This window comes from Yersinia sp. IP36721 (assembly GCF_003634395.1).
Classification (GTDB): Bacteria; Pseudomonadota; Gammaproteobacteria; order Enterobacterales; family Enterobacteriaceae; genus Yersinia; species Yersinia entomophaga.
The window spans coordinates 1-57671 of record NZ_QCZL01000018.1; the positions used below are offsets into that span (position 1 = coordinate 1).

Sequence of the window (57671 nt, forward strand, 5' to 3'; positions counted from 1 at the left end):
GTTGATTGTTGATTGTTGATTGTTGATTGTTGATTGTTGATTGTTGATTGTTGATAAATAAAAATAAAAATAAAAATAAAAATAAAAATAAAAATTCACTTTGAAAGAAAATCATCAATAGCCGAGGTTAAAAATAATAAAAAAATCAATTGGGATTATATAAAATCAACATTTTATTGGTTACACTATTTTTTAATATAAAAACAACAAATACATCGTATTTCCATATGCATTGCGTTTTTTAATTAAGATAATTTGGACTTTCTTACTCCAGTCGGAATTCAACGTTGCTGACTTGCCCGCTTTCATCCAACACATTTAGCTGATAACGCCCCGGAGCCGTCAGCGTTTGTAGCCATGATTGATGATTTTGAGTGGTAGCAACCTGCTCGCCGTTCAAGAACCACCAGCGTTCCCCTTGCCCGCCCTGCGCTTCCAATCGTAAATCCAGACTGTTCTTACCCGGTAAACGACGCACAACAGCCCCATCCCGAATACCCAGAATCAAAAGTGGAGGACTGTCATTTTCCGCTAGCGGCGGGCAGGTGGCATTTACCGGTGGCAAACGCTGCGCACGACGCTCTGCCCACGGCAGCCAAGGCTCAAGCGGCAACGGCCAGAGAGTTAAACGGGTCGGCGTAGCGTCCGGGCAATCTGCCGCCACTCGCTGACCTTGCTTATTCAGCCATATATTCATCTGGCTACCTTGGATATTTTCCTGTCCGGGAGCCGCCAGTGTGGGCGGCAAAGTACCATCCAGTACCCAACTCTGGCGTCGCTGACGGCAGTTACTGTCACCGGCTGGCAATGGCTGGCCGCCCGGCCAGCAGATCTCTTCCCGACTCACTGATTCAGGCCGCGGGTCGATCGGTAATGCTCGATTTCCCTGATTCAAGCGCGCCATGAGCACGCCATTAACCTGATGCAAAATAGGTACCGCAGTAGCATAGCCAAATTGCCCTGCAACCGGCGTGCCGTCGGGCCTGCCAACCCAAATGCCCAGCGTATAGCGGGCGTTCAGGCCAATCGCCCATGCGTCCCGATAACCATAACTGGTGCCGGTTTTCCATGCCAAAGGCACAACCGCAGGTAAAATATCGTCGGGCACCGGCCTCCCTTCTCCCGCCATAATCCGTCGTACAATCCACGCCGCGCCGGGGGAAAATAGCCGCCGCTGAAGCAACGGTTGCTTCGGCTCGAAACGTAGCTGTCCGGCCATCCCTCCACGCCCAAAGGCGCTAAAAGCGGTAACCAATTGATCTAAACGTGCGCCGGTTCCGCCTAATATCAGCGCCAGATTAGGTTCGCTGTGCAGAGGAAAACGTAATATCAGGCCGGCATTGCGCAAATTGGCGGCAAAACGTTTGGAGCCATAAGCCTCCAAGAGTTGTACCGCGGGCAGATTCAGCGAACGTACTAATGCATCGCTAGCACTCACAGGCCCGTGAAAACCGGTATCAAAATTCCCCGGACGATAATTGCCAAACCGACGCGGAACGTCCTGTAACAAGGATTCGCCGTGAATGAGGCCATCATCTAATGCCATCGCATATAAAAAGGGCTTGAGCGTCGAGCCAGGTGAACGCCACGCGCTGATGGTATCAACATGGCCGAAACGACTGTCATCACCGAAATCAACCGAGGCGATGTAAGCCTTCACTTCCATGGTTGTGTGGTCTACTACTAGCACACCGAGAGAGGTTTTCTCCGGCAACTGGTGCCGCCAGCCGGCGGCCATATCTTCCAGTTGGCGCTGCAAACCGGCGTCCAGCGTTGTTTGAATAAGTTCGCGCTGGTTACCGAGAGTCAGACGGCGAGCCAGCAGAGGTGCCAGTTGCGGCACCTGACGAGGAGCCAGCCAGATATCTTCCTGTTGAATTTCAGTCACCTGACTCGTAGGCCAGACGCCGTACTGCGCTAATCGGGTTAATACTTTGTCTCGCGCCGCTTTGGCACGTAAAGGGTAACGATCGGGCCGCAAATGGCTCGGTGCCTGCGGCAGTACCGCCAGCAAAGCCGCTTCCCCTTGGGTCAAGTTGTCCGGCGCTTTGCCTAAATAAGTCCAACTGGCGGCACCGATGCCCTGCAATGTCCCGCCAAAAGGCGCGCGGTTCAGGTAAATCTCCAAAATCTGGTCTTTGGACAGATGCCATTCCAACTGAAAGGTGCGCCAGACCTGACGCAGTTTTCCACCTAAAGTGCGAGGATGTGGATCGATCAGGCGCGCAACCTGCATGGAAAGCGTACTGCCGCCGGAGAGTATTTTCCCCGCACGGAGATCCTGCCAGGCCGCACGCGCCAGAGATAATGGATTAACACCGGGATGATGATAGAACCAGCGATCTTCATAGGTTAGCAACGCTTGCAAATAATACGGAGAAACCTGTTTGATACTGACCGGATAGCGCCAGACGCCGTCATCATCTGCAAAACGCCATAGGGGAGAGCCATCTTCCGCCACCACAATCCGTGCCATTTGTACATCAGTTAGAGGCAGCGGCCAGGCTCTATCAGCCAGCCAGATAGCCGCCGGCAGCAGCAGCGAGATAAACAGCAAAGCAAGCCAGAAACGGCGGCGAGAGCGGAAAAAACGAGTCATCAGGCGATGATTTCGGCCCCTTTGCACAGATAATCCGCAACAAAGAGGCCAGAAAGTTTATTTCAGTACGCGTAGCTGCGTTGGCGTTGAACCCACAGCACGCCATTCCGGTACGTACATGGATTCCACCTGCGGCGGCGGAATCAGGTAGGTACCCGGTGTGACCGCTCTGGCCAGATACAGCAGCGTGGTGAAGTTGTAGCCATCGACATCAACGGCTGCAACATAGCGATCGTCACGGAATTCCTGATGTTTAATGGTCGCCTGCTGCATATTCATCTGTAGCTCCGGCAACCCGCTGGCGCTTTCCCCCAAGCTGGCGCTGCTGTCACCCAGATTCTGGTTTTCCAGTTCCAACCCGGCAGGCAGTAAATCGACCACCAGCGCATCAGGCACCCGTTGGTTAGCGCCCACTCTCAGGTAAACCACGATTAACTGGCCGCTTTTAACCTGATCCAATTCCACCGGATGACCGTTCATATCCAGATAAGTACGTGTGATACTTAGATTATTGTTAGAAGGCGTTGGTGCCATCTGCGGATAACCTACTAAATCTAATCGGCTATAAACTGCCGCGCTCCCCGGATTCTGTAGCGCCAAACCTTCGGTCAGCTGCTTAGCAGACCAATTCTGGCTAAGCGGTTTGTCATGAGTTTCTGCCGCCCCTTCCGCGTGATTTGTCGCGAAAGCGATCTGCCACGGCGTTTCATTGGCGCTAATTAAAGTGCGTCCGGCCAGATATACCGCGTTGCTTTCCTGCGTCGATAAATAACGCTTTCCAGTGAGTTGCTCAGACAACGACAGCAACCGGCTATCACGCTGCTGCGGCAATAGGTTGTTTTCCGTTAACAATGAGAGAATCAAAGCATTGTCACGAATTTCACTGCCGTAATCTCCCAACCAATAATCGGTTTTAGCGCGTGTCGTCGTCATCCCCTGCGTCAGCAGGACTTCGGCTCGAGGCATATCACCCATCATTTTCAGCGCGATACCCAATTGCACCAATGGTAAGCCGGTGCGGGCGTCTTTACTGCGGTTGGCCAACTGACGTAGCGCACCCAGAGGCGCTTTCTGCTGCGAAGCTAAAACCAGCCCAGCGTAAGCTTGTACCGCAAAGCGTGAATGCAGATCATTGGAGCTGTAGCGCATCTCAATTTGGCTTGGATCCTGCAAATAACGCAGTAAACGATTATTGGCCGCCGTCAGCGCGCTGGCTGGCACGCTGTAACCCTGCTGGCTAGCTCGGAACAGGAAATCGGTGGCATAGGCCGTCAGCCAATGTTCTTCCCAACCCTGTTTGTCCCACAGCGCAAATCCACCGTTATCCTTTTGCATACTCAGCAGATGTTCGATGCCGGTATCGATGGATTTACGGCGTTTTTCATCGCTATCGGCTTTAATGCCAATGGAAGTTAACTGGGCATAATTGCTGTACAGCGACGGATACAGGCCGCTAACGGTTTGCTCCAGACAGCCATAAGGGTAGGCATACAGCTCGCTGATGTAGCGCGCCACGTTTAACGGCGGTCGGCTGGTTAACAACAACTGGCCTTCAAGGGTATCTTGTTCCAGACCTTCAGTGGCCTCTGGCGGTAGTATCCAGCTTTCGCCGCTGTGCAGAATATTGGCGAAATGGCGAGTCTGTGCCGGATAAGCCGGTCGCACGCCAATTTTCCAGTGATGTTGATAATCCGGTAGATTTTCATTTGGCAGGGCAACGCCGCTGATAACCAAACCAATATCCCCCTGACCGAAACCGTTCAGAGCCTGCACCGGAATCAGCAGAGTTTTACGTTCGCCGTTGGCCAGAGAAAGCTGCTGTTCCCCTGCGCCGTTTAACGCGATCAGACCAGTGGCGCTGAGTTTCACCTGTAAATTTTGTGGATGACCGGACAGGTTGCTTAAGTCCAGCGCCAGTTCGGTATGGTCTCCACCCGCCAGGAAGCGCGGCGCGGCTAACTGCGCGATCAGCGGTGCGGCAACGATCACTTTACTTTCGGCTTTACCAAAATCTTCATCGCTCCATGCCTGAGCCATCAAACGCAATTCGCCGTTGAAATCCGGAATAGCTAACTGAATAGAGCCTTCACCTTGTTCATTCAGCGTCACCGGCTGCGCCTGCTGAGCCACAATGGTCACTTCGGTTATCGGTTTTTTACCGCCGCGAGACAGAGCGTCTTCCTCATCGCCGTCCCCACCAAAACGCAGGCTACCCAAACGCCCCTGACCTTCAATCAATTGGCCGTATACATCATATTGATCGACGCTATAACGTTTACGCCCAAAGAAAGCATCGTAAGGATCTGGCGTCGCAAAATCAGTAATGCTGAGAATTCCGCTATCCACGGCGGACAACAGCACCTGCACTTTCTTCGGCAGCTTACCGTCTATTGGGTTAGCTTTGACTTTGACCGTCAGTGTCTCATTCGGACGCATCCGCGCCGGTGCATCCAGCGTCAGACCTAGCTTGCGCCCTTCATCTGCCAAAGGCAGATGCAGAATACCTACCGCACGTTTAGGCGTGGATTGCACCGTTTTATCACCCGGACGAATAACCGTGGCGCTCAGATACAAATCATGTCGGTTCCAATCCTTATTCAATGGCACCTCAACGTCAGCACCGCCGACTGGCACCGCGACTTCCTGCCACCACAGTGGGCCGTCGCTGGACTCCACCAGCAAATAACCGGTACCGGCCGCTGGCGCTTCCACATGTAATTTCACTTTTTCACCCGGACGATAAGCCGGTTTATCCAGCTTCAGTTTTACCTGATCCGGACGCACCGAGCCGCTGCCACCGGTATTGTCCTGCCAATCGTAACCGGCCCAGAAACGAGTGCTACTCACCAAATCGTTGTGGCTATTGCTCACTTCAACCCGATAAGCCCCCCACTCCACCGGGAAGCTGACTTTGCCGCTGCTGCCTGCGGCGATATCAAGATTTTTTTCGTCCAGCATCAGGTCTTTTTTATCGTATTGCGACATCCAGCCGTCGCTTTCCGACCACTGCCAGTAGTAATCACGGCGTTCACGGATCAAACGAACTTTCAGGCCTTTTGCCGCCAGTTTCTCTCCGGCTGCGTTGGCATAAACCACCTCAAACTCGGCCTGACTATCGACATCCACCATCGCTTGCGAACGATATTTATCGGAAACATAGTCATAAACGTTTCGCTTGCTGAATAATGGACGAATCCCCGCCAATTCTTTTGCAGGCCAAATAGCCTGCTCAGCGCGACGGGTTACCGGACGACCGCCGGATTCCAGCAAACTCGCCTGTAAAATCACTTTCACCGGAGATTTAACGCCGCTCCAACTGTTATCGATTTGCACGGCCAGTTCGCCGTTTTTATCCAATGCGGTATCAAATTCATCCAAAGTTCGGGAAAGATTCTCTTCCGCCACTGAACCAAATTCAAAGCCGGGCAGTGCGGTTAGCGCCTCTCGCTGCGGACGCAAAAATGCCTGTCCTTGCAAACGGTTATCCGCCGCCGGTGCGCCGTACAGATAACGGCCGGTCACGTCAAAGGCCAACGCGGCATCGGTGCTCAACGGCTGTTTACTGGTGGAAATATCCAGCGCCATGCGTTCCGGCAGGAAATCTTCCACTTTGAATTTATATAAACGCGGCTGGTTGTCGCCCAAATCAAAGCGCAGCGCCCAATCCCCGGTCAGCGCACTATCCGGAATCGCATATTGGTATTGGTATAAGCCGTCCTGTGGCTGCCAGACAAAGCTGCGGGCCACCTGATTATCCGGCTTGACGATGTCGACTTTAACTGGCTGAGCGGCGAGAGGCTTCCCGTCGGCATCCCGCAGTAAACCGTTAACAATCAAGGTTTCACCCGGTCGGTAAAGATCGCGCGGACCAAAGGCAAAGAATTGTTTTTGATAACCTTCCGGCCCAGCGATTTCAAATTCGGCCAGATCCAGCGCCGGAGCCACCAAATCGATCAGGCTGGTTTGCCCATCTTTGCTCGCCAGTAGCAGTTTCCCTTTGGCATTTTTTTCTAACTGGGCGTGGCCCTGAGCATCGGTTTTCCCTTCTGCCAGCACCTGCCCTTTTTCATCCAATAGCTGTAGGGCAACGTCTTTCAGCGCGGCCCCCCCCTCTAACCCTTGAGCGAAGACGTCCAGACGATCGCGATAGCTATGTACCGAAACGCCAATGTCGCTTAGCGTAAACATGCTGGCCGCGATGCTATAGCTGTACTGTCCCGCCTGTTGCATCACCGCCAGATAAACGCCGGTTTCCTGCAACGGCTTGATATCTCCTAGCGGCAGCAGGATTTTTTCTCGCGTATTACGCTGTGGATTAAGATCGAAACGGCCGGTATACACCAGATCGGCCATTTTCAGCAGTTCATCAGATTCCCAGGTACCGAATGAATTTCGGTACTGCCAGGTCGCGATGAAATTAGCCAGATTGGCCGGTTTGATGCGGAAAAAGTTAACGTCAACGTGATCGACATTCAGCGCCATTACCGGTAAGCCCTGCGCCAATTTGGTTGGCAAAAGCGAACCTTTGCTGGCAAAACCTACGCTCGGTTTAATGCTACGAGTGGTGATTTTTTGCGGTTCCGGTACGGTTAACGTTTGGCCGCTAATGCCTTTTAGGCCAGCGTCCAGCGTTAGCAGCAGTTTACGTTCCGGCAGTAAATGCCGTAAACGCAACTCGGTCAGATTGTCTGACAGCTCCCAGGCACCGTCGATTTTCCCGCTTTGGGTATCGACCAAATGCACCTGCGCACCAAAATCCTGATTGGGATCGAGAGGAACGGAGAAGGTCAATACCATTCCGCTGGCACCGTCTAGCTGAAGCTCTGAAGCATCAAGCAGTGTCAAAGGCTTACCGGCAAAACGCTTGGCCATTTCCGCCAGCGAGGCGGCATCGGTTTTTTTGGCGGCAGCGGGTACAACGGCAGCCGCGTTAGTCTGTTTGGCATTGGCGACGGCGGATGTTTTATCGCCCTCATCACAGGCCGCCATCAGTAATACCGCGCCGGCCAACATCATTCCCTGACAAATTTTCTTGCCTGACTGAAATACCTTCTTAGGGTATGGATTCATTCTGTTTTTCCCTGGCTGAGAGAGCGAATAAGCCATCGCACATAGGCGCTATTATCTTATTAAAGTTAAAAAAGGAAAGGGATGTTTACGGGATTTAGTCACTTGAGGACAAAGAGTGAAGGAAAAGTTGAAGAAATCGTTTCGAAGTAATGATAAATACGAAGAATAGGACGGAAACTCAGCGGCTTCCGTCCAGTATAAATTACGCCTGCCCTGATGAAGGAATGCTATTTCGCAGCCAACTGCCCCATTTCCGTTGGTAGAAAGGCTGCGTATGCGTAGTCAAATAATGGCTAACGCCTCGTTCTTTTTCCGATACCACGCAAAAATCAACCGGGCTATCGTCTGGCGCGTGCTCGCTGGCAATATGACCGGCTTCCTGAATCAGAATTTGAATTTCTTCTTCTGAACCATCCACTTCCAGCCCGATCAGCAAATTCGGTTTCTCATCCACGCTTTTATCATGCATTAACGCCAGAAATGCTCGGCGCACCGGCTTGCGCTGGCTGAATAGTTTGGTTAACGCATCAACAATCACCGACGGATATTCTTCTGGTTGTCCAAGCAGAATCTGCGTTTCTTTATCCACCACCATTTCCGTTGGTTTAGCTACACCACCGTTGGCCAATAGCATAGCCACTTCTTCCGGATAGAATTCTTTGCCATATTCAGTTTTCGGGTTCAAAAACAGGCTGGCTCCCTGCGTCATTTCAAACAGCACGCGTACCGGCATCGCCACAAAAGGCTGCTCTTTTTCGCCTTCAGATTGACTGATCGCTTGCTGCAAAGTTTCCAGCGAAGAGAAAAAAGGAATGGTCAATTCGCCGCCCTGTTTTTCCCAATGCAGAATATTCACCCCATTACCGGCGGAGAAAGTCATTTCACCGTCCTGACTTTCCTGCCCGGAATCGCCCAATACCAAAACGGTGGCATCGAGTAAGGCACGGAAAAAGGCCGGTCGGTGAATAGACTCACTTGCCGCCAGTTTTAATAGCTTCTCCAGCTCATTTTCACCGGTATTTTCTTCATGGTCATGGCTATAGTCATGATCAGATGAGGGAAGATGCGGAAAACTCATTTCATACTCCAAAACAGCAATCAATTAGGAATCATGCAGATCGATAAAGGGGCACCAGCAGGCGCCCCAGATTATTCAAACAGACTTGGTAAAACTGCTTCAGCTGCGACCTATGATTTGGCTTTCGCCAGCAGCAGGTTAGCTACGGTGCGCACACCCAGACCGGTTGCGCCAGCGGACCATTGATCCACTGCACCTTTACGATAAGTGGCGGAGCAATCGATGTGAAGCCAGCCTTGCTGATAATTTTTCACGAAGTGGGACAGGAAGCCCGCCGCCGTGCTAGCACCGGCCGGATAAGACGGCGCGGCAACGTTGTTCAATTCGGCAAAGTTGGACGGCAGCTGGTTGCGATGGAATTCGGCCAGCGGTAAGCGCCAGAACGGTTCATTTTCACTTTTCGCACTTTCCAGCAGTTCCTGCGCCAATTCATCATCGAAGCTGAACAAAGCGTGATAATCATTACCCAGAGCGGTTTTCGCCGCGCCGGTCAGAGTCGCTGCATCGATAATCAGCGACGCATTTTGCTCCGATGCATCGATCAGACCATCGGCCAATACCAAACGCCCTTCGGCATCGGTATTCATGATTTCAACGGTTTTGCCATTACGGTAGCGAATAATATCGCCCAGCTTAAAGGCATTGCCGCTCACCATGTTATCCGCACAGCACAGATACAGTTTTACACGCTGGTTCAAACCGCGAGCTGCCGCTAATGCCAGAGCGCCGGTCAGAGTCGCTGCGCCGCCCATATCGGACTTCATCGAATCCATAAAGGCGCTTTGTTTTAGGCTATAACCGCCGGAATCGAAAGTAATCCCTTTACCGACCAGACAAGCCATAACCGGCGCATCAGGGTTACCGGTTGGGTTAAAATCCAACGCCAGCAGTACCGGAGAACGATCGGAACCACGGCCTACGGTATGAATACCAGCATAGTTTTGCTCTCGTAAATCGTCGCCTTCGGTAATGCGGTAGCTGACAGCATCACAGGCTACGCTGCACATCAGATCGATGGCGTTTTTAGCCAGCTGTTTCGGCCCTAGATCTTCCGCAGGGGTATTGATGGTGTGACGTACCCAATCAATAATTTTCAGACGCTGTTCCAGCTCCTGACGATCGTTCTCTGGCAATTCTGCCCATTCAACGCTGCGCTCACCTTTTGGCCCACGGAAACCCTGCCAAAACGCCCAGCTTTGTTCCAAACCCCAGCCTTCACCGGCCAGCTTCACTTTTTTAATACCTTGTCCGTCGATTTTACGCGCTGCACGCTGAATCACACCCAGAGCATCTTTGCCCGTTAGGTGAATAGTCATACCTTGATCGTTGGTACTTAACAGGGCTTTCTCGCCCCAGCGGGCATCTGCCGGATTGGTTGATAGGGATACTTGCATAATTTCTGTAGTCATAGCTTTCCTCGTCGTTATTCTTTTATTGCTGTATTTCAGCTACTTAGTTACTGGTCTGCGAAACCAGCCTCGAATACAAAGCGATTGATACGAAAAGATTTATAGAAAATTTTTATAGGAAACAGTTTTATCAAAAAGAAACGGGGCCGCCAACGCGACCCCAGAGATATTTACTCGAACTCATCTAACCAGACTAGTAAGATCGCTTCCAGCACTTTTTCATTTGATCGCGCCGGATCGTCATCAAACTCTTCCAGATCGCAAATCCACTGATGCATATCGGTAAAACGCACCGTTTTGGGATCGAGATCGGGAAACTGATCGTACAGCGCTTCACCGATTTCCCGCGTGTCTTGCCATGTTAAACTCATTCGTTTCTCCTTTATCCGCCGCCGCCCAAAGCGGATCGACGAATAATATCCATTAGTGCTCGCGAGCGTGGTTGACGGTGTAGCGAGGAATTTCAACCACCAGATCTTCATCAGCCACTCGAGCCTGACAGCTCAGACGACTTTCCGGCTCCAGTCCCCAGGCTTTATCCAGCATGTCGTCTTCCAGTTCGGTGCTTTCATTCAGGGAATCAAAGCCCTCACGCACTACGCAATGGCAGGTAGTACAGGCGCAGGACATTTCACAGGCGTGCTCGATATCAATTCCGTTACGCAGAGCAACGTCCAAAATTGTTTCACCTTGACGCGCTTCAAATACGGCACCATCCGGACAATGGTCTTTATTCGGAAGAAATACTATTTTAGGCATGATTAAACCTCATCCACAGAATGGCCAGCCAAAGCACGACGGATAGAGGCATCCATCCGACGCGCGGCAAAGTTTTGCGTTTGTGCATCTAACGATTTGATTGCGGCTTCAATCGCCGCCGGGTCGCTGCCCTGCCTGCTTTGCTGCAAGACTTCCACGGCCTGCGCAATCGCCGCGCTTTCCTGTTCGCTCAGCAATGCGGCATCTTCCGCCAGTGCGCCCTGCAAACTTTCCAGCACCCGTGATGCATCGACTTGTTGTTCCGCCAGTTTTCTCGCATTAATGTCTTGCTTCGCGTTCGCCATGGAATCTTTGATCATCGTGGCAATTTCGTCATCAGATAACCCATAGGACGGCTTAACCTGAATTGAAGCTTCTACGCCGGTGGATTTTTCCATCGCCGTCACGCTTAGCAAACCATCGGCATCAACCTGAAAAGTCACGCGAATGTGCGCGCCGCCGGCCGGCAGCGGCGGTAAGCCACGCAGAGTAAATCGAGCCAGCGAACGACAATCCTGTACCAGCTCTCGCTCACCTTGCAGCACGTGAATCATCATTGCGCTTTGGCCGTCTTTAAAGGTGGTGAATTCCTGCGCCCGAGCAACCGGAATGGTGGTATTACGTGGAATCACTTTTTCCACCAAACCGCCCATGGTTTCCAACCCCAGCGACAGCGGAATAACATCCAACAGCAGCATATCGCTGTCTGGTTTATTGCCCACCAGAATATCAGCCTGAATAGCTGCGCCGATGGCGACTACTTTATCGGGATCGATGGACGTCAGCGGCGTGCGACCGAAGAACTGCCCAACCTGCTCGCGAACCAAAGGCACGCGCGTTGAGCCGCCGACCATCACCACTTCCAGCACTTCATGAGCGCTGACACCGGCGTCTTTTAGAGTACGACGGCAAGCCATTAACGTGCGTTTAACTAGCGTAGCAATCAGCGCTTCAAACTGTTGACGGGTAATTTCCCCTTTCCAGCCTGCTACGCTCACTTCCGCTACGTCAGCATCACTCAGAGCAATTTTCGCCGTAATCGCCGCATCCAGCAATTGCCGCTGCACACCGTGATCGTCGCGGGAGGAAATTCCAGCCTGCTCACGTAACCAGTCAGCCAACAGATGATCAAAGTCATCGCCGCCCAGCGCAGAATCCCCGCCGGTTGCCAGCACTTCAAATACCCCACGACTCAGGCGCAGAATAGAAATATCAAAGGTTCCACCACCCAGATCGTAAACCGCAATCACACCTTCCTGACCGGAATCCAAACCGTAGGCAATCGCCGCTGCGGTAGGCTCGTTAAGCAAGCGTAAAACGTGTAAACCTGCGAGACGCGCCGCATCTTTCGTACCTTGACGTTGCGCATCATCAAAATAGGCTGGTACGGTGATAACAACACCGTCGAGCTGGCCTTCTAAGGCCTCCTGCGCACGCTGCGACAAAGCCTTGAGGATATCGGCTGAGACCTGAACCGGATTGACCAGCCCCACCGCAGTTTGGATCATCGGCAGGCCGTTTTCACTCGGCTGGAAGGAGTAAGGCAGATTAGGATAACGCTGCTGAATATCCGCTAGCGAACGTCCCATCATTCGTTTGACGGAACTGATGGTATTGGCTGGGTCCTGCGCCGCCTGCTGACGTGCCTCCCAACCGATATCAATGCCTTCGCGCTGATAGTGCACCACGGAGGGTAACAAATCTCGGTTCTGACTATCCGCCAGGGTTTGCGCTTTACCGCTGCGCACCGTAGCAACCAGGGAATTGGTAGTACCTAAATCGATACCTGCGGCCAGCCGACGTTGGTGCGGCGCCGCGGTTAAACCAGGCTCACTAATTTGTAATAAGGCCATGTTGAGCTTCCATCAATCATGAATCTATACCCTTCAACTTGCAGGCTGCCGCAGGGTAAAACGACAGCGGGTAATCTATTGGGTATAAATGACAAAAATTTCTCAAGCGAAACGCCAACGCCCTGCTTTTTTAGGCATGTTCAGCCTATTCAGGGATTCTTTAAAAGATACGTTTGGTCGTTCACTATCATAAGCATGAGATTAACAGTTCAGGGCACAAGCCTGCTAACCGCGGCCTGACTCTTAGGCAAAATCGTCAAACAGACGTTCTTCCAACTGCTCAACCTGCTGCTGTAACTTGTCCAGAAAACGTAGTTTTCGCACAGTATCCGCCGCATTGATCCATTGCTGGTTATCCAGTTCCTGCACCATTTGCTCGCTACGTTTTTGTGTCATTACCGCCAAACGCGCGTTAAAAGCCGCTAATGCGCTTTCGGCATCGGCCTGACGTTCAATGGCATCAAGCTCTTCCCGCAGTTCCAATTGTTCCATCAGAAACGCGGTATCACGCAGGGTGTGCTGTTCATTGCTCAAATCAAAACCCTGCAAAGATAACATATACTCTGCGCGTTTTAACGGATGCTTGAGGGTTTGATAGGCGTCATTGATCGTCGCAGCCTGCTGCAAAGCCAGCAAACGCTCGCGTTCTGGCTGGCTGGCAAAGCGATCCGGATGGAACTGGCGTTGCAATTCCTGATAGCGGGAAGTGAGTTGGCTGGCGTCTACGAGATAGCGAGCCGGCAGCCCGAATAAAGTGAAGTAATCCATAGCATGCTCGGAAGTTGTCGTGTGGCTGAGTGAGGGGTTTATGCAGCTCCCTTCCCGCCTCAGCGGCATGGAAGAGAGCCAGATAAATCAGCAAACGTCAGTATAGCGCTACGATATAAGGCAAAAACTAACGATTAAACGTTAAAACTTTCACCGCATCCGCATTCACCGGAAACGTTTGGATTGTTGAACTTAAAGCCTTCGTTCAGCCCTTCTTTGACGAAATCCAGTTCGGTACCGTCCAGATAGACCATGCTTTTACCGTCGATGATCACTTTCACGCCTTTGTCTTCAAAAACGATATCGTCATCGTTCATTTCGTCAACAAATTCTAGTACATACGCCATACCGGAGCAGCCGGAGGTTCTTACGCCCAGGCGCAAACCCAAACCTTTACCACGGTGTTCCAAGAAGGCGCTGACACGTTGCGCAGCACTGTCGCTGATAGATATCGACATACAACAACCTCATTTCTGAGAACCTGCCCTAACCACAGACAGGTTATTTATACTGATTTACAACTACTTAGCGTTATGTTTGCTTTTGTAGTCGGCGATCGCTGCTTTAATGGCATCTTCAGCCAGAATTGAGCAGTGGATTTTAACCGGCGGTAACTCCAGTTCTTCAGCGATTTGCGTGTTTTTGATCGCTTCAGCCTGATCGAGAGACTTGCCTTTCATCCATTCGGTCACCAGCGAGCTGGAAGCAATGGCGGAACCGCAGCCGTAAGTTTTAAAGCGGGCGTCTTCGATAATTCCGGCTTCGTTAACTTTGATCTGCAATTTCATCACATCACCACAGGCCGGCGCGCCGACCATGCCGCTACCAACGGTTGGATCTTCGTTATCGAAAGAACCAACGTTACGTGGGTTTTCGTAATGATCTATTACTTTTTCGCTATAAGCCATTTGAGTGCTCCTGAATCTGAAAGTCTGGAATTAGTGATGTGACCATTCGATGCTGTTGATATCCACGCCCTGCTTGAACATGTCCCACAGTGGAGACAGTTCACGCAGGCGACCGATGGATTTGCGAACCAGCGCAATGGTGTAGTCGATCTCTTCTTCAGTGGTAAAACGGCCCAGGGAGAAACGGATGGAACTGTGTGCCAGCTCATCGCTCATGCCCAGCGCGCGTAGCACGTAAGAAGGTTCCAGACTTGCGGAGGTACAGGCTGAACCTGAAGAAACGGCCAAGTCTTTCAGCGCCATAATCAGCGATTCACCTTCAACGTAGTTGAAGCTGACGTTAAGAATGTTAGGTGCGCCATTCTCTAAATCGCCGTTCAGGTAAACTTCTTCGATATCTTTCAGGCCATCCCACAGACGCTTACGCAGTGAGGATAAACGCTTAGATTCGCTTTCCATCTCTTCTTTGGCAATACGGTAAGCTTCACCCATGCCAACAATTTGGTGCACAGGCAAAGTGCCGGAACGCATACCGCGCTCGTGACCGCCGCCGTGCTGCTGTGCTTCAATACGAATACGCGGTTTACGGCGAACAAACAGTGCGCCAATGCCCATCGGACCATAGATTTTATGGGCAGAGAAGGACATCAGATCCACTTTCAGTTTGCTCAGATCGATAGGCAGTTTGCCTACGCTTTGAGTCGCATCGACGTGGAAAATGATCCCGCGGCTACGGCACATTTCACCAATAGCAGCGATATCCTGCACCACACCGATTTCATTATTCACATGCATGATGGAAACCAAAATGGTGTCCTCACGCATCGCAGCTTCAAGCTGTTTGAGATCGATAATACCGTTGCTTTGCGGTGCCAGGTAGGTCACTTCGAAACCTTCACGCTCCAACTGACGGCAGGTATCCAGCACAGCTTTATGTTCGGTTTTACAGGTGATGATGTGCTTGCCTTTCTTCTGATAGAAGTTGGCGGCACCTTTAATGGCAAGGTTGTTTGATTCTGTCGCACCCGAAGTGAACACAATTTCACGTGGGTCAGCACCGACTAGCGCGGCGATGTCGTTACGTGCGATATCAACGGCTTCCTCTGCCTGCCACCCAAAACGGTGGGAGCGGGAGGCCGGGTTGCCGAAGATACCGTCCAAAGTCAAATACTGCATCATCTTTTCAGCAACACGCGGATCAACTGGCGTTGTGGCTGAATAATCCAGATAGATCGGCGTTTTTACTTTTGATTCGGTCATTGCTCTTATGCTCCGTACATCACTTCCAAAAACTGAAGATCCCGCAGACTCTGCTTATGCGCGCAGATTGACGTTAATCGTCTCTTGCGGTCGGCCGTTGGCCGTACGACGCGTATCGTTGTTCTGACGATCCGCTACTTCCAAAATATCTTGATTATTAACCAGTTCCGCCAATGTAATGTTGTTCAGGAAGCTGCTGATACGCTCGCTCAAATCGCGCCACAGCGTATGGGTCAGGCAACGATCGCCACCCTGGCAGCCTTCTTTACCCTGACAACGGGTTGCATCGACAGATTCGTCTACGGCAGTAATGACCGCGCCTACGGCGATCTGGCCAGCGTCTTTACCCAGCAGGTAACCGCCGCCCGGACCACGTACGCTGGCAACCAGGCCATTCTTGCGCAGACGTGAAAAGAGTTGTTCCAGATAAGATAACGAGATTCCTTGACGTTCAGAAATATCTGCCAGAGGTACTGGCCCGTCCTGGGAATGTAATGCCACGTCAAGCATGGCGGTCACGGCATAACGACCTTTGGATGTCAGTCTCATAGCTTAAAATTACCTGTTGGTGAAACGAGCTAGAAGTCTGCCATTCTTGAGTGTTTTAGTCAACTATTTAACCTAGTAATTCACTCAAGTATTTTATGCCTCGTCATCCTTATATATTTGTGCCAAACAGTCATATATCAACATGATATATATGACTATTCTTTATCTTTCGCCATTTTGGCGTTATTGGCACTTTTCTGGTGTTTATCCTGTTTTTCGATCGAAGTCAGCATTCCACGTAGGATATTAAGCTCTTGTGTTTCCGGTCTGGCGCGGGTAAACAGACGGCGTAATTTGCTCATAATCTGCCCCGGATGTGCCTGACGAATAAAGCCGGTGTGGGATAAAACCTGCTCCAGATGCTGGTAAAAACGCTCCAGGTCGTCTACCAGTGGATAAGGCGCTTCTTCCTCTTCCTGCTTAGGTGCGATTTCTGCCTGACGATCGAGGAATGCCACTCGAACTTCATAAGCCAGAATCTGCACGGCCATCGCCAGATTCAGCGAGCTGTATTCTGGATTTGCCGGGATCGCCACGTGGTAATGACACTTCTGTAGTTCATCGTTAGTCAGCCCCACGCGTTCACGGCCAAACACCAGCGCCACTGGTGCATGTTCGGCTTCACGTGCGCTGCGAACGCCGCATTCGCGCGGTTCTAGCATCGGCCACGGCAACGTGCGAGAGCGAGCACTAGTGCCAACGACCAGGCTGCAACCGGCCAGAGCCTCATCTAGCGTGTCAACGATGGTGGCATTGCCGATAACATCGCTGGCACCCGCAGACAGCGCGATGGCCTGAGAATCAGGTTTTACCAATGGATTGACCAAATACAAATTAGTTAATCCCATGGTTTTCATGGCTCTGGCAGTAGAGCCCATGTTTCCGGTGTGAGAAGTTTCAACCAAAACAATGCGAATATTGTGCAACATACAAACTCTGAGGGTAGCGGGGAATCGCAACATCTTAACACAAGCGTAGGCATTTATCAGATCCCCTGCTATACTACGCGCCGTTTCTCGTTCTTTAACATCCTAGTTGGAAGATACCCATGCATCCGATGCTGACTATCGCCATACGCGCTGCGCGTAAGGCCGGTAACCTGATTGCCAAAAATTATGAAACCCCGGACGCTGTCGAAGCGAGCCAGAAAGGCAGTAATGACTTTGTTACTAACGTTGACCGTGATGCAGAACATCTGATCATTGACGTTATCCGTAAATCTTATCCAAAACACACCATTATCAGTGAAGAATGTGGTGAATTACTTGGTGAAGAGTACGAAACTCAATGGGTTATCGATCCACTGGATGGCACCTCAAACTTCATCAAACGTTTCCCACATTTCGCTGTTTCCATTGCTGTACGCATCAAAGGCCGCACTGAAGTGGCAGTGGTTTACGATCCAATGCGTAATGAACTGTTCACCGCAACTCGCGGTCAAGGCGCTCAGCTGAACGGTTACCGCCTGCGCGGTACTAACGCGAAAGAGCTGGATGGCACTATTCTGGCTACCGGTTTCCCGTTCAAAGTGAAACAACACGCACCGGCCTACATTAATGTGTTAGGTAAGCTGTTTACCCAATGTGCTGATATTCGTCGCACGGGTTCTGCCGCGCTGGATCTGGCTTACGTTGCCGCTGGCCGCGTAGACGGTTTCTTCGAAATTGGCCTGAAGCCTTGGGATTTCGCTGGTGGCGAACTGCTGGTTCGTGAAGCGGGTGGTATCGTGACCGACTTCGTTGGCGGCCATAACCATTTCAGCTCTGGTAACATTGTTGCCGGTAATCCGCGCGTAGTGAAATCTATGTTGCAGGCAATGAACGATGAATTGAGTGAAGCGCTGAAGCGTTAATTTTCAGCCTCCAGTCCGAATTGCAATGCCAGTCGGTTGACGCTGACTGGCATTTTTTATGGTTGAAATTCAGCGGCCAAATGGGCGAACGCCTCCCATCATGGACGGCTGACTGGAAAGATAAAGCAATACTCCCGCGAAGAGTAAAATGATTCCTCCGGCCAATGCTAAAGTGGCCCAGGCGAGGGAGCCCCACGCCGCCGGTGCGCGATCCCGACTCAAACGTACCGCTAACTGACGGGCGTAGTGAACAAACAGCGCCAGCAGCGAAATGGTTAGTGAAGTTCCTAGCGCCATTGCCAGCGCCGACGCTATTCCCCAAACATATACCCCGATGACTTTGGCAAACAGCAAAACCATAATCGCCCCGGAACAGGGTCGCATTCCCATCGCCAGTATCACCGCCAAACGGGTTCGCCAATCGTTACCCGCCTGCAATTCCTCATCGCTGGGAAGATGACGATGCCCGCAGCCGCAGTTTTCACTATGTACATGATCGGCCGGTAAAGGTTGCAGACGCTGGATAGTGATTTTCTTCGGCTTGAGTAGAGTGATTTGGTGATAAAGCCGCTTTAATGCGCGGAAACACAGTAACAATCCCAACAGGATAACTAGTAAAAAGCTGCCCTTTTCCATCCAGTAGCTGCTTTGATGCAAATAACGGGAGGATAATTGGAACACGCCTAATATCAGCGAGACCAAAGCTATTGCCACTCCGCCCTGTAATAGCGAGGCTAGAAAAGTCAGTTTCAGGCTACTTTTCAGCCGCGCGGGATGCGTAGCCAGATAAGTGACAATCACCACTTTTCCGTGACCGGGGCCAACCGCATGCAACACACCATAAATCAGGCTGAAAAACATCAGCCCCAATCCCGTTTGATGCGGATTTGCTTTTACCTGTTGCAGTAGCTGCGCCATTTGCTGGTGCATGGTTTTTTGCCATACCACGCTTTTAAACAGCAACTCAGGCCAGTACGACCAAGCCAATTGCGCCGCCAGCGCCAAACACAACAGGAACAATGCCAAAGGCCAAAGATGAACGAACCAGTGTTTCTGACGGCGGGTTGCCGGGGTAAAACTTACTGACATTGTAGAGTTATCCGTTGGGCAAATTGTTTTCCTAAAGCCATATCTTCCCCAGGGGAGTCTTCCTTATCTAGCGACAAGGCGTAGGCCTGTAACGATGCGTCCGGATTTGGGGTAAATAAAGTGGCCTGACAACGCTTAGTCCATTCATCTGGTAAATGAATTGCGGCCTGATCCGGGTAAGTCATGTCGACAAAATACGTTGGATCGTAAGTCGAAATTATAAAAGGCTTACCGACCATCGGCTGCGGATCGGCTAAAGGCATCACGAATGCCAATACCGCCCGATGTCCTTTGCGGGACAAATGGTATTCCGTCGGTAAATTCAGGTATTTCACCGGCTTTCCATCGCGGTAAATATCGGTGAAATAGTGCTGCCCCAAGACGTTAGCCATGACTTCCGCCGCCAGTTTCTTCCAGATTTCCGAGTCACTTTTGGCATTTTCTGCGTCATAAAGTAGATCGGCGGAGGTAATTTCATCCATCGTCCAGACCATTTTCATACCGGTCAGTTTCTGGTCATCCACCACAAAAGTGGTTTCCATCTCGATAAAACTGTGCGGATGCGCTAGCCCTGAGGGGCTATACAGTAAAACTGCCACGCCAATAAATAGTCCCCAAATATATTTGTACGACGCATAATTGTTATAACATAACACATTGAACATCTATCAACCCTTGGATTTACAGCAATTATTGTGATGTAAGTTGTAACCCGATGTAAAAGCTATTGCGGCGAGCGCGCTGGTTTTCCCACTTTTGCTATGCTTAGCGTGATAATACCAATCAAACTTACTTCGGAAGGTTTTATGAGCCTAGACACTACACCAGTGCCTGAGCTCTCCGGTCAACAGCGCCGTTGTCATGCGTTATTGCTGCTGTTTACTCCGACATTGCCGGTAAAACTGGAGACTATCAGTCAATTAAATGGCGTCGGGCTTCCGACCACCCGGCAAGATATAGCTGAGGTGGCGAACGAAATCCAGCGTTTCTATCACCTGGATATTCGTACCAATCCGGCTGAGGACTGCCAACTACAAGGAACGTTACTAAATAAACGGCTGTGTCTGATTCATTGGCTACGCCGAGGGCTACGCTATTGTCCCGAGTTTATCGATAAAAACTTTGTGCCAGCGTTACATCAGGCGCTGCAATGGCAAAGTGAAAATGCCGTATTACCGCCGCTACAAGATATCGTGGAACAATGTGAACAGCTTCTACCTCGCCCGCTGGACGAACGTGACCGCTATTTTTTGCAGATTTATCTGGCCTACGCGGTTTGGGAAAATCAGCAACAAAACTACCCGCAGTTAGAGCAGCAGCAGGTGACGTGGTTGAGCCAAAAGGTAGAACTGACCGCCGCCGAGAGCCTGTTTTGCACACTGAATAATCAGCTTTCCCGCCCCTTAGCCAGCAGCGAAAGGGATGTGTTTATCCTGACGTTGACCATGATTAAAGCGCATAGCTACAGCAGCAACCATTCTCCGGAAGATGTTCGCCTGATGGATTCCATTCATCGATTGATTGGACGTTTTCAACAGATTTCCGGAATGGAATTCAGCAGTGACGATGAGTTAATCAGCCAGCTATTTGCTCATTTGGCTCCGGCAATCGAGCGCTGCCGCTTTCATATTGGTGTGGATAATATTTTACTGGATGAAATCAGCAGCAAATATCCCCGCTTGTTACGGACGACTCGCGAAGCTTTAATCGATTTTGAACGGGAATACCAGATTGAATTTTCGGCCGATGAGCTAGGGCTGATTGCCATTAGCTTTGGTGCATGGCTGATGCAGGGCAATGCGTTACAAGAAAAACAGATTTTACTACTGACCAACGGGAACCCGGAGTTGGAGCACCGAGTAGAACAGCAACTGCGTGAGCTAACGCTACTACCACTCTACATCAAATACTTATCTTATTCTGAATACCTAAAATCTGGCGCACCGCCCGGTGCCAATCTAGTGATTTCTCCCTATAAACGAGAAACACCCGAGTCAACGCCGCCGTTAATTCAGGTGCTTTTACCGTTAACAAAAGCAGATCAGATCGCTATTCGTCGTTGGCTGGAAACGCCTTAATCCGCCAGGTCTTCTGGATTCGCTACCACTGCTGGCCGAATAAATAGAGCCGGTACAGCCACCAGCGCCATCACCCAGAATACACCGCCCTGAATATGTTCGAACAGGAAGCCGGAAATCACCGTCATCACCGCAATCCCTCCTCCCATCGCCAAGCCAGAGTAAACGGATTGCAGACGAATAACATCCGCGCCACGGCGAGCGGCGATAAAGCGCATTGCTGCCAGGTGGCAAACGGTAAAGGAGCCGCAATGCAAAATCTGAATCAGCAACAGCCAGTGCAGCTCGGTAGTCGATGCCATCAGACTCCAGCGAATTATCCCGCTGATAGCGGAAAGCAGCAGCAGGCCGCGCGCCGTCCAGCGGCGGAATAGCACATTACTGAAAGCGAAGACCAAAATCTCGGCCACCACGCCCAGCGACCACAGATAACCGATAGTCGCCGCCGAATAACCGGCTTCTTTCCAGTAAATTGCGCTAAAGCTGTAGTAACCCGCATGAGCGCCTTGCAGCAGTGTCACGCACAGCAAAAATCGCCAGACCGGCCCTTCAGACAGTAAAATTTTCCACTTGGTCGCCGGTAATACATTGCTACGAATCTCGCCTTTAGGCATCACATTTGGGCGTAATAAGACGCCCAGCAGCATCGCCGCTACCGCGACGGTCAGGCTGTAAAGAATCGCGTTATGTCCCCAAACAGATACCAGTTTGCCGGTCAACGCTGAACCAATGACAAACGCCAGCGATCCCCACAGACGCACCTTGCCATAATCCATTGAGATCTGTTTTTGCCAGGTCGCAGCCAGCGCATCGGTCAAAGGCACCAGCGGGCCGAAAAACAGGTTAAAACCGGCAATGACTATCATCAGCCACGCCCAGCCACTGCCAAACCAAAAACCGATGGCAAATGCCAGCGTCAGCAAAGCCAGAATTCTTAGTGCAGTAACCAGATGGGAGGGGTTTTTCACGCTAGGGGCAATAATTAAACTGCCGAGGAAACGAGAAACCAGACCAGCGCCTAACAAGATACCGATGGTTTCCGGCGGAATACCTTCGCCTTGTAACCACACACTCCAAAAAGGCAGGAAAATACCGTAAGAAAAGAAGTAGGTGAAATAACTGAGCGCCAGCCAGCGCGTTGATTGCAATACCATAATTCCTCCGGAGTCAGCCAGATACTGTGACAGAGCCCTTCTTCGCTAGCAACCGGGTAATCATCCAAACAAATAGTTTGCAAGCTACCTCACATCACGAGTGAAGAAATTCTCTTTTATCTGGCGTTTCCGCTTTATTCATTACCGGATATTTGATGAAAAAAAACCCGCCGAAGCGGGTTTGATAACAACTATATAAACTCGCAGAAATTATGCATAAACCGGGAAACGGGCGCAAATTTCCAGAACTTTCTGTTTAGTACGTTCGATAGTCGCTTCGTCGTTGATGTTATCCAACACATCACACATCCAGCCAGCCAGCTCGATGGATTCCGCTTCTTTGAAACCGCGACGCGTGATAGCCGGGGAACCAATACGCACGCCGGAAGTCACAAACGGGCTCTTAGGATCGTTAGGCACGCTGTTTTTGTTCACGGTGATATTGGCACGACCCAAAGCGGCATCCGCATCTTTACCGGTGATATCTTTGTCCACCAAATCCAGCAGGAAAAGGTGGTTTTCAGTACCGCCAGAAACCACTTTGTAGCCGCGATCCAGGAAGACAGAAACCATCGCTTTCGCGTTTTTGGCAACCTGCTGCTGGTAAACCTTGAATTCAGGCTCCATTGCTTCTTTCAGCGCTACGGCTTTACCGGCGATAACGTGCATCAACGGGCCACCCTGATTTGCAGGGAATACGGAAGAATTCAGTTTCTTATACAGTTCTTCGTCGCCGCCTTTCGCCAAAATCAGACCGCCGCGTGGGCCAGCCAGAGTTTTGTGAGTGGTCGTGGTGACGATGTGCGCGTGAGGAACCGGGTTAGGGTAAACGCCCGCAGCAACCAGACCTGCCACGTGAGCCATATCTACAAACAGCCACGCGCCGATGCTATCAGCGATTTCACGCATTTTTGCCCAATCAACGATACCGGAATAGGCAGAGAAGCCGCCGATGATCATTTTTGGTTTATGCAGTTCAGCCTGACGCGCCATGTCGTCATAGTCGATCTTGCCAGATTCATCGATGCCGTAAGGAACGATGTTGTACAGTTTACCGGAGAAGTTTACCGGAGAGCCGTGAGTCAGGTGGCCGCCATGGGCCAGATTCATACCCAATACGGTATCGCCGGGCTTCAGCAGCGCGGAATAAACCGCAACGTTAGCCTGTGAGCCTGAGTGCGGCTGAACGTTGGCATAATCTGCGCCAAACAGCTCTTTCGCGCGGTCGATAGCCAGTTGCTCAACCACATCGACATACTCACAGCCACCGTAGTAACGCTTGCCCGGATAACCTTCAGCATATTTGTTCGTCAACTGGGAACCCTGCGCCTGCATAACACGCGGGCTGGTATAGTTCTCAGACGCAATCAGCTCGATGTGCTCTTCCTGGCGCACCACTTCTTGCTCCATTGCACGCCATAGATCTGCATCATAATCGGCAATGTTCATTTCACGCTTTAACATCCGGCTCTCCTGACTCAGCTAACTAAATACACCTAGTGGACCACCCGTTTGGGTTCTGGCCCACAGTGTAAACTGTTTTCACCTCGTTAAGATAGGTCTTGACAGAGGTTTTTACGCAAACGATTGGCTTCAAGCCACATGAGGCTTTGCACTGCTCAGAGTTCACACAAATCAACGGATTTATCCTCATGTTGAGTATGCGGTTTTTTCATAAGTGTGAACTGGCGCGTAACGATAATCGCCCTCATTAATGAATGTGTATTTACAAGCCGTGTTGTTTTTTATAAGATGCATTTAAAATACATGTATTAATTTGCACATTATTATTCGAAAAATTATAGGAGCCTCACCATGCTGGATAGCCAAACCATCGCCACCGTAAAATCAACCATTCCTTTGCTGGTTGAAACCGGTTCGAAGCTCACTGCGCATTTTTACGATCGTATGTTTGCTCATAACCCTGAGCTGAAAGATACCTTTAATATGAGCAATCAGTTCAGCGGCGATCAGCGCGAAGCTTTGTTTAATGCTATCTGCGCCTACGCGGCCAACATTGAAAATCTTTCGGCTATGCTGCCTGCGGTTGAACGTATTGCTCAAAAACACACCAGCTTGAATATTCAGCCGTCTGATTATCAAATCGTAGGCAAACATTTAATTGCGACGCTGGATGAATTATTCAGCCCGGGTCAGGAAGTGTTGGATGCTTGGGCCAAAGCTTACGGTGTGCTGGCAGACGTGTTTATTCAACGCGAAGAGCAAATTTATCGTGAAGTGGAAGAAAATACCGGCGGCTGGAGAACCCTGCGTCGTTTCCGCATTGCGAAAAAAGAAATGCAAAGCGACGTTATCTGCAGCTTCTTGCTGGTGCCGGAGGACGGCGGCAGCGTAGTGAATTTCAAACCAGGTCAATATTTGGGTATTTATATCGAAGATAGCCGGTTAGAAAACCGTCAAATTCGCCAATATTCCCTGACCGCTGCGCCTAACGGTAAATCCTACCGTATTGCGGTAAAACGCGAAGAAAAAGGGACGGTATCCAACTACTTACATAACATCGCGCAGGAAGGCGACATCGTGCGCATTGCGCCACCGCGCGGCGATTTCTTCCTTGATATTTCACCGGAAACCCCGGTAGCGCTGATTTCTGCCGGCGTGGGCCAAACGCCAATGTTGAGCATGTTGCATACGCTGTACGCTCAACAACATAGCGCCGAAGTGCACTGGTTCCATGCGGCGGAAAATGGCCGGGTTCATGCCTTTGCCGATGAAGTCGCTGAAATAGCGAAAAATATGCCGAATCTGAATCGCCACGTTTGGTATCGCCAGCCGGAAGAGCAGGATATCCCTGGCCAGCATTACCATAGTAAAGGCTTTATGAATCTGGCTGAGTTGCAGTCATTAATTATTCATCCCGATATGCATTACTACTTCTGCGGCCCTCTGGTCTTCATGCAGTTTGTTGGTAAACAATTACTGGAAATGGGTGTCCCGGCAGAACATATTCACTATGAATGCTTCGGACCTCACAAAGTTATTTAATTGATAAGTTTTTCTGCGTTTCTTTCCCGGTCAGTCTGTATTGTTGGCCGGTTTTTTATTGTATTGAATCTGTACTTTCCTAAGATAATTATTGCTCTTATATTGTGATCAATAACGCCCCCGCTCGCTTTTATCGTTGCAAACATCTATTATTTATATGAATGTTTAAATATTCATATAATTGAAAATTAATATCATTGTAATCAATAGTATTAAAGTCACTATCTGCACCTAGATAACATAAGGCTAAATACACCCAGCATGAGTAGAAAATTCATAAAAAAAGAAGGGTTGGCTCTGGTATCCATGGCGCGCTATTTAATTGGCGAACGCCCAGGAAATCGACTGAAAACCATCGACGAGTTATCGGATAATTTCGCGATTTCCGTAGGCGTGGTACAACACGCCTTGAAGGTATTGGAACAAGAAGGCGCTATTGTCGTAGAGCGCCGTGGCCGCAACGGAACGCAGCTTATGGATCTCAATATGTCATGCCTGCTACAACAGGCAGATTTGGGTAATATGGTCTGCGCAATGCCGCTGCCCTATACCAAGCTGTACGAAGGGCTAGCCAGCGGATTAAAGGAACAATTTACCATTTTGCCGCTGTATTTTGCCCATATGCGTGGTGCAGAAGTGCGAGTCGAGTGTTTGATCGACGGCATCTACGATATGGCGGTAGTTTCGCGTTTGGCGGCACAGAATTATGTTGATCAGGGTAAGGTTACCGTTGCGCTCAATTTAGGCACGGGTTCCTACGTTGACGGCCACCAGCTGATTTGCCGTCGAGGCGAAGAACATGATATTCGCCGCGTCGGGCTGGATCCGCGCTCTCCGGACCAATGTCTGTTAACGGAAATTAAGTTTGCCAATCAAAATATAGAACGTGTCGATGTGCCTTACAGTGACTGCGTCGCGCAAATTAGCCGCGGCGAAATTGACGCTGCGATCTGGAACCTGACTGACGATGTTTCCCATGATAATTTGCAGGCAACCAAGCTACGTGGGGACGAACGCTATATTCAAGCCTCTCAGGCCGTGATATTGATTAGACCAGATAATCACCCAATAAAACTATTATTGGAGAATGGCATTAATTCAGAGCAATTATTACAGCACCAAAGTGATGTCCAACTCGGTAAAGTTGACCCACGTTATTAATTAATAGTCCGGAGATATTATGGATCCGCGCCTCAGTATTTTATATCAGGCTGGGGTAATTGATGAAGAGGTTTTCCTCGGAATGAACAAAGTTATCAATAGATTAGCTAATTTCTGGCAGATATCTATTGATAACGTTCAGGGGGAAATGGCGGTGACGCATATGGCTAACGCCCTGATGCGAACCCGCCGTGGCGAACTGATTAAGGGAATGGATGCGGATTTGTTGTCCGAATTAATCCAAAGCGAAGATATTCAATATATTCGAGACATTAATCAAGATTTGCTAGCCTACTTTGATATTAAGCCTGATGATAATGAGCAGGGTTACTTGCTGTCTAATTTGTACAGCCTTTACCTTGCCAGTAATCTACCACCTTTGAGATAAGCAGCTACACTGAAGAACACACCAACGCTGATTCATTACATAATAAATATTCAAAAAAATAATAATTTAAATTAATAAAATGACGCCTGAAAGTGTCTAGGAAACAGCATGTTTTTGAATGCCTTAAGAAAACAGAACCCAACCCTGATTGATACAGCCATTATGCTGTGGCAACAGGGTAAAATAGGCCCGGATACTTACGTTATCGATGTAGATCAAACGCTATCCAATGCACGGAGCCTGCTAGACGAAGCCAGACGTTGCAATATCAAGCTATACCTGATGAGTAAGCAATTCGGACGTAATCCCGAACTCTGCAAACGCCTGTTGGCATGCGGCTATCAGGGCGTGGTGGCAGTGGATTTTAAAGAGGTCAGGCAGCTCTATCAGCACGGAATCCCGGTGGCTCACGTCGGGCATTTGGTCCAGCCGCCGTCGGGTATGGTGGACGAAATTGTCAGCCAGCAACCTGAAGTCATCACCATTTTCTCGCTGGAGAAAGCGCAGCAAATTTCTGACGCAGCTCGAAAGCAAGGCAAAACTCAGCCAATCATGTTGAAAGTCAACCAGGCAGGCGATCTGCTCTATGCCGGTCAGGAAGGCGGCTTTGAACTCAATCAACTGCCGGAAGTCATTCAGGCTATTGCTAATATGCCTGCGGTAAGACTGGTTGGCGTGACCCATTTCCCTTGCATGCTGTTTAATCCTCAGGAACAGCGAACCCTGCCAACCACCAATATGTTTACTCTGCTGGCGGCTAAAGAGATTCTGGAAAAACAGGGCGTTAATGTTGAACAAGTCAACGCGCCTTCTGCCGCCTGCATTCAGGTTATGCCCGAACTGGCTCAGTTAGGCGTTACCCATACCGAACCGGGCCATGCGCTAACCGGTACTATTCCAGCCAACCAAAACGGCTCTCAGCCGGAAAAAGTCTCGCTGCTGTATCTATCCGAAATCTCTCATCATGTCGGAGATACCAGCTACTTCTTCGGCGGCGGTTACTATCGTCGTGGCCACCTAAGCAATGCACTGATATGGCACAACCAGGCTTACCACAGCAGTAAGGTATTGCCAGTGGATGACAGCAGCATCGATTATTGCCTGCGTTTGAGCGATAAATTCCCGATCGGCAGCCCGCTGGTAATGAGTTTCCGCACCCAAATATTTGTCACACGCAGCGACGTCGCATTGGTCGAGGGGATCCAACGCGGAGAACCGAAATTAATCGGCCGCTATGACAGTCAGGGGAATAGCCTGAACTAAGGAGATTGCCATGAGTAAATTCATGGTATTGGTCATTGATAGTTTTGGTATTGGAGAAATGCCGGATGTCCCGCTCGTCCGGCCGCAGGATATCGGTGCCAATACCTGCGGGCACATTCTTGAAACCCTTCCCGAATTATATTTACCCACGCTGGAAAAACTCGGTCTGATCAACTCATTAGGCTACGCTCCGAATTTAATGCAGCCCAATCCCGCCGCCGCCTTTGGTCGAATATTATTGCAACATGAAGGTGGCGATACCTTTATTGGCCATCAGGAAATTATGGGCACTTTACCTCTGCCACCGCTTTCTATGCCCTTCTCCGCCGTAATTGATGACGTCGCATCCCAGCTTACCGGCAACGGCTATCAGGTCGAACGCATAACCTTAAACAATCTGAGCTATTTATGGGTGAATCAGGGTGCGGCGATCGGCGATAATCTGGAAGCCGATTTAGGCCAGGTGTATAACATCAGCGCTGATTTCAATCGATTATCCTTCGAGCAGGTGCTAGCCATCGGTCAATTGGTTCGTGAAACCGTTAAAGTCGGGCGCGTTATCGCTTTTGGCGGCGATTTGCCGGATACCGCCGATCTGCTGCGGGCGGCGGAAAGTCGTGAAGGGAAATATATTGGTATCAATGCGCCAAATTCCGGTGTCTATCGACACAATTTTCGCGTCGCGCATTTGGGTTATGGTGTCGATGAACAGGTGCAGGCTCCAGCCATGTTATGGCAGCGACATATTCCTACTGTACTGATCGGTAAGGTTGCCGATATAGTAAGTAATTCTAATGGAATCAATTACGCGGGGATTGTCGATTCTCAGACCATTCTTGATATTATGCGCGACGAATTGCTCAAACCCGGAGACAGTTTTATCTGTACCAACATTCAGGAAACCGATCTGGCTGGTCATCAACAAGACACCCTGCGTTACGCCGACCGGCTGCAACTGGTAGACAGTGCGCTCAATCAGATAATCGCCGCAATGCAACCCGATGACGTCCTGGTTGTCATTGCCGACCACGGTAACGACCCAACCATCGGCCACGGCAAACACACCCGAGAACAAGTGCCACTGCTGGTTTATCAGCTCGGTCTTTCCGCCGTCGATCTGGGCACTCGGCTTACTTTATCCGACGTAGGTGCGACCGCCTGCGCGTTTTTCTCGGCGCCTATGCCGCAAAATGGCCAATCTTTTCTCACTCAACTGCGTCCATCGGTTTCCCGGAGCCTTTCCCAATGATTAACCCCAATGGCTATACCTACGCTCACGAACATCTGCATATTGATTTATCTGGTTTTAAAGACAACATCGACTGTCGTTTGGATCAATACGAGCCGATATGTCAGGAAATGCGCGAGCTGGTGAGCAAAGGCGTTAGCAATATTGTTGAGGTCACCAATAAATACATGGGGCGTAACCCGCAGTTCTTATTGAATCTGATGCGAGATAGTGGCATAAACATCATCGCTTCAACGGGTTACTACACCGATCATTTCTATCCTCAATTGGTGCGTGACAGCTCGGCGCAACAATTGGCGCAGTCCATGATCGATGAAATCGAAGTGGGCATTGATGGCACCGACCTGAAAGCCGGCGTTATCGCCGAGATTGGTACCAGTGAAAACTGTGTCACGGACAACGAGGCAAAAGTGTTTCACGCCGCCGCACTGGCGCACCATGCCACCGGTTTGGCTATTTCGACCCATACCAGCTTTAGCACTATGGGAATGCAGCAAATCGCGCTGCTGGAGCAATATGGCGTACCGCTGGATCGGGTGGTTATCGGCCACTGCGATTTAAAAGAACAGCCGGATTTGATTTTGCAGATGATCGATAAGGGTGTGTACGTCCAGTTCGATACCATTGGTAAAAACAGCTATTTCCCGGATGAACGACGCATCGCCATGCTGGTTTATCTGGCTGAGCGCGGCGTCCTGGATAAAGTCATGCTTTCGATGGATATTACCCGCCGTTCTCATTTAAAAGCCAACGGTGGCACAGGTTTCAGTTATCTGGTTGATTCATTTATTCCAATGCTTTTGGCCGCAGGTATTTCACACCAGCAGGTGGAAATGATGCTGCGCCATAATCCAAACAAATTCTTCTCTACGCAAGGACAGTGACTATGAAAAAGATCGGCATCGTCGGGTTACAACGTGAGCTGATACGAGAACTGATCGATAAAACTGCGCCCGCCAGCTTTGAAACTTTTATTCTGACCGATATGGATGCAGCGGTAAAAGTGAAAGATGGGCAGCTGGATTATTATATTGGCGCATGTAATACCGGTGCCGGTGCAGCATTATCCATGGCAATAGCCATTATTGGTTATAACAAAAGCGCGACCATTGCCAAACCGGGTATCAAAGCCAAACCGGAACAGATCGAGAAATTCATTGCTGAAGGCAAAGTCGCCTTTGGTTTATCCGTGGAGCATATTGAACACGCCATTCCGCTGCTGATCACTCAGCTGCGCTAAGGGGATAACCGTGGATTACATTCATATCATCGTGGTTGCTTTGCTAACCGGGATGACCGCCCTGCTTTCTCACCGCTCCGTCGCGGTATTTCATGACGGTATCCGTCCGATTTTACCGCAGTTGGTAGAAGGTAATATGAGCCGCAGAGAAGCGGGCAGTATCGCTTTCGGCCTCAGCGTCGGCTTTATCGCTTCGGTTGGGATTTCCTTTACACTCTCCACCGGTTTACTGAACTCCTGGTTACTGTTCCTGCCGACTGACATCATCGGCGTGCTGGCGATCAACAGCTATCTGGCATTTGCTCTGGGTGCCGCCTGGGGCATTCTGGCGCTGACTTCACTGCCTGCGGTCAACACAGCGTTAACCTCTCTGCCAGTCAACTTTATCGGTTCGTTGGGTGAACTGAGCAGCCCAGTTATTTCTGCTTTTGCGCTGTTCCCACTGGTCGCTATTTTCTACCAGTTTGGCTGGAAAACTGCTGTAATTTCAGCAATTATCGTGCTGATGACCCGCTTGGTTATCACTCGTTTCACCGGCTTGTTCCCTGAATCCATCGAAATCTTCGTCGGCATGGTATTGCTCATCGGCATAGCTATTGCTCAGGATCTTCGCGCCAAAACCCACCTCGGCGGTGGTGGAGGACATTCCGTATTTGAGGAGCGAACCCAGAGGATAATCAAGAACCTGCCGCTATTGGCCATCGTCGGTGGGCTGATTTCCGCCGTCGCCAGTATGAAACTGTTTGCCGGCAGCGAAGTGTCGATTTATACGCTGGCGAAAGCCTATGCGCCGGGGATTACGCCGGAAGAGTCACTGTCACTGGTTCATCAGGCTTCATTGGCCGAATTTATGCGTGGCTTGGGCTTTGTGCCACTGATTGCCACCACTGCGCTCGCGACCGGCGTGTATGCGGTAGCCGGTTTCACCTTCGTCTTTGTAGTCGGTTACCTGATTCCGAACCCGCTGTTGGCGGCGTTGGTAGGTGCAGTCGTGATCTCGCTAGAAGTGCTGTTACTGCGCACTATAGGTAAATGGCTTGGCCGCTTCCCCTCAGTGCGTAACGCTTCGGATAATATCCGTAACGCTATGAATCTGTTGATGGAATATGCGTTACTGATCGGCGCTATTTTTGCTTCTATCAAAATGGCTGGCTATACCGGTTTCACTATTACCACAGCGTTGTACTTCCTGAATGAAGCTATTGGCCGCCCGGTAATGAAAATTGCAGCGCCTGTCGTTGCAGTGATTCTGGCGGGTATCTTGCTTAACCTGTTCTATTGGCTTGGATTGTTCGTCGTTCCGGTCTGATGGAAAACTCAGTGCACAGCGGATAAATGCCAGACAATCGTCAGCAAGCTACTCGCAACGTCGATTAGCATTCAATTAGTGGTAAAAAAAGAACCCCATAAATGGGGTTCTTTTCGATGATACGACCTGATTTTAATGTTTTCGATTTAGTATCAGTTAGATAGCTTCTTCATCCTGCTCACCGGTACGAATACGTACCACGCGCGCGACATCAAACACAAAAATCTTACCGTCGCCGATCTTGCCGGTTTGAGCCGTTTGCATAATGGCTTCTACGCAGGTATCCACGATATCATCCGCAACGACAATTTCGATTTTAACCTTAGGTAAAAAATCCACCATATACTCAGCCCCGCGGTACAGCTCGGTATGGCCTTTCTGGCGACCGAAGCCTTTCACTTCGGTAACCGTCATCCCGGTAATGCCCACTTCAGCTAAAGCTTCGCGGACGTCATCCAGTTTGAACGGTTTAATAATCGCGTCAATTTTCTTCATGATGGCGAATTCCTGTTTTACCAATTTTTGCGGCCAAAGCCGGATGTGATCGGATAGCGTCTATCCTTGCCGAAACTACGAGCGGTAATGCGCGGCCCAACAGCCGACTGACGCCGTTTATATTCGTTAATATCTACCAGACGAATGACCTTGCGCACAATAGCCTCGTCAAAGCCTTCAGCCACCAAATCGGCTACCGACTTATCATGTTCAACGTAGCCTTCCAGAATCGCATCGAGAATGTCGTAAGGCGGCAGGCTGTCCTGATCTAACTGATCCGGCGCCAGTTCGGCGGACGGCGGACGATCGATAACCCGCTGCGGGATCACGTAAGAAACGGTATTGCGATATTCGCACAGCTTAAATACCAGCGTTTTAGGTACGTCTTTCAGCACGTCAAAGCCACCCGCCATATCACCGTACAGCGTGGCATAACCGACAGCCATTTCGCTTTTATTACCAGTAGTCAGCACAATGCTGCGGCGTTTATTTGATAATGCCATCAGCACCACGCCACGGCAGCGCGCCTGTAAATTTTCTTCGGTGGTGTCTTTTTCAGTACCGGCAAACATCGGCGCCAGTTGTCCCATAAAAGCATCAAACATCGGTTCGATAGATAGAATATCGAATTCGATACCCAGGATTTCAGCCTCTTCCTTCGCATCGGCAATACTGATGTCTGCGGTATAGCGGAACGGCATCATTAACGCCTGAACCTTCTCTTTACCCAGCGCATCTACGGCAATCGCTAGCGTAAGCGCCGAATCTATACCGCCAGAAAGGCCGAGTACCGCGCCTTTAAAGCCGTTCTTGGTCACATAATCACGCACTGCCAGCACCAGAGCTTCATACACTTCAGCCAGCGGAGACAACCCCGCCGCCGGTGCCGCCATGGGCTCGACGACCAAATCCTGGAAGCGGCATAGCGTCGTTTGCTCCGCAAAGGCGGCCAGACGATGCGTCATATTACCTTTAGAATCAAACACTTTTGAACAACCGTCGAAAATCAGCTCATCCTGACCGCCCACCTGATTCAAATAAATCAGCGGCAAATCGGTACGCTGGCAATGGGAAGCCATCAGCGTTTTGCGAATATAAGGTTTTTCACGGTTATACGGCGAGGCGTTAATCGACAGCAGCAGCTCTGCACCTGCAGCTTTCGCAGCGTCTACCGGCTGGTTGAACCACAGATCTTCACAGATTAATAGCCCTAAACGATAGCCTTTCAGCTCAACCACGCAGCTTTCATTGCCAGGAGTGAAATAACGTTTTTCATCAAACACGCCGTAGTTAGGCAACTGTTGTTTGAAGTAGCGACCAAGCAATTTACCTTCGGAGAACAGTGACAGGGCGTTGTACAGCTTATTCCCTTCACGCCACGGATGCCCTACCAGAACCGCCGTCTTTTGCGCTGCGGCCTGTAAACGGTCTAACTGTGCCTCACAGCGCAGGTAGAAATCATCCCGATACAGTAAATCTTCCGGTGGATAGCCCGACAGTGCCAGTTCGGAAAACATGACCAGATCGGCACCGGCCTTTTGCTGCTCATGTAAGGTTTGCAACATACGCTCGGTGTTGCCTTCAATATCGCCAACCAGCAGATTAAGCTGGGCTAACGCAATGGAAAGTGTTCTGTTCATATTGGTTTCAATTCTGCTATGCCACAACAAAGACCGAAGTGTAAATCATTCCCGGTCATTTGTTTAGAACCCGCCGAACGCCTTTTCCAATCGGGTTCCGAGGAAAGAAAGCACTATTCTTTGAAATCGTTGGCGTCCAATTCATGGCGCGACAACAATTTATAGAATTCAGTGCGGTTACGGCCTGCCATTCGCGCCGCCTGGGTAACGTTACCCTTGGTAATTTGCAGCAGTTTACGCAAATAGTTCAGCTCAAACTGGTTACGCGCTTCAACAAAAGTCGGTAAAGCGGTGTTTTCCCCTTCCAGCGCCTGCTCGACCAACGCTTCGCTGATAACCGGCGCCGAGGTCAAAGCAACACACTGCTCTATGACGTTAACCAATTGACGCACGTTGCCCGGCCAGCTGGCGGTCATCAGTCGTTTCATCGCATCGGTGGAGAAACTGCGCACAAAAGGTTTATGCCGTTTGGCGGATTCACGTAGCAGATGATTAGCCAGTAGCGGAATATCTTCCGCTCGCTCATTCAGCGCCGGAATTTTCAGGTTCACGACGTTTAAACGGTAGTAAAGATCTTCACGGAATTCATTTTTTGCCATCGCTTTCGGCAAATCACGGTGAGTTGCCGAGATAATCCGCACGTTGATATCCAAATCTCGGTTGCTGCCCAAAGGACGAACCTTGCGCTCTTGCAGCACTCGCAGCAGTTTTACCTGCAATGATAAGGGCATATCGCCGATTTCGTCGAGGAACAGCGTCCCACCTTCCGCAGCCTGAAATAGGCCTTCCCGGCTACTTACCGCGCCGGTAAATGCCCCTTTAGCATGACCAAAGAGTTCAGACTCCAATAATTGCTCCGGTAAAGCACCGCAGTTTATGGCAATAAAGGCTTTTTTAGCGCGCGGACTGGCGCCGTGGATTGCCTGCGCCAACACTTCCTTACCGGTACCGCTTTGCCCATTAATCAACACGCTAACGTCAGATTGGGCCACCATTTTAGCCTGCTCCAATAAACGCAGCATCAGCGGACTACGGGTCACTATGGCTTCTCGCCAGCTATCATCACCGGCAGGAATGGAAAGTTCGAGCGCGGCATCAATAGCTTTATACAGTGCGTCGCGATCGACTGGCTTGGTCAGGAAGCTGAATACGCCCTGCTGAGTGGCGGCAACGGCGTCAGGAATAGAACCGTGCGCGGTCAGAATAATCACCGGCATACCCGGCTGATATTTTTGGATTTCGGCAAATAATGCCATACCATCCATTTCATCCATGCGTAAATCGCTGATCACCAAGTCGATTTTCTCGCGCATCAATAAGCGCAGGGCTTCCTGACCGCTTTCAGCCGTGGTGACATGGAAACCTTCACTTGTCAGACGCATTCCCAGCAGCTTGAGCAGGCTGGGATCATCGTCAACCAGCAGTAGATTGGCCGGTTTGCGTGGTGTCATGTGGCTCGGACTCCTTTTTGGAAGCGGGTGACGGCTGGGTGGCCGGAGGCGAGTAGGTTTCTGCCGGTTTGGCCTCCGGCGCTGTTACCGGAGTGGTCGGCTGAGCTGCGGGTTCCACTGGCTTGGCCGATTTTTCTGCCGCAGGTTTGGTTTCTGTTGGCTTGGTTTCCACCGGCTTGGTTTCTATCGATTTTGTTTCTATCGATCTTGCCTCTACCGACTTTTTCTCTGCCGCTTTCTCTTCTTTCATTTCAGCCGCTTTGGCCGGCTCTGGATTGGACCCAGCGGCGGCTTTGATTTCTGCCTCAGGCTCAGAAATTTCATTTTGCAGTTGTTTACGTGAAGAAAGCTGACGCTCGATATCGGTCAGGTTTTCCAGCTTACGGGTGGTGTCCTGTAAATGATATTGCAGACGCACCTGACTTTCCCTCAGGCGATCAATCTGGCTGTCCGATTCATCCTGTAAACGTTGATAACGGGCACGTTCTTCGGAAAGAGCAATACGCAGCACTTGCTGTTCCCGCCATAGCTGAATCAGCGGGCGCAGAGAACCGGGGAAAGTCTGGCTATAGCTATTTAGACGCTCAACGATCTGACGACGCTCGGCCATTGATGGATCAGCACTGCCGATCAAAATGCCCTGCTTAAACGCCGTTGACCAGGATAGGGTTTGCATAGATTTGGCCAAGGCTCTGGACTGCGCGGTGCTTAAACGCTCGGCACAGTCCATCGCTCTCAGCCAATAAAGCGAATTCTCCAGAACTTCTTTATCTTCGATATCCCACAGCGTGTCACATTGAGCGGTGCGGTAATCCACAATTTTGCTTTCGGGAATCACCAACTGCACCGCATGGGAAAAGCGTCCGTTGGCGGAACGATCGATACATCCACTCAATAGTAGTGGGGCAAGTAACAGCGTCCCCAAAAAAGCGGCCTTACGATAAGATGGCGTTGCGACAGCCTCCAGGGCGGAGCGCGGCAAAGATTCGGTCTTTTTAAAAAAGCGACTGACAGACCACTTGTACATTATTTATTCATTCTCGGCGGTTAATGGCAATTCAATGCGGAAACAGACGGCTGCATCATCCTGTTCTACCAGATGCAGTTCGCCCTGCATACGTCTGATGCAATCCTGAGCAATGCTCAGTCCCAGTCCACTTCCCTTAACGGCCCCTTTTCGCTGATGGCTTCCCTGGAAAAAAGGCTCAAATATCATGGTTTCTTCGGCTAGCGGAATCGGAGTGCCAGTATTAGCGACATCAATTTGTACCCGATTTCCCACCTGACGGCTGCGGATCCAAATGGTACCGGATTCCTCGCCATAGTGCACCGCATTGGAGTAGAGATTATCGAGAACTCGCATTAATAATGTGGGTTCAGCCCAGCAGATATCCGCTTGCAGATCGACCTCGGTACGAATTTGCTTGGCTCTGGCTGGCAAACTATGGGCAGAAATAACCCCTTCAACCACTTCCAACAGTTCGACATTTTCATGCTCGCCAGAGCCGTCTGCCAGCTTACGGTTATAATCCAGCAATTGTTCAATGAGTTGCTGTAAATGGCGGCTACTGTTATCCAAAATGGCTACCACCTCCTTTTGATCTTGCGTCAACGGCCCGGCGACCTCGTCAGCCAGTAATTCCGTTCCTTCACGCATACTGGCTAACGGCGTTTTCAGTTCGTGAGAAATATGGCGTAAAAACTCGTGTCGCTGGGATTCCAGCCACGCCAGACGCTCACTGAGCCAGATAATCCGCTGCGCCAGTGAACGCAACTCACGCGGCCCTTTAAACAACGCTGTATTGCCTAGCGCTCGCCCTTCTCCCAGGCGATTAATCATACGCTCGATTCCCTTCACCGGGCCGATAATCATGCGGGTGAATAGCACCACCAGAATCACGCTGACCAAAAATAGCAACAACGCCTGCCAGCCAAAAAACTGTCCGCGTTCAGCAATATCCTGCTGCAACTGCTGACCACGAGAGAAAATACTGTCACGAGTGGCCTGAACCATTTCGGCGTTAGAGCGAGAAAAACCTTCCAGTTGCTCCGAAGATTGCGCATCTGGCCCACTGTTCTGGCACTTTATTTCTTCCAACTGAGTGAGTAAGCCACGTAAAGTCTGATAATAGTGGGCGTCAGGCAAGATCGAACCATGGCTATCCAGCATTTGGGCATACTGTTTACGCTGGTGTTGATACAGCTTGGCAAGTGTCGGATCGCCCAATACGCAAAACTGGCGATAGCTACGCTCCATTTCCAGAGCAATGCTGGTCATAGCTTCGCTGCGCCGGGCGTCCGCCAGCGTGGTACGGTTGATATCTGCCGCCTGCTCGCTTAAATGATCCAAACTTTGGTAAGCCTGATAAGCCAGTACCAGCAAGGGTAAAAGCACCAACAGAAACGCCATCAGTACCAGCTGACGCAACGAACGAGGGAATAAACGCCATCTTTTCAACGAAATCATCTCATTACCTATTATTCTGCTTTGATGCTAACCGACTCTCAGAGGATTACAATGTCTGTTACCGCATAAATCCCGCACTATTTCATCAACAAATCATCGACCGCTGATTTTCGAGCAAAAAAAAAGCACCTGCTATGAGCAAAGTGCTTAATTTTAATAGGAAACTGGTTTCCACAATTTTGATTCATCGATGCGATCAGCCTGTTGTATCAACACTCAATCGAATGAGAAATGATTGCGATATCGATGTTTGAACGAATCTGAAGGTATTGCTGATTTGCTTAACAGGGGCAATAACACTATTGCCCCCATTAGCAAGAATATGTGGATGCCCTGAAAATCGCCTCCAGTTTGATGAGCCGAAGCAATCATCGGGGGGATGAGACGAATAGCATCCAAACATGTCCAATATTGATGAACCCTTCATCACAGTAGGACATAGGCGGTGCCTCACTCAACGTGTCGTCCGATGCTTGATAAAGCGCTTGCGCGGCAATATCGGTTTAGGTGGACGATAGGCACCATTCTTAGGCGTCATTCGATGGCTTATGAAGCGCATATTCCGCTTAACTGCGGGGCTGTCATAAAAAGGTGAATGAGCAACTGATTAAGATAATGCAGTTACCGTGCCAACTTTAAAATAAAAATACTAAGACATTGAAAATAAACAGTTATTTAAATAATTCATAATTATAACTTAAAAACAACGGTTAAACAGTTAACGCGTTATTAGCCTTCTGTCTCTAATTCACGACACCCAAAAGCATCAATAATAAAAACATTAAAAATCATGAAGTTATATGTCTCCTATTTGAGACACCGCTTTATGCTGTTGTCGCAATTTACCGACACAAAAATAAAAATATATATTTTTCAACAAATTGAGATCTTCATCTCATGTGGGAATTCATCAAACCTAATCTCGTTACTTATAAATAATGATATTTCATAGATAAGGAAAATTTGTCAGCATCATAGCCAGATGCCCGCGCAAAGAGTTGCTGTCGGCGGTTGCTGTCGACGAAGGAACCCATCGCTAGCTCGGAACAAAGCTCCGCATCCGGCGAGGCAAAAAATGGCTGCTCTACCTCGCAGCCAGAGAACCCGATGCCAACAGAGAGTTAACTGATTAATGAACAATTTAATGCAGTGTCTTAATGCAGTGTCGAATACAAGAGGACGAACTATGAGTGGACATCTGTAATTAGATTTCGGCTAGTTTCCAATACGAAAAATATCAGTTTTGAAAACACAATGAATTTTATACTACTTCACAGCCAAACATCTTTATAACCAGACAGTCTGAATCTTAATTAACATAAAATTACATAGGGATTTTCATAGCTATGAAAACCTGAAATAGAACGCAACGCTTCATAATATTCACCGAAAAAAATCACTATCAGTAATAAAAGTGCCACTCATGTTATCCATGACGCAGATAACACAGGAGGATGTATGACGGTAAATAAACTCGGATTTTTGTGTTCGACCTTAATCATTTTATCTGCCACCGCCTTTGCCAATGATGTAACTCGCACTCGCCAAGACATTCGCTCGACCGTCATCAGTACCGGGCAATTGGCTATGTTACCGGCCATTTCAGGGATTAGGCCGTTATCTCATATCAGTTATATTCCTGACTTTGAAATAACAGACCTACATTATTATTACAGTCAAGAAGCTGCGGAATATAAAATTAAATTCGACTTTGAAGCCCATGGCAGACTGAACTATTACATTTATGTCGTCAACAGCAATAACGCAGAGCTAATCAGCATTAATGGTTTTATTAATAATGACAAGATACCAATAAGAATCAAAATGCACAATATTCAACCAGGAACATATAGGTTAATTATTGAAGTCTTAGATAATAATAAAGAAATGAAAGAAATAAGCTATAGCTTCACGGTGTGATAAGAAATTGGGACCGATTCAGACAAACCAAACGTCAATCAATATCGATAAGTGATATCGATAAGCAAAAGGGGGCATTTCGCCCCCCTTAGATATTTAAACCAACGGATCGTTAGCCTAACTGTTTACGCGCATTACGGAACATACGCATCCACGGACTATCTTCGCCCCACTCTTTTGGATGCCACGAATTGCTCACGGTGCGGAAAACACGCTCTGGATGCGGCATCATCACCGTGGCACGGCCACTGGCGCTGGTGACAGCGGTAATACCGTTCACTGAGCCATTAGGGTTAGCCGGATACTGCTCGGTCACTTCACCCTTATTATTCACAAAGCGCAGCGCCACCAGATTGTGCTGTTCCAAAGCGGCCAGATGCTGCCGATCGCGCACTTCAACCTGCCCTTCACCATGCGAAACCGCAATAGGCATACGAGAACCAACCATATCCTGCATAAACAGTGACGGGCTGTCAGCCACCTCAACCAGACTGAAACGCGCTTCAAAGCGGTCAGACTGGTTGCGTACAAAGCGTGGCCAATGTTCTGCCCCCGGAATCAGTTCCCGCAGGTTAGACATCATCTGACAGCCGTTACACACGCCCAGCGCCAGGGTTTCCGGACGCAGGAAGAACTCGGCAAATTCATCGCGTACGCGGTTATTAAACAGGATAGACTTGGCCCAGCCTTCGCCAGCACCCAATACATCACCGTAAGAGAAACCGCCACAGGCTACCAGGGTCTGAAAACCTCGCAGATCGATGCGACCAGCCAGCAAATCGCTCATATGCACGTCTACCGCATCAAAACCGGCGCGGTGGAAAGCTGCCGCCATCTCAACATGAGAGTTAACGCCCTGCTCACGCAAAACGGCCACTTTCGGACGAACCTGTTTAAGAATATAAGGCGCAGCAATATCCTCCTGAGGTTCAAAGGTCAGTTTCACATTCAGGCCAGGGTCCTGCTCATTCTGCTTGGCTTGATGTTCCTGATCGGCGCAGTCTGGGTTATCCCGCAGGCGCTGCATCTGCCAGGTGGTTTCTGCCCACCACAGACGCAGAGTGCTGCGTTTTTCACGATAAACCGTGTCGTTTCCACTGCGGATCACGAAATCGTCTCCGACGGTCGCGCGTCCTAAGTAATGCACGCACTCTGCCAGCCCCTGTTTAGCGAACAGTTGTTCAACGGCCGCGCGGTGCTCGGCGCGAATCTGAATCACCGCCCCCAGTTCTTCATTGAACAAGGCAGCCAGCGCATCCTGACCCAAAGCCTGAATATCCACTTCGGCACCACAGTGACCGGCAAAGGCCATTTCAGCCAGAGTCACCAACAGGCCGCCGTCAGAGCGGTCGTGATAAGCCAGCAAGGTCTGATCGGCTACCAGTGACTGCATGGCGTTAAAGAAGCCAGCCAGCTGCTCCACGTTGCGCACATCGGCCGTTTTGTCACCGAGCTGACGATAAACCTGCGCCAGTGCCGTAGCCCCCAAAGCATTGTGACCAGCGCCTAAATCGATCAGTAACAACGCATTGTCACCTTTATCGGTACGCAACTGCGGCGTAACCGTATGACGCACGTCTTCGATTCGGGCAAAGGCGGTAATCACCAGCGACAGCGGAGAAGTCATTTCGCGCTGTTCGCCATCCTGCTGCCAGCGGGTTTTCATCGACATAGAGTCTTTGCCCACTGGAATAGTGATACCCAACGCCGGGCAAAGTTCTTCACCCACGGCGCGCACCGCCTCGTACAAACCGGCGTCCTCACCGGGATGACCGGCAGCGGACATCCAGTTTGCCGACAGTTTAATGCGTTTCATTTCGCCGATTTGCGTCGCGGCAATGTTAGTCAGCGCCTCACCCACCGCCAAACGCGCGGAAGCGGCAAAGTCCAGCAAGGCTACCGGCGCACGTTCCCCAATAGACATGGCTTCGCCGTAATAGCTATCCAGACTGGCGCTGGTCACCGCACAGTCGGCAACCGGAATCTGCCAAGGCCCCACCATCTGATCGCGAGTCACCATGCCGGTGACGGTGCGGTCACCAATGGTGATCAGGAAGGTTTTTTCTGCGACCGCTGGCAGATGCATCACGCGTTTTACCGCATCGGCAATGCTAATTTCAGCACGATTCAACGCTTCGCCCTGCGCCTGCTGGCTGGTGACATCCCGCAGCATTTTAGGCGTTTTGCCCAGCAGCACATCCAGCGGCATATCGATAGGCTGGTTGCCGAAATGGCTATCGTTCAGTGTCAAATGCAGTTCTTCCGTCGCTTCACCGATCACCGCATAGGGTGCGCGTTCACGTCGGCAGATTTCATCAAACTGCGCCATTTGCGCTGGCGCTACCGCCATCACATAGCGTTCCTGAGATTCATTACACCAGACTTCCAGCGGGCTCATCCCCGGCTCATCGTTCAGAATGTCCCGCAGCTCAAAGCGACCACCGCGGCCGCCGTCGCTCACCAGCTCTGGCATCGCGTTGGAAAGACCGCCGGCACCGACGTCATGAATAAACAGAATCGGGTTCTGCTCGCCCAACTGCCAGCAGCGATCGATCACTTCCTGACAGCGACGCTCCATTTCCGGGTTGTCGCGCTGTACTGAGGCAAAATCCAAATCCGCATCGGACTGGCCGGACGCCATGGAAGATGCCGCGCCACCGCCCAAACCGATATTCATCGCCGGGCCACCTAGCACCACCAGTTTGGCACCAACGGTAATTTCGCCTTTCTGAACGTGATCGGCACGAATATTACCGATACCGCCCGCCAGCATGATCGGCTTATGGTAGCCGCGCAGTTCGCTGCCGTTATGGCTATTGACCCGCTCTTCATAGGTACGGAAATACCCCAGCAGGGCCGGACGACCAAATTCGTTGTTGAACGCCGCGCCACCCAGTGGACCCTCGGTCATGATATCCAGCGCCGTCACAATGCGGTCTGGCTTACCGAAATCTTCTTCCCAAGGCTGTTCAAAACCGGGAATACGCAGGTTAGATACCGAGAAACCGACCAGACCGGCTTTCGGTTTAGCACCGCGCCCGGTGGCACCTTCATCACGAATTTCGCCGCCAGAACCGGTTGCGGCACCCGGCCAAGGAGAAATCGCCGTCGGGTGGTTATGAGTTTCAACTTTCATCAGGATATGCGCATCTTCCTGATGATAATCATAAACACCGTTTTCCGGCGCGGGGAAGAAACGCCCAACCTGCGAACCGGCCATTACCGCCGCGTTGTCTTTATAAGCAGACAGCACGTAATCCGGGGTTTGTTCGAAAGTGTTCTTAATCATTTTGAACAGCGTTTTCGGCTGAGCCACGCCGTCGATCACCCAATCAGCGTTAAAGATTTTATGACGACAGTGCTCGGAGTTCGCCTGCGCAAACATATACAGCTCAATATCCGTCGGGTTGCGCCCCAAACCGGTAAAGGCATTCAGCAGGTAATCAATTTCGTCTTCCGCCAGTGCCAGACCCAGCTTGATATTAGCCTGCTTCAGCGCTGCGCGGCCTTCGCCCAGAATATCTACCCGCTGAACCGGCGCAGGGTGCTGATGAGCAAACAGCTGCTCTGCCTGCTGCAAATCGGTAAATACCGTTTCCATCATGCGGTCGTGCAACAAAGCGACCAACTGCTGCCACTGGGTTTCGGTCAGCTCTGGCGCATCAATATAGAAGGCCAGACCGCGTTCCAGACGTAAAACCTGAGACAAGCCGCAGTTATGGGCAATATCGGTCGCCTTGGAAGACCAGGGAGAAATCGTGCCCGGCCGCGGCGTGACCAGCAGCAAACGCCCTTGAGGGGCATGTTCAGGGAGAGAAGGACCATACTGGAGAAGTCGTTGGAGTTTGGCGTGCTCATCAGCGCGAAGAGGCGCGCTAACGTCGGCAAAATGAATATATTCGGCGTAGATATCACTCACCGGCAGGTGAGCGTCCTGGCAACGGGACAGCAATTTGGTAATGCGAAAAGCCGACAAAGCGGGCGAACCACGCAGTATTTCCATAATCTAAGTTTCTCTCGTCTTCGAAGCAGCTGGAACAGCACTTCATTGGGCGCAACAGGGGAAAACGCGCGCCATTATAGAGAATCTCGGCCTCCGACGAAACCGTTTGCGTATCTATTATTGATAATAGCGCGAGAAGTCGTCGAATTATCATAAAGTGTCAATAAAGTTGCACACTGGCGTTTTGTTGCGCAAAATGCCCCCGCACTGGGGATTTAACCATGTTAAATCGCCCTTATATATAACGCACAACCCCGCGCTGCCGAGAGACAACTATTTGACGCGCCTTAAATTAAATTATTTTTTTATCGGTGTTGTTACCTTGCTTCTGGCTCTTGCGCTATGGCCGAATATTTCCTGGCGCAACGGTCAGGAGGGACAACTCGACCAGATCAAAGCCCGCGGAGAGCTTCGTATCAGTACGATGAACTCACCGCTGATCTACACCCCAGGTAAAGATGGCCCTACCGGTCTTGACTACGAACTAGCAAAGCGCTTCGCAGATTATCTCGGCGTGAAGCTGGTGGTTACGACCCGTAACAATATCGATGACCTGTTCGAAGATCTGGACAACAACGACGCCGACCTGCTGGCCGCAGGCCTGATTTATAACAGTGAACGCCTGAATCGGGCGCGCACCGGCCCCGCATACTATTCGGTTTCCCAACAGTTGGTGTATCGGTTGGGCAAAACCCGCCCAAAAACCTTTAACGATCTGCAAGGGCAACTGACCGTGGCCGCCGGTTCTGCGCACATGGCGGCGCTAAAACAGCTAAAACAGGGCAAGTACCCGAATTTGAGCTGGGAGTCCTCAACCGATCGCTCGGCTAAAGAACTCTTAGAGCAGGTGGCCGATGGCAAGCTGGATTACACTATAGGCGATTCCATCACTATTGCCCTGTTGCAGCGCATCCACCCGCAGTTAGCGGTAGCTTTCGATGTTACCGATGAAGAACCGGTCACCTGGTACTTTAAGCGTAGCGATGATGACAGCCTGTATGCCGCACTGCTGGATTTTTACAGCCAAATGGTTGAAGACGGCAGTCTGGCGCGCTTAGAAGAAAAATATCTGGGCCACGTTGGCAGCTTCGATTATGTGGATACCAAAACCTTCCTAAGAGCCATAGACACGGTATTGCCAACCTTCCAGCCGCTGTTTGAGAAGCACGCCGGTGAAATCGACTGGAAGCTGCTAGCGGCCATCGCCTATCAGGAATCACACTGGAATCCCGAGGCGACCTCACCAACCGGCGTCAGAGGCCTGATGATGCTAACCCGCGCCACTGCAGACGGTTTGGGCGTAAAAGACCGTCTGGACCCTGAGGAAAGCATCAAAGGCGGATCGGTATATCTGCAACGTTTGATGAAAAAGATCCCGGAAACGGTGCCGGAAGACGAGCGGATTTGGTTTGCATTGGCGGCTTATAATATGGGTTATGGTCATATGCTGGATGCGCGTAAACTGACCAAAAGCCAGAACGGTAATCCAGATAGCTGGGTAGATGTAAAAATGCGTTTGCCGATGCTGAGCCAGAAGCGCTATTACCCGAGTACGACTTACGGCTATGCCCGTGGGCATGAGGCTTATAACTACGTGGAAAACATCCGGCGCTATCAGGTCAGTTTGGTGGGTTATTTGCAGGATAAAGAGAAAAAAGCCGCGCAAAGTGCGGCTATCGAAGCTGAATTAGGCAAAGCCTATCCGGTGGTTGGGCCGGGCTGGTCGATTAATAACTGACCGATTCAAGGACTATTCTGGCTCGTTTTGCGCAGCGGCGCGGCGAGCCTGCTTCAGCGCTTTTTGCTGCTCCCGGCGCTGGCGGAAAAAGGCGCTCAGCGTAGCAGAACATGCCTCAGCCAGAACGCCGGAAGTAATTTCGACCTGATGATTCATCCCCGGATGACGCAAAATGTCCACCAACGAGCCTGCCGCGCCGGTTTTCACATCGTCAGCACCGTAAACCAGACGACGAATACGGCTGTGTACCATGGCTCCGGCGCACATCACGCAAGGTTCCAGCGTGACATATAATGTCGCGTTAAGCAGTCGATAGTTCTGTAGCGCCTGCCCGCCTTGGCGTAACGCCATGATTTCAGCGTGAGCAGTAGGATCATGATGGATGATAGGTCGGTTCCAGCCAACGCCAATAACCTGATTATCTAACACCAACACTGCGCCAACCGGCACTTCGCCCTCTTCCTGCGCGCGCTGCGCCAGCTCTAATGCCTGACGCATCCAGTATTCATCATTATATTCAATAGACACATTCACCTCTCAGGCACTTTTGCGGCGGGCATTATACACAGCGCAGGCGCAGAACGGGGATTTTGTCCGCCCGAAGTACTCAGACTATCGCTACCGGGCTATTCATCTATTACTTATACTCAATAAAAGTCATCAATACAGTAAAGTGAAGAATACATAGAAAATCTCGCCGTCACCTTCACATTGCTGACCCGAAGCAATGGCTTAAACCGCCGAGAGAACCTGTCATACAAGGGAACCTGGATATGAAACTCAGCAAAAAAAATGCGGCGGTGGTACAGAAAACCCTAGATGGCTGGGCCAGTGAAGGCGTCATTGCGCCGGAAGAACATCAGCGCCTGTTAAAGCACGTTGTGATTCAGCCTTTTGATTGGCGCAGACTGGCGAGCTATGCCTTTTTAGGCGCGCTCGCTTGCCTGGCTACCGCCGTTGCCAGCCTGTTTGCCGACAGCGTTCTCATTGCCTGGATTAGCCAATTCCTGCGCTTCGACGCTCCGGCCATTTCCGTAATCTGCGCAGGGATTGCCGTTACTTTCTATTATTGGGGATGTCGCCGTTATCGCCTCAGCCCAGATAAAATTTACAGCAATGAAGCCCTGCTGTTTCTCGGCGTATTATTTACCGCAACATCTTTAGGCTACTTAGGCATTTGGCTGGATAACGGCAGTGGCCGCGTTTCTCTATTATTGCTGCTCGGTGCGGGAATTTATGCACTAATCGGCTGGCTAGGCCGCTCCCCCTTGGTCTGGCTATTTGCTCTGTTATCTCTGGGGAACGCCTTTGGCGCAGAAACGGGCTACCTTTCCGGCTGGGGAGCTTATTGGCTGGGCCTGAACTACCCGCTGCGCTTTATTCTTTTCGGTTTGATACTGATATCGGTCGTTCTGCTGGCCCAAAACCCGCTGCGCCAGCGGCGGCTGGAACGGGTTTCACAAGCAATGGGGCTGCTATACCTATTTCTCGCTTTATGGTTACTGTCGATCTTCGGCAATTACGGTGATATTGACGGCTGGTATCAGGTGCGCCAGATCGCGCTGTTTCATTGGAGCCTACTGTTTGCTCTGGCGGCAGGAGCCGCTATATGGCTGGGTTTGAAGCGAGATGACGCCATGCTTCGCGGCTTCGGCTTAACCTTTTTAGCCATCAATCTGTACACCCGTTTTTTCGAACTGTTTTGGGATTCGCTGCCCAAAACGCTGTTTTTCGTGATTCTGGGCGGAAGCTTATGGTTACTCGGTCGCTACGCGGAAAAAATCTGGCGTTTAGGCCATAGTAATACCGATGTAACACATTGAGGCAACAACTGACGTAACTCAATAACCGAGCCTTTAAAGTCATGAAAAACAGCGGCAAACCCTGCGGTTATTCCAGGAAAACAATCACTCTAACCGCTGTAATTCGCCGTTCTTACTCACCCGCCAGCGGTGTTCGCAGAAAAACAGCAACGGGTTATCCTGCCTACTGTCGCTATAACCGCTATAAAGTTTCAAGGGAGAGCCGAGCCGCTGCTCAAGCTGTACCACTTTTTCCTGCCCCAGACAGCGTAGCGGCAAAATCCAGCCGCCGTTGCATCGCGCCATTTGGCTACCAACAAGATGTAACTTGGGCAGATAAAGAGAATCATGGTAAACCTGCTCCACCAGCCGCTGCGGTGAACCGGTGATCAGCCACACCTGCGTATCTTGCTGTTCCAGATACTGCCGCAGGCGCATTTTTACTACAGGAAAACCCACCACTTTCTGACGAAACGCCCCCACGAAGCGCCGCTCCAGATCTTTCAGATGAGATTCGCTACGGCCGAAGGTCATGCTCCACAACAGCAGGCTAAGCGGCCAGCGGGCGCAGCGGCCTCCTGCCAGTAAGCCAATCCCAACGACGGGTAATAACGGAATAACCAGAAGTAAATTAAGAGGTAAGCGACGAGTAAGAAACCGCAAAAAGCTGCCAAACATATCTTGCTGATGCAGCGTCCCGTCTAAATCAAAAAATACAACGCGTTTGCCTTCAGCGGCCTGCGGCGCGATGTTTGCTAAGGTCGATTCTGGCATCAACTTATCACTCCTCAAAATGTCTTTCGCTCTGCCAAATCCGCGTCGACAGAGCGATATCCTAAAGTGATACTACCGCCTTTTTCCTTACCATGAACAGCGTTACGCTATTATTCTTCTGGATCGGTAAACCCCATAATCCAGGTAAATATAAAACCGGCCAGAATAGTGATTGCCATCCCCAAAAGGTACAACATGACTTTGCCGGAAATAATGGTCAAAGCCAGCGGTAGGCCGGAAATCCCGAAGGTTATCACCGTCGCCACTTTCCAATAGCTGATTAACGCCCCTCCGATTGCCCCCCCCAAGCAAGCGCCGATAAAGGGTTTACCTAAAGGTAACGTCACCCCAAAAATCAGTGGTTCGCCAATGCCTAAAATGCCGACCGGCAGAGCCCCTTTAATCACTTTTTTCAGGCGCGCATTGCGCGTTTTCATCAGTACCGCCAACGCGGCGCCAATTTGCCCTACGCCAGCCATCGCCAGTATCGGCAGTAACGGATTGGCGCCGTGAGCCTGCACCAGCTCTACGTGAATAGGCACCAATCCCTGATGTAAACCGGACAGTACCAGCGGCAGAAACAGCCCGGACAGCAGCGCGCCGACCCACAGTCCGCCGCGATCGATAGCCAAATTGACTCCGTGGGTAATCACTTCAGAAATATACCCGCCCAGCGGTTGTAGCAGCAAAATAGCCAAAGAGGCGGTGATTAGCGTAGTCAACAACGGATTGACAATAAGCTCTATCGATTCAGGCAGGTGATTACGCAACCATTTCTCGATCCAGCACATCAATGCCACAACCAGTAAAACGGCAATAACTCCACCGCGACCAGGCTGCAACGCTTCGCCAAACAGCGTAATTTGCGCCAGCGCCGGGCTGGATAAAATACCGGCCATTACGCCGCCCATTGCCTGCGAACCGCCGAACACTCTGGCGGCATTGACGCCCACCAGAATATTCATAATCGCAAACACTGCACTGCCAAAGATCGCCAACAACCCCAGAATATTCGGGTAATGCAGCGCTAAATCGCCAGAAATATCCGGACGCTTGAGAATATTCACTATTCCCATAATTAAGCCGGAAGCAATAAATGCAGGAATTAGCGGGATGAAAACGTCAGCCAGTTTCTTCAGCGCACCGCTCATTGGAGCCGCATATTTAGCTTTGGCCTGCGCTTTATTTCGACCGATCGCATCGGTTTCAGCGATGTCTTCTGTTTTTCCAACCATCAGGCCCCGCATGCGCTCAACCACCTTCGACGCCGCGCCGGGGCCAACAATAAACTGATGCTGTTCCCCCTGCTTAATATAGCCTTTGACTCCGGTTAACTGCTTCAAATGAGATAAATCCAGCAGATTGTCGTCTTTAACCTCAACTCGAACCCGGGTCATACAATTTTCAAGTTTTCGAATATTGGCTTCGCCACCAATACCGACCAAAATTTGCTGCGCTAAAGCGGTTGATTTATCCATTGCCACATATCCTCAGGCTGAGCGCTATAAAGCGGCGCGCAGATAACCATTATGCTGCGCCAAATCCTGCCGAGCCCGCTCTGCGCCAACGCCTTTCAGGATCATCAAAATCGCCGGTTTAACCTCAAAATCGGTCTGTTTCAGCGCATTTTCCGCTTCTTCCCTTCCTGCGCCGGTGGCTTCCACCACGATGCGGCAGGCGCGATCCACCAGCTTCACGTTAGTGGCTTTTACATCCACCATCAGGTTTTGATACACCTTGCCCAATTTCACCATCGCGCCAGTAGACAGCATATTCAGCACCAGCTTTTGCGCAGTTCCGGATTTTAACCGCGTTGAACCGGTTAACGCTTCCGGCCCTACTACGGGGGAAATTGCCAGCTGCGCTTCCCGCGCAATAGGTGAGTCAGGGTTACAGGAAATCGCAACCGTTGGGCAACCTAACTCGCGAGCATAGCGCAAAGCGCCGATCACATAGGGCGTGCGACCGGAAGCGGCCAGGCCAACCACCATATCCGTGGAGGTTAACTTCAATGCCTGTAAATCTTCCGCACCTAATGTCAGGCTGTCCTCCGCCCCCTCTACCGCCTTCAGTAAGGCTCCCGGCCCACCGGCAATCAGGCCGATCACTAATCCGTGAGGCACGCCAAAAGTGGGTGGGCACTCGGATGCATCTAATACGCCCAGACGACCGCTGGTTCCCGCTCCCAGATAGATCAGACGCCCGCCAGCCTTCAAAGCTTCGGCAGCTAAATCAACCGCCTGCGCAATTTCAGGTAACACTAAACGAATCGCATCGGGAACCTTACGATCTTCATCGTTAAAACGCTCCACCATTTCCAGGGTGGATAATTTATCCAGATCCCTTGTTGCCGGATTACGGCTTTCTGATACCAAAGTACCTAAGTTCATACGTCACCTCATTGAATTTTTAATTCACATTAATATATTTATAATTGAATATTATATTCAACAAGGCGAGTGTTTTTGGCTATCTTTAGAGCAGAGATCACAAAAATCGGTAAGTTAACCCTATCCATGCGCCCGATCTGATTTTTTAGCGCTAAACATGGCAGAATGTCTTCCCGCTTTCAGGAATGGTGTTATGAGCAGTCTTCTACGCATACGACAGATCTACCCTACATTGGCGCAAAACGACCGAAAACTGGCTGATTTTCTGCTGGAAAATCCTGAACAGGCGCGGCATCTCAGCTCGCAGAAATTGGCGCAAATGGCCGGAGTCAGCCAGTCTGGCGTAGTGAAATTTGCTCAAAAACTGGGATATAAAGGCTTTCCGGCGCTAAAACTGGCGTTGAGCGAAGTGGTGGCCACACCGCAGGCCGCGGTGAAAGTACATAATCAGATTCTCAGTACCGATGGTTTAAAAACCGTAGGTGAAAAGCTATTGGCAGAAAAGCAGGCCGCTCTACGCGCCACGCTGGATATCAACAGTGAAGAACGCCTGCTCATGGCGCTGGAAATGCTGAAAAATGCTCGTCGAGTTATCCTACTGGGGATCGGTGCTTCTGGACTTGTGGCGAAGGATTTATCCTATAAGTTGTTGAAAATCGGCATTATGGCGGTAGCCGAAGCGGATATGCACGTACAATTAGCGACGGTTCAGGCCATGAGTCCACAGGATTTACTGCTTGCCATCTCTTTCAGCGGCGAACGAAGGGAAGTGAATCTGGCGGCGGAGGAAGCGCGGGCTGCGGGAGCCAAGGTGCTGGCACTCACCAGTTTTTCCCCTAATGGCCTACAGCAACGCGCCGATCATTGTTTGTATACCATTGCGGAAGAACCGGCCATTCGCAGCGCGGCAATCTCCTCCAGCACCGCTCAGTTTGCTCTCACCGATTTGCTCTTTATGGCAATCATCCAGCAAGATTTTGATCAGGCGCAAGACCACATCAACCACAGCGCAAATCTGGTGAAAAAACTGGTCTAAGGCGATGATAGCGGTATAATCGCCGGCTGATTTATGTCCCCCACACCAAAGGTAGCGAACTCATGGCCCTGTTGATCACGCGTAAATGCATTAATTGCGATATGTGCGAACCGGAGTGCCCGAATCAGGCTATTACGATGGGCGAAGAAATTTATCAAATTGATCCAATGCGCTGTACAGAGTGCGTCGGCCACTACGAAACGCCTACCTGCCAATTGGTTTGCCCGATTGATAACACTATTATTACCGATCCGGCCTGCGTCGAAACTAACGAGCAGCTATGGGATAAATACGTTCTGCTGCATCACGCCGACCGCCTGTAACCGCGCCGCAGTTGCAACAAAGGGCGTATAAATACGCCCTTGCCAAGATCCGAATCGATTAAATCCTGATTAACTCTCAATTATCACCGTTGCACAGGCATAGCGCCGTTCATCCGCTAAAGAAACATGCAGAGATGCCACGCCCAGCTCCAGCGCCAGCTCCGCAGCGCGGCCATGTAAGTGCAGCGTCGGCTTGCCTAAAACGTCATTGACGACTTCAAACTGATTGAATGCCAGTCCGTTGCGAATACCGGTGCCAAACGCCTTAGCTGCCGCTTCTTTCACCGCAAAACGCTTAGCCAGAAACCGCACCGGCTGCTGATGTTGCTGATACTGTTGCCATTCTGCCGGGCTGAGAACTCGCTTTGCCAGCCGCTCTCCACTGCGATTCACCACAGCTTCCATACGTGAGATTTCAACAATATCAGTACCCAGCCCCAAAATAGCCATCAGCGACGCGCTTCCCGCATTAAGGTTTTCATTTCGGAAACCGCAGCCGGCAAGCCGGTCATCACCGCCTGGCCGATAATCGCGTGACCGATATTCAGTTCATGCATTTCAGGTAAGGCAGCAATAGGCTGAACGTTATGATAAGTCAGGCCGTGTCCGGCATTCACTTTCAGACCTTTGCCAGCGGCATAGGCCGCCGCTTTGGCAATACGCATCAGCTCCGCCTGACGAATCAGATCGGATTTAGCATCAGCATAAGCGCCGGTATGAATCTCAATGTAAGGTGCACCTACCGCCACCGCGGCGTCAATCTGGCGCATATCGGCATCAATAAACAGCGAAACCAGAATCCCCGCGTCGGTAAGCTGACCAACAGCCAACGTCATTTTGTCGATCTGACCGGCAACGTCTAACCCGCCTTCGGTGGTCACTTCCTGACGTTTTTCCGGCACCAGACAGCAAAAGTGCGGCTGAATGTCGCAGGCGATGTCCAGCATCTCGTCCGTGACGGCCATTTCCAGGTTCATTCGAGTCTGAATGGTCTGACGCAAAATCCGTACGTCTCTATCGGTAATATGACGGCGATCTTCGCGTAAATGAACGGTAATACCGTCAGCACCAGACTGTTCGGCAATGAAAGCCGCCTGAACCGGATCGGGATAGTGAGTACCACGCGCATTTCGTAACGTAGCGATATGATCGATATTAACGCCTAGCAGCAAATCAGCCATGACAGCCCTCCAGAAAAGCCCGTAGTAAGATAGGTTAACAGCCCGCAGTTTACACCGAGTGCAGGCGCAGCGGATAGGTTAGGATCGGGGAAAGTTGATACAGAACGGATTAAAAATCAATAAAATCAGGATGTCTGCGTCGGGTCGGCAGGAGGTTTTATTACAAATTGTCTGAATAATTCACGACTTTTAAGCGGTTTACCGCCCAAATAAGGTTTCAACGCCATTCGAGTAAAACGCTTGGCGGCACGTAATGTATCAGCATCGGGAAACTCCCGACTGGCCAATGCCTGTAGCTGCCGTCCGGTAAAACTGTAGTGGTCCACCACCAAACTGGCGATAAAACCTTTCTCTTCCCGATAGCGATAAGTCATGGTGTCAGCGACGGCTTGCCCACTCCCGGCGCAATGGAGAAAATCTACGCCGTAACCCAGACTGGATAGCATAGCCAGCTCGAACTGACGTAAAGCGTGTTCAGGGGAACCGTCCGTTGCGGCAAGGGCTTGTAAGCAATGGAGATAATCGAAGAATAATGCAGAATAGTTAGTACCGTGCTCCAGTACGCGAGACAGTAGTTCGTTAACGTACAGCCCGCTGTAAAGCATCGATCCGCTGAGTGGCAGCGCCAGAGAAACCGGCTCCGCATTACGTAGTGTTTTCACTTCCCCACGACCGGCCCAGCGAACCAGTAATGGCGTAAAAGGCTGTAAACAGCCTTTTAAATTGGAACGTCGGCCACGCGCACCCTTGGCCAAAACTCGCATGCGCCCTTCCCCTTCGGTAAACAAATCCAGCATCAGGCTGGTTTCGCTGTAAGGGCGACTATGCAAAACAAATGCGCGCTGCCAACCTTCCATCGACGAGTCTTATTTCAGATCGTCGGTATAGCCTAAGCTGCGCAATGCACGTTCGTCATCGGCCCAGCCTGATTTCACTTTCACCCACAGTTCAAGATGCACTTTGGCATCAAACATTTGTTCCATGTCCTGACGGGCTTCGATACCAATAGTCTTAATCTTGGCACCTTTGTTACCGATAACCATTTTTTTCTGGCCTTCACGTTCAACCAGAATCAGACCGTGGATGTTGTAACCACCACGTTCATTCGGCACAAACTGCTCGATTTCTACGGTAACCGAGTAAGGCAGTTCTTCACCCAGGAAGCGCATCAATTTTTCACGAATAATTTCCGACGCCATAAAGCGCTGGGAACGGTCGGTGATGTATTCTTCCGGGAAATGATGTTCAGCTTCCGGCATATGCTTACGCACGATGGCCGCGATGGTGTCCACGTTCATGCCTTTCTCCGCAGAGATTGGCACCACATCAAGGAAATTCATCTGCTGGCTCAGGAACTGAATATGTGGCAACAGCTTGGTTTTATCCGTGACGTTATCCACTTTGTTGATAGCCAACAGAACCGGGCATTTCAAGCTGCGCAGTTTATTCACGACCATTTCATCGTCGGCGGTCCAGTTAGTTCCTTCGACAACAAAAATAACCAATTCCACGTCACCAATCGAGCTGCTAGCCGCTCGGTTCATCAAACGGTTGATGGCACGTTTTTCTTCAATATGCAGCCCCGGGGTATCCACATAGATAGCCTGATAAGGCCCTTCAGTATGGATGCCCATAATCCGGTGGCGGGTTGTCTGCGGCTTACGCGAGGTGATGGAAATCTTTTGACCCAACAACTCGTTTAGCAAGGTTGATTTGCCCACGTTCGGACGACCAACAATTGCAATAAAACCACAATACGTTTTTTCTACTTCGCTCATTCAAGCTCCAACTGTTTCAGCGCTTGTTCCGCTGCTGCCTGCTCAGCTTTACGACGACTTGACCCAGTACCGACTACCGGCTCGCTCAAGCCACTGACCTGGCAGTGGATAGTAAATTCCTGATCGTGTGCTTCTCCGCGAACCTGCACAACCAGGTAAGAAGGTAACGGCAGATGGCGACCCTGCAGGTATTCCTGCAAACGCGTTTTTGGGTCTTTCTGCTTGTCACCGGGGCTGATTTCATCTAACCGGCTACGATACCAGTCCAAAATCAGCCGTTCGACCGTTTGAATACCGCTATCGAGGAACACACCGCCGATAAGGGCTTCTACCGTATCTGCCAAAATGGATTCACGACGAAAACCGCCGCTCTTCAATTCACCCGGGCCAAGGCGTAAACATTCGCCAAGGTCAAATTCACGGGCCATTTCGGCGAGAGTATTGCCTCGAACCAAGGTTGCCCGCATCCGACTCATGTCGCCCTCGTCTACGCGAGGGAAGCGGTGATACAACTCATTGGCGATAACAAAACTCAGAATTGAGTCACCCAGGAACTCTAAACGCTCATTGTGTTTGCTGCTGGCGCTGCGATGAGTCAGAGCTTGCAGCAAGAGATCCTGCTGTTGAAAAGTATAGCCCAGCTTCCGCTGTAGCCTGGTTATTACGATGGGATTCATGAGTTACCAATAGATCAAGAATGCGTCAAAAACTACAGCATACGGAACAGGTCTGCTTCGCCCAAGCCAACACAAAGCTGTTTCGTTTGCAGTGCCTCCAACAGGAAGCCAACTTTTATCGCTCGAAAGGTTATTCTACAACGTGTGGAAACATAATGCTGCGTTTATATATACCCTTATTAATTGAAATTCTGGCGTTGTTGGGGCATTCACCGCCCAAATTGCTGATGTCGATCAGCTTATCGGGATTTATCGGATTATTGCCAGCCAACAGCGCCAGTCAATCAGGATACCGCTCAGATTAATGAATTCCACCAATACGGCTTAAACGCACACCCGTTGGCCATTCACCTTCCTGCTTTTCAAAACTCATCCAGATAGCAGTGGCTTTACCCACCAGATTGCGCTCAGGGACGAAGCCCCAGAAGCGACTATCCGCACTATTATCCCGGTTATCACCCATCATAAAGTAGTGACCTTCCGGAACCACCCAAACGCCAAGCGGCTGGTCTGGCTGCTGATAATAAGCACCAATCTGATCGTTCCGACCCGGCACCATCAGAATCTGATGGGAAACCGGCCCTAAACTTTCGCTGCGCTGACGCAAACGTACACCATCATCTGGAACCGGCTTATTGGTCGGAATCTGGAAGAATCCGGCCGAAGACTCGCCCATACCGCTGAAGCGGAAAGTCTGGACGAATTCGCTCGGCATAGATTCGCTGTAAGTAATGGCTAACGCGCTATCACAAGAGTGACCAGTATTGCAGGCTGGCTGCACCGTTACTTGTTTGGCAATAGGATCGTAACTAACCCGATCTCCCGGCAAACCAACCACACGCTTGATGTAATCAACCCGAGGATCCAGCGGATACTTAAATACCACCACGTCGCCGCGTTTCGGATGTCCCGTTGGGATCAGCGTCGTCTGGGTAATAGGATCTTTAATGCCGTAGGCATACTTTTCCACCAGAATAAAATCGCCGATCAGCATAGTTGGCATCATCGATCCAGACGGAATCTGAAATGGCTCATAAATGAATGAACGCACGATAAACACCAGCGCCAGCACCGGGAAAATCGAAGCACAGGTCTCGATCCAGCCAGGCTGACGAGCAACTTTAGATAAAGCTTTCTCATCTACCGTGCCCGCTGTTTGGGCATTGATAGCCGCAATTTTTGCCTGACGTGCCGGCGCCCATTTGAAACGCTCGAAACACCAGATAATCCCTGTGACCAGCGTAGCTACGGCCAGAATCAAGGCGAACATGTTAGCCATTCAAACTCCTTACAACTTATTTTCCGTCTTTGCCAACGTGCAGAATGGCCAGGAAAGCCTCTTGTGGCAACTCAACGTTACCCACCTGCTTCATACGTTTTTTACCGTCTTTCTGCTTCTGCAACAGCTTTTTCTTACGGCTAACATCACCGCCGTAACACTTCGCCAATACGTTTTTACGCAGCTGTTTCACGGTTGAACGCGCAATGATGTGGTTGCCGATAGCCGCCTGAATTGCAATATCGAATTGCTGGCGCGGAATCAGCTCTTTCATCTTCTCGACCAAATCGCGACCACGATATTGAGCGTTGTCACGGTGAGTAATCAGAGCCAGTGCATCAACACGTTCGTTGTTGATCAAAACGTCAACGCGGACCATGTCAGAGGTCTGGAAACGCTTGAAATTATAGTCCAGGGACGCATAGCCGCGTGACGTTGATTTCAGGCGGTCAAAGAAGTCCAGCACCACTTCTGCCATCGGGATTTCGTAGGTCAGCGCCACCTGGTTACCGTGGTAAACCATGTTGGTCTGTACGCCACGTTTCTCGATACACAGTGTAATAACGTTACCCAGATACTCTTGCGGCAACAGCATATGACACTCTGCGATAGGCTCGCGCAACTCTTCAATGTTGTTCAGTGCCGGTAGCTTAGACGGACTATCAACATAAACGG

At 50.5% G+C, this 57671-nt stretch carries 50 protein-coding genes (1 of these 50 running past the window's edge); 16 read left to right on the forward strand and 34 right to left on the reverse strand.

The features are described from left to right. Positions 1 to 265: 265 nt before the first annotated feature. From pbpC to trmJ, 13 genes are all read right to left on the reverse strand, one after another. Positions 266 to 2599 (reverse strand): peptidoglycan glycosyltransferase PbpC, encoded by a 2334-nt coding sequence (gene pbpC, locus DBA33_RS14290; protein WP_064516861.1) that lies wholly within the window; start codon positions 2597 to 2599, stop codon positions 266 to 268. A 57-nt stretch (positions 2600 to 2656) separates the two neighbouring features. After that, positions 2657 to 7669 (reverse strand): alpha-2-macroglobulin, encoded by a 5013-nt coding sequence (locus tag DBA33_RS14295; RefSeq protein ID WP_064516859.1) that lies wholly within the window; start codon positions 7667 to 7669, stop codon positions 2657 to 2659. Positions 7670 to 7871: 202 nt separating this feature from the next. Then, positions 7872 to 8747: an enhanced serine sensitivity protein SseB gene (gene sseB, locus DBA33_RS14300; RefSeq protein WP_120806683.1), complete on the reverse strand. Its 876-nt coding sequence runs from the start codon at positions 8745 to 8747 to the stop codon at positions 7872 to 7874. Between the two features lie 110 nt (positions 8748 to 8857). Continuing rightward, positions 8858 to 10156: an aminopeptidase PepB gene (gene pepB, locus DBA33_RS14305; RefSeq protein WP_064516855.1), complete on the reverse strand. Its 1299-nt coding sequence runs from the start codon at positions 10154 to 10156 to the stop codon at positions 8858 to 8860. Positions 10157 to 10326: 170 nt separating this feature from the next. After that, entirely contained in the window at positions 10327 to 10527 is a 201-nt protein-coding gene (gene iscX / locus DBA33_RS14310; RefSeq protein ID WP_049601731.1) for a Fe-S cluster assembly protein IscX, read from the reverse strand. 52 nt (positions 10528 to 10579) lie between these two features. Next, positions 10580 to 10915, reverse strand: coding sequence for an ISC system 2Fe-2S type ferredoxin (gene fdx, locus DBA33_RS14315; protein ID WP_042525582.1), 336 nt, complete (start codon positions 10913 to 10915; stop codon positions 10580 to 10582). 2 nt (positions 10916 to 10917) lie between these two features. After that, the gene (gene hscA, locus DBA33_RS14320) at positions 10918 to 12768 is read right to left on the reverse strand and encodes a Fe-S protein assembly chaperone HscA (RefSeq protein WP_064516853.1); all 1851 of its coding nucleotides are present in this window, start codon (positions 12766 to 12768) and stop codon (positions 10918 to 10920) included. A gap of 243 nt (positions 12769 to 13011) precedes the next feature. After that, the gene (gene hscB, locus DBA33_RS14325) at positions 13012 to 13536 is read right to left on the reverse strand and encodes a co-chaperone HscB (protein WP_064516851.1); all 525 of its coding nucleotides are present in this window, start codon (positions 13534 to 13536) and stop codon (positions 13012 to 13014) included. Between the two features lie 134 nt (positions 13537 to 13670). Then, complete coding sequence (gene iscA / locus DBA33_RS14330; RefSeq protein ID WP_049601740.1) at positions 13671 to 13994, reverse strand: iron-sulfur cluster assembly protein IscA; 324 nt, start codon at positions 13992 to 13994, stop codon at positions 13671 to 13673. Between the two features lie 63 nt (positions 13995 to 14057). Beyond that, positions 14058 to 14444, reverse strand: a complete 387-nt coding sequence (iscU, locus tag DBA33_RS14335) for a Fe-S cluster assembly scaffold IscU (RefSeq protein WP_049601742.1) — start codon at positions 14442 to 14444, stop codon at positions 14058 to 14060. A gap of 30 nt (positions 14445 to 14474) precedes the next feature. Continuing rightward, positions 14475 to 15704: an IscS subfamily cysteine desulfurase gene (locus DBA33_RS14340; protein WP_064516849.1), complete on the reverse strand. Its 1230-nt coding sequence runs from the start codon at positions 15702 to 15704 to the stop codon at positions 14475 to 14477. 54 nt (positions 15705 to 15758) lie between these two features. After that, positions 15759 to 16253, reverse strand: a complete 495-nt coding sequence (gene iscR, locus DBA33_RS14345) for a Fe-S cluster assembly transcriptional regulator IscR (RefSeq protein WP_049601747.1) — start codon at positions 16251 to 16253, stop codon at positions 15759 to 15761. 155 nt (positions 16254 to 16408) lie between these two features. Continuing rightward, on the reverse strand, positions 16409 to 17182 hold the full coding sequence (gene trmJ / locus DBA33_RS14350) for a tRNA (cytosine(32)/uridine(32)-2'-O)-methyltransferase TrmJ (protein ID WP_049601751.1): 774 nt from the start codon (positions 17180 to 17182) through the stop codon (positions 16409 to 16411). Positions 17183 to 17301: 119 nt separating this feature from the next. Between trmJ and suhB the strand changes: the two genes are divergently transcribed. Then, positions 17302 to 18105 carry an inositol-1-monophosphatase gene (gene suhB / locus DBA33_RS14355; RefSeq protein WP_064516847.1) on the forward strand — a complete coding sequence of 268 codons (804 nt, stop codon included), beginning with the start codon at positions 17302 to 17304 and terminating at the stop codon, positions 18103 to 18105. A gap of 69 nt (positions 18106 to 18174) precedes the next feature. On the opposite strand, the gene DBA33_RS14360 is transcribed toward suhB, so the two are convergent. Next, positions 18175 to 19194, reverse strand: a complete 1020-nt coding sequence (locus tag DBA33_RS14360; protein ID WP_064516845.1) for a nickel/cobalt transporter — start codon at positions 19192 to 19194, stop codon at positions 18175 to 18177. Beyond that, a complete protein-coding gene (locus DBA33_RS14365; RefSeq protein WP_064516843.1) occupies positions 19185 to 19859 on the reverse strand; it encodes a DUF1007 family protein in 675 nt (224 codons plus the stop codon). Before DBA33_RS14365 ends, DBA33_RS14360 begins: the two co-directional genes overlap by 10 nt. 141 nt (positions 19860 to 20000) lie before the next feature. Here DBA33_RS14365 and csiE point away from each other — a divergent pair, with 141 nt between their 5' ends. Beyond that, positions 20001 to 21272 carry a stationary phase inducible protein CsiE gene (gene csiE, locus DBA33_RS14370; protein WP_064516841.1) on the forward strand — a complete coding sequence of 424 codons (1272 nt, stop codon included), beginning with the start codon at positions 20001 to 20003 and terminating at the stop codon, positions 21270 to 21272. Here csiE and DBA33_RS14375 read toward each other — a convergent pair. After that, the gene (locus tag DBA33_RS14375; RefSeq protein WP_064516839.1) at positions 21269 to 22426 is read right to left on the reverse strand and encodes a 3-phenylpropionate MFS transporter; all 1158 of its coding nucleotides are present in this window, start codon (positions 22424 to 22426) and stop codon (positions 21269 to 21271) included. The genes csiE and DBA33_RS14375 overlap by 4 nt on opposite strands. Positions 22427 to 22636: 210 nt before the next feature. Beyond that, positions 22637 to 23890: a serine hydroxymethyltransferase gene (gene glyA, locus DBA33_RS14380; protein WP_064516837.1), complete on the reverse strand. Its 1254-nt coding sequence runs from the start codon at positions 23888 to 23890 to the stop codon at positions 22637 to 22639. A 351-nt stretch (positions 23891 to 24241) separates the two neighbouring features. On the opposite strand from glyA, the gene hmpA reads away from it, so the two are divergent. From hmpA to DBA33_RS14420, 8 genes are all read left to right on the forward strand, one after another. Continuing rightward, on the forward strand, positions 24242 to 25432 hold the full coding sequence (gene hmpA, locus DBA33_RS14385) for an NO-inducible flavohemoprotein (protein ID WP_064516835.1): 1191 nt from the start codon (positions 24242 to 24244) through the stop codon (positions 25430 to 25432). A 261-nt stretch (positions 25433 to 25693) separates the two neighbouring features. Then, positions 25694 to 26593, forward strand: a complete 900-nt coding sequence (gene yhfZ / locus DBA33_RS14390) for a GntR family transcriptional regulator YhfZ (RefSeq protein WP_064516833.1) — start codon at positions 25694 to 25696, stop codon at positions 26591 to 26593. Between the two features lie 19 nt (positions 26594 to 26612). After that, complete coding sequence (locus DBA33_RS14395) at positions 26613 to 26981, forward strand: PRD domain-containing protein (RefSeq protein WP_064516831.1); 369 nt, start codon at positions 26613 to 26615, stop codon at positions 26979 to 26981. Between the two features lie 108 nt (positions 26982 to 27089). Next, the gene (locus tag DBA33_RS14400) at positions 27090 to 28244 is read left to right on the forward strand and encodes a YhfX family PLP-dependent enzyme (RefSeq protein WP_120806684.1); all 1155 of its coding nucleotides are present in this window, start codon (positions 27090 to 27092) and stop codon (positions 28242 to 28244) included. Positions 28245 to 28254: 10 nt separating this feature from the next. Then, a complete protein-coding gene (locus tag DBA33_RS14405) occupies positions 28255 to 29493 on the forward strand; it encodes a phosphopentomutase (RefSeq protein ID WP_064516827.1) in 1239 nt (412 codons plus the stop codon). Continuing rightward, positions 29490 to 30377, forward strand: a complete 888-nt coding sequence (locus DBA33_RS14410; RefSeq protein ID WP_064516825.1) for a phosphotriesterase-related protein — start codon at positions 29490 to 29492, stop codon at positions 30375 to 30377. The genes DBA33_RS14405 and DBA33_RS14410 overlap by 4 nt, the downstream gene beginning before the upstream one ends. Positions 30378 to 30379: 2 nt before the next feature. After that, the gene (locus DBA33_RS14415; protein WP_049601783.1) at positions 30380 to 30733 is read left to right on the forward strand and encodes a DUF2620 domain-containing protein; all 354 of its coding nucleotides are present in this window, start codon (positions 30380 to 30382) and stop codon (positions 30731 to 30733) included. 10 nt (positions 30734 to 30743) lie between these two features. After that, the gene (locus DBA33_RS14420; protein ID WP_071925602.1) at positions 30744 to 32042 is read left to right on the forward strand and encodes a YhfT family protein; all 1299 of its coding nucleotides are present in this window, start codon (positions 30744 to 30746) and stop codon (positions 32040 to 32042) included. Positions 32043 to 32198: 156 nt separating this feature from the next. Here the strand turns inward: DBA33_RS14420 and glnB are convergent, their stop codons facing one another. The 5 genes from glnB to DBA33_RS14445 form a co-directional block, all read right to left on the reverse strand. Next, a complete protein-coding gene (glnB, locus tag DBA33_RS14425) occupies positions 32199 to 32537 on the reverse strand; it encodes a nitrogen regulatory protein P-II (RefSeq protein ID WP_004718065.1) in 339 nt (112 codons plus the stop codon). A 17-nt stretch (positions 32538 to 32554) separates the two neighbouring features. Then, positions 32555 to 34177: an NAD+ synthase gene (locus DBA33_RS14430; RefSeq protein ID WP_064516823.1), complete on the reverse strand. Its 1623-nt coding sequence runs from the start codon at positions 34175 to 34177 to the stop codon at positions 32555 to 32557. 113 nt (positions 34178 to 34290) lie between these two features. After that, positions 34291 to 35628, reverse strand: coding sequence for a two-component system response regulator GlrR (glrR, locus tag DBA33_RS14435; RefSeq protein ID WP_064516821.1), 1338 nt, complete (start codon positions 35626 to 35628; stop codon positions 34291 to 34293). Further along, the gene (qseG, locus tag DBA33_RS14440; RefSeq protein WP_120806685.1) at positions 35591 to 36655 is read right to left on the reverse strand and encodes a two-component system QseEF-associated lipoprotein QseG; all 1065 of its coding nucleotides are present in this window, start codon (positions 36653 to 36655) and stop codon (positions 35591 to 35593) included. Before qseG ends, glrR begins: the two co-directional genes overlap by 38 nt. A 3-nt stretch (positions 36656 to 36658) precedes the next feature. After that, positions 36659 to 38095 (reverse strand): HAMP domain-containing sensor histidine kinase, encoded by a 1437-nt coding sequence (locus tag DBA33_RS14445; RefSeq protein ID WP_064516817.1) that lies wholly within the window; start codon positions 38093 to 38095, stop codon positions 36659 to 36661. A gap of 1458 nt (positions 38096 to 39553) precedes the next feature. Between DBA33_RS14445 and DBA33_RS14450 the strand changes: the two genes are divergently transcribed. After that, positions 39554 to 40015 carry a hypothetical protein gene (locus DBA33_RS14450; RefSeq protein ID WP_064516815.1) on the forward strand — a complete coding sequence of 154 codons (462 nt, stop codon included), beginning with the start codon at positions 39554 to 39556 and terminating at the stop codon, positions 40013 to 40015. Between the two features lie 112 nt (positions 40016 to 40127). On the opposite strand, the gene purL is transcribed toward DBA33_RS14450, so the two are convergent. After that, positions 40128 to 44018 (reverse strand): phosphoribosylformylglycinamidine synthase, encoded by a 3891-nt coding sequence (gene purL, locus DBA33_RS14455; RefSeq protein ID WP_120806687.1) that lies wholly within the window; start codon positions 44016 to 44018, stop codon positions 40128 to 40130. Positions 44019 to 44295: 277 nt separating this feature from the next. Here purL and mltF point away from each other — a divergent pair, with 277 nt between their 5' ends. After that, positions 44296 to 45756, forward strand: coding sequence for a membrane-bound lytic murein transglycosylase MltF (gene mltF / locus DBA33_RS14460; RefSeq protein WP_064516812.1), 1461 nt, complete (start codon positions 44296 to 44298; stop codon positions 45754 to 45756). 12 nt (positions 45757 to 45768) lie between these two features. On the opposite strand, the gene tadA is transcribed toward mltF, so the two are convergent. Continuing rightward, complete coding sequence (gene tadA, locus DBA33_RS14465) at positions 45769 to 46290, reverse strand: tRNA adenosine(34) deaminase TadA (protein ID WP_120806688.1); 522 nt, start codon at positions 46288 to 46290, stop codon at positions 45769 to 45771. 239 nt (positions 46291 to 46529) lie between these two features. On the opposite strand from tadA, the gene DBA33_RS14470 reads away from it, so the two are divergent. After that, entirely contained in the window at positions 46530 to 47579 is a 1050-nt protein-coding gene (locus DBA33_RS14470) for a DUF2157 domain-containing protein (protein ID WP_120806689.1), read from the forward strand. Between the two features lie 84 nt (positions 47580 to 47663). Here the strand turns inward: DBA33_RS14470 and yfhb are convergent, their stop codons facing one another. The 3 genes from yfhb to murQ form a co-directional block, all read right to left on the reverse strand. Further along, on the reverse strand, positions 47664 to 48332 hold the full coding sequence (gene yfhb, locus DBA33_RS14475; RefSeq protein ID WP_064516806.1) for a phosphatidylglycerophosphatase C: 669 nt from the start codon (positions 48330 to 48332) through the stop codon (positions 47664 to 47666). A 110-nt stretch (positions 48333 to 48442) separates the two neighbouring features. After that, complete coding sequence (locus DBA33_RS14480; protein ID WP_064516804.1) at positions 48443 to 49810, reverse strand: PTS transporter subunit EIIC; 1368 nt, start codon at positions 49808 to 49810, stop codon at positions 48443 to 48445. 24 nt (positions 49811 to 49834) lie between these two features. Then, the gene (murQ, locus tag DBA33_RS14485; protein WP_064516802.1) at positions 49835 to 50722 is read right to left on the reverse strand and encodes an N-acetylmuramic acid 6-phosphate etherase; all 888 of its coding nucleotides are present in this window, start codon (positions 50720 to 50722) and stop codon (positions 49835 to 49837) included. A 193-nt stretch (positions 50723 to 50915) separates the two neighbouring features. On the opposite strand from murQ, the gene DBA33_RS14490 reads away from it, so the two are divergent. Together DBA33_RS14490 and DBA33_RS14495 are read left to right on the forward strand one after the other, a co-directional pair. After that, positions 50916 to 51758 carry a MurR/RpiR family transcriptional regulator gene (locus DBA33_RS14490; protein ID WP_064516800.1) on the forward strand — a complete coding sequence of 281 codons (843 nt, stop codon included), beginning with the start codon at positions 50916 to 50918 and terminating at the stop codon, positions 51756 to 51758. Positions 51759 to 51820: 62 nt separating this feature from the next. Next, on the forward strand, positions 51821 to 52081 hold the full coding sequence (locus DBA33_RS14495; protein ID WP_064516798.1) for a YfhL family 4Fe-4S dicluster ferredoxin: 261 nt from the start codon (positions 51821 to 51823) through the stop codon (positions 52079 to 52081). Positions 52082 to 52150: 69 nt separating this feature from the next. Here DBA33_RS14495 and acpS read toward each other — a convergent pair whose 3' ends face one another. The 5 genes from acpS to rnc all read right to left on the reverse strand — a co-directional run bounded on the left by acpS (position 52151) and on the right by rnc (position 55717). After that, a complete protein-coding gene (gene acpS / locus DBA33_RS14500; RefSeq protein WP_064516796.1) occupies positions 52151 to 52531 on the reverse strand; it encodes a holo-ACP synthase in 381 nt (126 codons plus the stop codon). After that, a complete protein-coding gene (gene pdxJ, locus DBA33_RS14505; RefSeq protein ID WP_064516794.1) occupies positions 52531 to 53262 on the reverse strand; it encodes a pyridoxine 5'-phosphate synthase in 732 nt (243 codons plus the stop codon). The genes acpS and pdxJ overlap by 1 nt, the downstream gene beginning before the upstream one ends. Before the next feature lie 125 nt (positions 53263 to 53387). After that, positions 53388 to 54119, reverse strand: coding sequence for a DNA repair protein RecO (gene recO, locus DBA33_RS14510; RefSeq protein ID WP_064516792.1), 732 nt, complete (start codon positions 54117 to 54119; stop codon positions 53388 to 53390). A gap of 9 nt (positions 54120 to 54128) precedes the next feature. Beyond that, a complete protein-coding gene (gene era / locus DBA33_RS14515; protein WP_049601833.1) occupies positions 54129 to 55040 on the reverse strand; it encodes a GTPase Era in 912 nt (303 codons plus the stop codon). After that, entirely contained in the window at positions 55037 to 55717 is a 681-nt protein-coding gene (rnc, locus tag DBA33_RS14520; RefSeq protein ID WP_049601836.1) for a ribonuclease III, read from the reverse strand. Before rnc ends, era begins: the two co-directional genes overlap by 4 nt. A 20-nt stretch (positions 55718 to 55737) precedes the next feature. Between rnc and DBA33_RS14525 the strand changes: the two genes are divergently transcribed. Continuing rightward, positions 55738 to 56022, forward strand: a complete 285-nt coding sequence (locus DBA33_RS14525; protein WP_064516790.1) for a hypothetical protein — start codon at positions 55738 to 55740, stop codon at positions 56020 to 56022. Here the strand turns inward: DBA33_RS14525 and lepB are convergent. Both lepB and lepA read right to left on the reverse strand, forming a co-directional pair. Next, positions 56019 to 56996, reverse strand: a complete 978-nt coding sequence (gene lepB, locus DBA33_RS14530; RefSeq protein ID WP_120806690.1) for a signal peptidase I — start codon at positions 56994 to 56996, stop codon at positions 56019 to 56021. The genes DBA33_RS14525 and lepB overlap by 4 nt on opposite strands. A gap of 16 nt (positions 56997 to 57012) precedes the next feature. Beyond that, positions 57013 to 57671, reverse strand: partial view of a translation elongation factor 4 gene (gene lepA / locus DBA33_RS14535; protein WP_064516786.1) — the final stretch only. 1141 nt of this gene lie beyond the right edge of the window; only the last 659 of its 1800 coding nucleotides appear in the window; its start codon lies beyond the right edge, outside the window — the gene reads right to left on this strand; the stop codon is at positions 57013 to 57015.

Coding starts and splice junctions, on each gene's coding strand:
- glnB (WP_004718065.1), bottom strand. CDS start 32,537: ATGAAGAAAATTGACGCGATTATTAAACCGTTCAAACTGGATGACGTC.
- glrR (WP_064516821.1), bottom strand. CDS start 35,628: ATGACACCACGCAAACCGGCCAATCTACTGCTGGTTGACGATGATCCC.
- yhfZ (WP_064516833.1), top strand. CDS start 25,694: ATGAGTAGAAAATTCATAAAAAAAGAAGGGTTGGCTCTGGTATCCATG.
- hscA (WP_064516853.1), bottom strand. CDS start 12,768: ATGGCCTTATTACAAATTAGTGAGCCTGGTTTAACCGCGGCGCCGCAC.
- pbpC (WP_064516861.1), bottom strand. CDS start 2,599: ATGACTCGTTTTTTCCGCTCTCGCCGCCGTTTCTGGCTTGCTTTGCTG.
- DBA33_RS14340 (WP_064516849.1), bottom strand. CDS start 15,704: ATGACCGAATCAAAAGTAAAAACGCCGATCTATCTGGATTATTCAGCC.
- DBA33_RS14430 (WP_064516823.1), bottom strand. CDS start 34,177: ATGAACAGAACACTTTCCATTGCGTTAGCCCAGCTTAATCTGCTGGTT.
- suhB (WP_064516847.1), top strand. CDS start 17,302: ATGCATCCGATGCTGACTATCGCCATACGCGCTGCGCGTAAGGCCGGT.
- csiE (WP_064516841.1), top strand. CDS start 20,001: ATGAGCCTAGACACTACACCAGTGCCTGAGCTCTCCGGTCAACAGCGC.
- DBA33_RS14445 (WP_064516817.1), bottom strand. CDS start 38,095: ATGATTTCGTTGAAAAGATGGCGTTTATTCCCTCGTTCGTTGCGTCAG.
- iscX (WP_049601731.1), bottom strand. CDS start 10,527: ATGAGTTTAACATGGCAAGACACGCGGGAAATCGGTGAAGCGCTGTAC.
- yfhb (WP_064516806.1), bottom strand. CDS start 48,332: ATGCCAGAATCGACCTTAGCAAACATCGCGCCGCAGGCCGCTGAAGGC.
- murQ (WP_064516802.1), bottom strand. CDS start 50,722: ATGAACTTAGGTACTTTGGTATCAGAAAGCCGTAATCCGGCAACAAGG.
- rnc (WP_049601836.1), bottom strand. CDS start 55,717: ATGAATCCCATCGTAATAACCAGGCTACAGCGGAAGCTGGGCTATACT.
- sseB (WP_120806683.1), bottom strand. CDS start 8,747: ATGAGTTTTCCGCATCTTCCCTCATCTGATCATGACTATAGCCATGAC.
- pdxJ (WP_064516794.1), bottom strand. CDS start 53,262: ATGGCTGATTTGCTGCTAGGCGTTAATATCGATCATATCGCTACGTTA.
- fdx (WP_042525582.1), bottom strand. CDS start 10,915: ATGCCTAAAATAGTATTTCTTCCGAATAAAGACCATTGTCCGGATGGT.
- lepB (WP_120806690.1), bottom strand. CDS start 56,996: ATGGCTAACATGTTCGCCTTGATTCTGGCCGTAGCTACGCTGGTCACA.
- hscB (WP_064516851.1), bottom strand. CDS start 13,536: ATGGATTACTTCACTTTATTCGGGCTGCCGGCTCGCTATCTCGTAGAC.
- glyA (WP_064516837.1), bottom strand. CDS start 23,890: ATGTTAAAGCGTGAAATGAACATTGCCGATTATGATGCAGATCTATGG.
- DBA33_RS14375 (WP_064516839.1), bottom strand. CDS start 22,426: ATGGTATTGCAATCAACGCGCTGGCTGGCGCTCAGTTATTTCACCTAC.
- DBA33_RS14525 (WP_064516790.1), top strand. CDS start 55,738: ATGCGTCAAAAACTACAGCATACGGAACAGGTCTGCTTCGCCCAAGCC.
- DBA33_RS14360 (WP_064516845.1), bottom strand. CDS start 19,194: ATGTCAGTAAGTTTTACCCCGGCAACCCGCCGTCAGAAACACTGGTTC.
- DBA33_RS14395 (WP_064516831.1), top strand. CDS start 26,613: ATGGATCCGCGCCTCAGTATTTTATATCAGGCTGGGGTAATTGATGAA.
- DBA33_RS14450 (WP_064516815.1), top strand. CDS start 39,554: ATGACGGTAAATAAACTCGGATTTTTGTGTTCGACCTTAATCATTTTA.
- DBA33_RS14365 (WP_064516843.1), bottom strand. CDS start 19,859: ATGTTCAATGTGTTATGTTATAACAATTATGCGTCGTACAAATATATT.
- purL (WP_120806687.1), bottom strand. CDS start 44,018: ATGGAAATACTGCGTGGTTCGCCCGCTTTGTCGGCTTTTCGCATTACC.
- DBA33_RS14410 (WP_064516825.1), top strand. CDS start 29,490: ATGATTAACCCCAATGGCTATACCTACGCTCACGAACATCTGCATATT.
- DBA33_RS14295 (WP_064516859.1), bottom strand. CDS start 7,669: ATGAATCCATACCCTAAGAAGGTATTTCAGTCAGGCAAGAAAATTTGT.
- hmpA (WP_064516835.1), top strand. CDS start 24,242: ATGCTGGATAGCCAAACCATCGCCACCGTAAAATCAACCATTCCTTTG.
- qseG (WP_120806685.1), bottom strand. CDS start 36,655: ATGTACAAGTGGTCTGTCAGTCGCTTTTTTAAAAAGACCGAATCTTTG.
- acpS (WP_064516796.1), bottom strand. CDS start 52,531: ATGGCTATTTTGGGGCTGGGTACTGATATTGTTGAAATCTCACGTATG.
- iscU (WP_049601742.1), bottom strand. CDS start 14,444: ATGGCTTATAGCGAAAAAGTAATAGATCATTACGAAAACCCACGTAAC.
- recO (WP_064516792.1), bottom strand. CDS start 54,119: ATGGAAGGTTGGCAGCGCGCATTTGTTTTGCATAGTCGCCCTTACAGC.
- DBA33_RS14405 (WP_064516827.1), top strand. CDS start 28,255: ATGAGTAAATTCATGGTATTGGTCATTGATAGTTTTGGTATTGGAGAA.
- DBA33_RS14470 (WP_120806689.1), top strand. CDS start 46,530: ATGAAACTCAGCAAAAAAAATGCGGCGGTGGTACAGAAAACCCTAGAT.
- DBA33_RS14480 (WP_064516804.1), bottom strand. CDS start 49,810: ATGGATAAATCAACCGCTTTAGCGCAGCAAATTTTGGTCGGTATTGGT.
- pepB (WP_064516855.1), bottom strand. CDS start 10,156: ATGACTACAGAAATTATGCAAGTATCCCTATCAACCAATCCGGCAGAT.
- iscA (WP_049601740.1), bottom strand. CDS start 13,994: ATGTCGATATCTATCAGCGACAGTGCTGCGCAACGTGTCAGCGCCTTC.
- DBA33_RS14490 (WP_064516800.1), top strand. CDS start 50,916: ATGAGCAGTCTTCTACGCATACGACAGATCTACCCTACATTGGCGCAA.
- DBA33_RS14495 (WP_064516798.1), top strand. CDS start 51,821: ATGGCCCTGTTGATCACGCGTAAATGCATTAATTGCGATATGTGCGAA.
- DBA33_RS14415 (WP_049601783.1), top strand. CDS start 30,380: ATGAAAAAGATCGGCATCGTCGGGTTACAACGTGAGCTGATACGAGAA.
- DBA33_RS14400 (WP_120806684.1), top strand. CDS start 27,090: ATGTTTTTGAATGCCTTAAGAAAACAGAACCCAACCCTGATTGATACA.
- iscR (WP_049601747.1), bottom strand. CDS start 16,253: ATGAGACTGACATCCAAAGGTCGTTATGCCGTGACCGCCATGCTTGAC.
- era (WP_049601833.1), bottom strand. CDS start 55,040: ATGAGCGAAGTAGAAAAAACGTATTGTGGTTTTATTGCAATTGTTGGT.
- trmJ (WP_049601751.1), bottom strand. CDS start 17,182: ATGTTGCACAATATTCGCATTGTTTTGGTTGAAACTTCTCACACCGGA.